At 58.1% G+C, this 57,160-nt stretch carries 55 protein-coding genes and 5 tRNA genes (1 of these 60 cut by a window edge); 46 read left to right on the forward strand and 14 right to left on the reverse strand.

Annotation, left to right across the window (positions count from 1 at the left end):
• Positions 1-15: 15 nt before the first annotated feature.
• The gene (locus tag NZ453_RS22240; RefSeq protein ID WP_420851688.1) at positions 16-144 is read left to right on the forward strand and encodes a hypothetical protein; all 129 of its coding nucleotides are present in this window, start codon (positions 16-18) and stop codon (positions 142-144) included.
• 327 nt (positions 145-471) lie between these two features.
• Here NZ453_RS22240 and NZ453_RS19045 read toward each other — a convergent pair.
• Positions 472-547, reverse strand: a tRNA-Asn gene (locus NZ453_RS19045).
• 55 nt (positions 548-602) lie between these two features.
• On the opposite strand from NZ453_RS19045, the gene NZ453_RS19050 reads away from it, so the two are divergent.
• Positions 603-2,483 (forward strand): AsmA family protein, encoded by a 1,881-nt coding sequence (locus NZ453_RS19050; RefSeq protein ID WP_263772472.1) that lies wholly within the window; start codon positions 603-605, stop codon positions 2,481-2,483.
• Positions 2,484-2,585: 102 nt separating this feature from the next.
• Here NZ453_RS19050 and NZ453_RS19055 read toward each other — a convergent pair whose 3' ends face one another.
• Positions 2,586-3,788 (reverse strand): amino acid aminotransferase, encoded by a 1,203-nt coding sequence (locus NZ453_RS19055; RefSeq protein WP_263772474.1) that lies wholly within the window; start codon positions 3,786-3,788, stop codon positions 2,586-2,588.
• A 146-nt stretch (positions 3,789-3,934) separates the two neighbouring features.
• Between NZ453_RS19055 and uvrB the strand changes: the two genes are divergently transcribed.
• Positions 3,935-6,004 carry an excinuclease ABC subunit UvrB gene (uvrB, locus tag NZ453_RS19060; protein ID WP_263772475.1) on the forward strand — a complete coding sequence of 690 codons (2,070 nt, stop codon included), beginning with the start codon at positions 3,935-3,937 and terminating at the stop codon, positions 6,002-6,004.
• Positions 6,005-6,091: 87 nt separating this feature from the next.
• Here uvrB and NZ453_RS19065 read toward each other — a convergent pair whose 3' ends face one another.
• Positions 6,092-8,821, reverse strand: a complete 2,730-nt coding sequence (locus tag NZ453_RS19065) for an Rne/Rng family ribonuclease (RefSeq protein WP_263772476.1) — start codon at positions 8,819-8,821, stop codon at positions 6,092-6,094.
• A gap of 389 nt (positions 8,822-9,210) precedes the next feature.
• On the opposite strand from NZ453_RS19065, the gene NZ453_RS19070 reads away from it, so the two are divergent.
• From NZ453_RS19070 to NZ453_RS19080, 3 genes are all read left to right on the forward strand, one after another.
• A complete protein-coding gene (locus tag NZ453_RS19070; protein ID WP_263772477.1) occupies positions 9,211-10,209 on the forward strand; it encodes an RluA family pseudouridine synthase in 999 nt (332 codons plus the stop codon).
• Entirely contained in the window at positions 10,193-10,849 is a 657-nt protein-coding gene (locus tag NZ453_RS19075) for an HAD family hydrolase (protein WP_263772479.1), read from the forward strand. Before NZ453_RS19070 ends, NZ453_RS19075 begins: the two co-directional genes overlap by 17 nt.
• Positions 10,850-11,004: 155 nt before the next feature.
• Positions 11,005-11,958: a S49 family peptidase gene (locus NZ453_RS19080; protein ID WP_263772481.1), complete on the forward strand. Its 954-nt coding sequence runs from the start codon at positions 11,005-11,007 to the stop codon at positions 11,956-11,958.
• 23 nt (positions 11,959-11,981) lie between these two features.
• Here the strand turns inward: NZ453_RS19080 and NZ453_RS19085 are convergent, their stop codons facing one another.
• Complete coding sequence (locus tag NZ453_RS19085; RefSeq protein ID WP_338051192.1) at positions 11,982-12,674, reverse strand: SAM-dependent methyltransferase; 693 nt, start codon at positions 12,672-12,674, stop codon at positions 11,982-11,984.
• Positions 12,675-12,710: 36 nt separating this feature from the next.
• Positions 12,711-13,304, reverse strand: a complete 594-nt coding sequence (locus NZ453_RS19090) for a Maf family protein (RefSeq protein ID WP_263772485.1) — start codon at positions 13,302-13,304, stop codon at positions 12,711-12,713.
• A gap of 113 nt (positions 13,305-13,417) precedes the next feature.
• Between NZ453_RS19090 and NZ453_RS19095 the strand changes: the two genes are divergently transcribed.
• The 9 genes from NZ453_RS19095 to NZ453_RS22245 all read left to right on the forward strand — a co-directional run bounded on the left by NZ453_RS19095 (position 13,418) and on the right by NZ453_RS22245 (position 20,033).
• A complete protein-coding gene (locus tag NZ453_RS19095) occupies positions 13,418-13,909 on the forward strand; it encodes a YceD family protein (RefSeq protein WP_263772487.1) in 492 nt (163 codons plus the stop codon).
• A 25-nt stretch (positions 13,910-13,934) separates the two neighbouring features.
• A complete protein-coding gene (rpmF, locus tag NZ453_RS19100) occupies positions 13,935-14,114 on the forward strand; it encodes a 50S ribosomal protein L32 (RefSeq protein ID WP_263772488.1) in 180 nt (59 codons plus the stop codon).
• A 67-nt stretch (positions 14,115-14,181) separates the two neighbouring features.
• Complete coding sequence (gene plsX, locus NZ453_RS19105; RefSeq protein WP_263772490.1) at positions 14,182-15,195, forward strand: phosphate acyltransferase PlsX; 1,014 nt, start codon at positions 14,182-14,184, stop codon at positions 15,193-15,195.
• A gap of 1 nt (position 15,196) precedes the next feature.
• The gene (locus NZ453_RS19110; protein ID WP_263772491.1) at positions 15,197-16,156 is read left to right on the forward strand and encodes a beta-ketoacyl-ACP synthase III; all 960 of its coding nucleotides are present in this window, start codon (positions 15,197-15,199) and stop codon (positions 16,154-16,156) included.
• Between the two features lie 15 nt (positions 16,157-16,171).
• Complete coding sequence (gene fabD / locus NZ453_RS19115; protein WP_275983294.1) at positions 16,172-17,110, forward strand: ACP S-malonyltransferase; 939 nt, start codon at positions 16,172-16,174, stop codon at positions 17,108-17,110.
• A 3-nt stretch (positions 17,111-17,113) separates the two neighbouring features.
• Positions 17,114-17,857, forward strand: a complete 744-nt coding sequence (gene fabG / locus NZ453_RS19120) for a 3-oxoacyl-ACP reductase FabG (protein ID WP_263772492.1) — start codon at positions 17,114-17,116, stop codon at positions 17,855-17,857.
• Positions 17,858-17,981: 124 nt separating this feature from the next.
• Positions 17,982-18,218, forward strand: a complete 237-nt coding sequence (gene acpP, locus NZ453_RS19125) for an acyl carrier protein (RefSeq protein ID WP_263772493.1) — start codon at positions 17,982-17,984, stop codon at positions 18,216-18,218.
• A gap of 103 nt (positions 18,219-18,321) precedes the next feature.
• The gene (fabF, locus tag NZ453_RS19130; protein WP_263772495.1) at positions 18,322-19,560 is read left to right on the forward strand and encodes a beta-ketoacyl-ACP synthase II; all 1,239 of its coding nucleotides are present in this window, start codon (positions 18,322-18,324) and stop codon (positions 19,558-19,560) included.
• A gap of 32 nt (positions 19,561-19,592) precedes the next feature.
• Positions 19,593-20,033 carry a protein YgfX gene (locus tag NZ453_RS22245; protein WP_420851687.1) on the forward strand — a complete coding sequence of 147 codons (441 nt, stop codon included), beginning with the start codon at positions 19,593-19,595 and terminating at the stop codon, positions 20,031-20,033.
• On the opposite strand, the gene nadB is transcribed toward NZ453_RS22245, so the two are convergent.
• Positions 20,030-21,613, reverse strand: coding sequence for an L-aspartate oxidase (gene nadB / locus NZ453_RS19135; protein ID WP_263772496.1), 1,584 nt, complete (start codon positions 21,611-21,613; stop codon positions 20,030-20,032). The genes NZ453_RS22245 and nadB overlap by 4 nt on opposite strands.
• Before the next feature lie 202 nt (positions 21,614-21,815).
• Here nadB and rpoE point away from each other — a divergent pair, with 202 nt between their 5' ends.
• The 13 genes from rpoE (at position 21,816) to nagZ (ending at position 32,100) form a co-directional block, all read left to right on the forward strand.
• Positions 21,816-22,415 (forward strand): RNA polymerase sigma factor RpoE, encoded by a 600-nt coding sequence (gene rpoE, locus NZ453_RS19140; RefSeq protein WP_263772497.1) that lies wholly within the window; start codon positions 21,816-21,818, stop codon positions 22,413-22,415.
• A 7-nt stretch (positions 22,416-22,422) separates the two neighbouring features.
• Positions 22,423-22,875, forward strand: a complete 453-nt coding sequence (locus tag NZ453_RS19145; protein ID WP_263772498.1) for a SoxR reducing system RseC family protein — start codon at positions 22,423-22,425, stop codon at positions 22,873-22,875.
• A 67-nt stretch (positions 22,876-22,942) separates the two neighbouring features.
• A complete protein-coding gene (locus NZ453_RS19150; RefSeq protein ID WP_263772499.1) occupies positions 22,943-24,370 on the forward strand; it encodes a DegQ family serine endoprotease in 1,428 nt (475 codons plus the stop codon).
• Positions 24,367-24,633, forward strand: a complete 267-nt coding sequence (locus NZ453_RS19155) for a glutaredoxin family protein (RefSeq protein ID WP_263772500.1) — start codon at positions 24,367-24,369, stop codon at positions 24,631-24,633. Before NZ453_RS19150 ends, NZ453_RS19155 begins: the two co-directional genes overlap by 4 nt.
• A 68-nt stretch (positions 24,634-24,701) precedes the next feature.
• Positions 24,702-26,492 carry a translation elongation factor 4 gene (gene lepA, locus NZ453_RS19160; RefSeq protein WP_263772502.1) on the forward strand — a complete coding sequence of 597 codons (1,791 nt, stop codon included), beginning with the start codon at positions 24,702-24,704 and terminating at the stop codon, positions 26,490-26,492.
• 10 nt (positions 26,493-26,502) lie between these two features.
• Complete coding sequence (gene lepB / locus NZ453_RS19165; RefSeq protein WP_263772503.1) at positions 26,503-27,291, forward strand: signal peptidase I; 789 nt, start codon at positions 26,503-26,505, stop codon at positions 27,289-27,291.
• 12 nt (positions 27,292-27,303) lie between these two features.
• Entirely contained in the window at positions 27,304-27,660 is a 357-nt protein-coding gene (locus NZ453_RS19170) for a DUF4845 domain-containing protein (RefSeq protein ID WP_263772504.1), read from the forward strand.
• Between the two features lie 5 nt (positions 27,661-27,665).
• Complete coding sequence (gene rnc / locus NZ453_RS19175) at positions 27,666-28,334, forward strand: ribonuclease III (RefSeq protein WP_263772506.1); 669 nt, start codon at positions 27,666-27,668, stop codon at positions 28,332-28,334.
• Positions 28,331-29,215, forward strand: a complete 885-nt coding sequence (gene era, locus NZ453_RS19180; RefSeq protein ID WP_263772507.1) for a GTPase Era — start codon at positions 28,331-28,333, stop codon at positions 29,213-29,215. The genes rnc and era overlap by 4 nt, the downstream gene beginning before the upstream one ends.
• 23 nt (positions 29,216-29,238) lie before the next feature.
• Positions 29,239-29,952 carry a DNA repair protein RecO gene (recO, locus tag NZ453_RS19185; protein WP_263772508.1) on the forward strand — a complete coding sequence of 238 codons (714 nt, stop codon included), beginning with the start codon at positions 29,239-29,241 and terminating at the stop codon, positions 29,950-29,952.
• The gene (locus tag NZ453_RS19190) at positions 29,949-30,716 is read left to right on the forward strand and encodes a pyridoxine 5'-phosphate synthase (protein ID WP_263772510.1); all 768 of its coding nucleotides are present in this window, start codon (positions 29,949-29,951) and stop codon (positions 30,714-30,716) included. Before recO ends, NZ453_RS19190 begins: the two co-directional genes overlap by 4 nt.
• A complete protein-coding gene (gene acpS / locus NZ453_RS19195; RefSeq protein ID WP_263772512.1) occupies positions 30,713-31,090 on the forward strand; it encodes a holo-ACP synthase in 378 nt (125 codons plus the stop codon). Before NZ453_RS19190 ends, acpS begins: the two co-directional genes overlap by 4 nt.
• Positions 31,087-32,100 carry a beta-N-acetylhexosaminidase gene (nagZ, locus tag NZ453_RS19200; RefSeq protein WP_263772513.1) on the forward strand — a complete coding sequence of 338 codons (1,014 nt, stop codon included), beginning with the start codon at positions 31,087-31,089 and terminating at the stop codon, positions 32,098-32,100. Before acpS ends, nagZ begins: the two co-directional genes overlap by 4 nt.
• Positions 32,101-32,198: 98 nt before the next feature.
• On the opposite strand, the gene efp is transcribed toward nagZ, so the two are convergent.
• The gene (efp, locus tag NZ453_RS19205; protein WP_263772514.1) at positions 32,199-32,756 is read right to left on the reverse strand and encodes an elongation factor P; all 558 of its coding nucleotides are present in this window, start codon (positions 32,754-32,756) and stop codon (positions 32,199-32,201) included.
• Positions 32,757-32,799: 43 nt separating this feature from the next.
• Positions 32,800-33,960 carry an elongation factor P maturation arginine rhamnosyltransferase EarP gene (gene earP, locus NZ453_RS19210; RefSeq protein ID WP_263772515.1) on the reverse strand — a complete coding sequence of 387 codons (1,161 nt, stop codon included), beginning with the start codon at positions 33,958-33,960 and terminating at the stop codon, positions 32,800-32,802.
• An 81-nt stretch (positions 33,961-34,041) separates the two neighbouring features.
• Between earP and uvrC the strand changes: the two genes are divergently transcribed.
• The 8 genes from uvrC (at position 34,042) to NZ453_RS19250 (ending at position 38,519) form a co-directional block, all read left to right on the forward strand.
• On the forward strand, positions 34,042-35,925 hold the full coding sequence (gene uvrC, locus NZ453_RS19215) for an excinuclease ABC subunit UvrC (RefSeq protein ID WP_263772516.1): 1,884 nt from the start codon (positions 34,042-34,044) through the stop codon (positions 35,923-35,925).
• On the forward strand, positions 35,925-36,503 hold the full coding sequence (gene pgsA / locus NZ453_RS19220) for a CDP-diacylglycerol--glycerol-3-phosphate 3-phosphatidyltransferase (protein ID WP_263772517.1): 579 nt from the start codon (positions 35,925-35,927) through the stop codon (positions 36,501-36,503). The genes uvrC and pgsA overlap by 1 nt, the downstream gene beginning before the upstream one ends.
• Before the next feature lie 81 nt (positions 36,504-36,584).
• Positions 36,585-36,660, forward strand: a tRNA-Gly gene (locus NZ453_RS19225).
• A 62-nt stretch (positions 36,661-36,722) separates the two neighbouring features.
• A tRNA-Cys gene (locus NZ453_RS19230) sits at positions 36,723-36,796 on the forward strand.
• A gap of 11 nt (positions 36,797-36,807) precedes the next feature.
• Positions 36,808-36,883: transfer RNA gene (locus NZ453_RS19235), tRNA-Gly, on the forward strand.
• A 71-nt stretch (positions 36,884-36,954) separates the two neighbouring features.
• A tRNA-Leu gene (locus NZ453_RS19240) sits at positions 36,955-37,041 on the forward strand.
• Between the two features lie 13 nt (positions 37,042-37,054).
• A complete protein-coding gene (locus NZ453_RS19245; RefSeq protein ID WP_263772518.1) occupies positions 37,055-37,486 on the forward strand; it encodes a DUF1178 family protein in 432 nt (143 codons plus the stop codon).
• 145 nt (positions 37,487-37,631) lie between these two features.
• Positions 37,632-38,519 (forward strand): DMT family transporter, encoded by an 888-nt coding sequence (locus tag NZ453_RS19250; RefSeq protein WP_263772519.1) that lies wholly within the window; start codon positions 37,632-37,634, stop codon positions 38,517-38,519.
• 28 nt (positions 38,520-38,547) lie between these two features.
• Here NZ453_RS19250 and NZ453_RS19255 read toward each other — a convergent pair whose 3' ends face one another.
• The 6 genes from NZ453_RS19255 to NZ453_RS19280 form a co-directional block, all read right to left on the reverse strand.
• Entirely contained in the window at positions 38,548-39,891 is a 1,344-nt protein-coding gene (locus NZ453_RS19255; RefSeq protein WP_263772521.1) for a GH1 family beta-glucosidase, read from the reverse strand.
• A gap of 63 nt (positions 39,892-39,954) precedes the next feature.
• Positions 39,955-42,456, reverse strand: coding sequence for a beta-mannosidase (locus tag NZ453_RS19260; RefSeq protein ID WP_263772522.1), 2,502 nt, complete (start codon positions 42,454-42,456; stop codon positions 39,955-39,957).
• Between the two features lie 28 nt (positions 42,457-42,484).
• On the reverse strand, positions 42,485-43,573 hold the full coding sequence (locus NZ453_RS19265; protein WP_263772524.1) for an ABC transporter ATP-binding protein: 1,089 nt from the start codon (positions 43,571-43,573) through the stop codon (positions 42,485-42,487).
• A 27-nt stretch (positions 43,574-43,600) separates the two neighbouring features.
• Positions 43,601-44,455 carry a carbohydrate ABC transporter permease gene (locus NZ453_RS19270; RefSeq protein ID WP_263772525.1) on the reverse strand — a complete coding sequence of 285 codons (855 nt, stop codon included), beginning with the start codon at positions 44,453-44,455 and terminating at the stop codon, positions 43,601-43,603.
• Between the two features lie 16 nt (positions 44,456-44,471).
• Positions 44,472-45,344 (reverse strand): carbohydrate ABC transporter permease, encoded by an 873-nt coding sequence (locus NZ453_RS19275; protein ID WP_263772526.1) that lies wholly within the window; start codon positions 45,342-45,344, stop codon positions 44,472-44,474.
• Between the two features lie 81 nt (positions 45,345-45,425).
• On the reverse strand, positions 45,426-46,670 hold the full coding sequence (locus NZ453_RS19280) for an ABC transporter substrate-binding protein (protein WP_263772527.1): 1,245 nt from the start codon (positions 46,668-46,670) through the stop codon (positions 45,426-45,428).
• A 331-nt stretch (positions 46,671-47,001) separates the two neighbouring features.
• On the opposite strand from NZ453_RS19280, the gene NZ453_RS19285 reads away from it, so the two are divergent.
• From NZ453_RS19285 to sctJ, 10 genes are all read left to right on the forward strand, one after another.
• Positions 47,002-48,042: a LacI family DNA-binding transcriptional regulator gene (locus NZ453_RS19285; RefSeq protein WP_263772529.1), complete on the forward strand. Its 1,041-nt coding sequence runs from the start codon at positions 47,002-47,004 to the stop codon at positions 48,040-48,042.
• Positions 48,043-48,541: 499 nt separating this feature from the next.
• On the forward strand, positions 48,542-49,621 hold the full coding sequence (sctQ, locus tag NZ453_RS19290; protein ID WP_263772530.1) for a type III secretion system cytoplasmic ring protein SctQ: 1,080 nt from the start codon (positions 48,542-48,544) through the stop codon (positions 49,619-49,621).
• A gap of 325 nt (positions 49,622-49,946) precedes the next feature.
• Positions 49,947-50,594, forward strand: coding sequence for a type III secretion system export apparatus subunit SctR (sctR, locus tag NZ453_RS19295; RefSeq protein WP_275983296.1), 648 nt, complete (start codon positions 49,947-49,949; stop codon positions 50,592-50,594).
• Positions 50,595-50,682: 88 nt separating this feature from the next.
• On the forward strand, positions 50,683-52,731 hold the full coding sequence (gene sctV, locus NZ453_RS19300) for a type III secretion system export apparatus subunit SctV (protein WP_263772534.1): 2,049 nt from the start codon (positions 50,683-50,685) through the stop codon (positions 52,729-52,731).
• Between the two features lie 17 nt (positions 52,732-52,748).
• A complete protein-coding gene (locus NZ453_RS19305; protein ID WP_263772535.1) occupies positions 52,749-53,015 on the forward strand; it encodes an EscS/YscS/HrcS family type III secretion system export apparatus protein in 267 nt (88 codons plus the stop codon).
• Positions 53,012-54,847, forward strand: a complete 1,836-nt coding sequence (sctC, locus tag NZ453_RS19310; RefSeq protein WP_263772537.1) for a type III secretion system outer membrane ring subunit SctC — start codon at positions 53,012-53,014, stop codon at positions 54,845-54,847. The genes NZ453_RS19305 and sctC overlap by 4 nt, the downstream gene beginning before the upstream one ends.
• Positions 54,848-55,984 carry an FHA domain-containing protein gene (locus NZ453_RS19315; protein WP_263772539.1) on the forward strand — a complete coding sequence of 379 codons (1,137 nt, stop codon included), beginning with the start codon at positions 54,848-54,850 and terminating at the stop codon, positions 55,982-55,984.
• Between the two features lie 141 nt (positions 55,985-56,125).
• Positions 56,126-56,347, forward strand: a complete 222-nt coding sequence (locus NZ453_RS19320; protein WP_263772540.1) for a hypothetical protein — start codon at positions 56,126-56,128, stop codon at positions 56,345-56,347.
• Positions 56,348-56,487: 140 nt separating this feature from the next.
• Positions 56,488-56,922 (forward strand): hypothetical protein, encoded by a 435-nt coding sequence (locus NZ453_RS19325; RefSeq protein ID WP_263772541.1) that lies wholly within the window; start codon positions 56,488-56,490, stop codon positions 56,920-56,922.
• 8 nt (positions 56,923-56,930) lie between these two features.
• Positions 56,931-57,160: the 5' portion of a type III secretion system inner membrane ring lipoprotein SctJ gene (gene sctJ / locus NZ453_RS19330; RefSeq protein WP_263772542.1), read on the forward strand. It continues 562 nt past the right edge of the window; the window shows 230 of its 792 coding nt (coding positions 1-230); the start codon lies at positions 56,931-56,933; the stop codon falls past the right edge of the window.

A 57,160-nucleotide genomic window follows, 5' to 3' on the forward strand; every position in this document is an offset into this window, starting at 1 on the left:
CTGGAGAACGGGGACATCGTGCATTTCCGCCCCTCGGGCAATGCGCCGGAACTGCGCTGCTATGCCGAGTCGGGCTCGTCCGAGAAAGCCACCGCCCTCGTCCGCGACGGGCTTAGGCGGTTGGCAGAAAGAAAGGGCGGATAAGCAGGGCCTGCCTTCGCGGCGCACTGGCTCTCACGAAGCCCCAAATCAATCAAAAGCAAATGAGAGCGGAGGGCTGGCGGCTGGCCGAAACATGGAATCCTGCGATCGACGAGAACCAATGGGCTGGCCTCCTTGGTACCGCTGTCCGTGAAGTTGCAGCAAACATTCGCATTCTTTCCGCGAAACGTTTACCCTAGTTGGCATTCGTATAATATGCCGAGAGAGCAAGAATGCCGACCATCGGGGGTTTTATTAGACACTGTCTGATATTCTGTCCAAAAGCCCAACAAAAAGGGGCTGCGATTTCTCGCAACCCCTTGAATTTTCTGGCTCCTCGACCTGGGCTCGAACCAGGGACCTACGGATTAACAGTCCGGCGCTCTACCGACTGAGCTATCGAGGAACAACGAAGCGCGCATTCTAGACACTCGAAGACCTTTCGTCAACTTCGAATATCCATGGACGCAGAACTCATTTATGTAAAGACAGCCGCGGGTGAAGAAGCGGTTCAACAACGCACGCGCCTGATGCAGCGGAATGTGCGGATGATCCTGATTCTCGTCGACGGCCAATCCCCGGTTGGCGATCTTTGCTTAAAGACGGGCAATCCAGAACTCACTGAAAAAGCCTTGCGAGAGCTAGAGAAAGGCGGCTTTATCGCGCCCAAGATAGAACAGGACTCGTTGTGGGCGGAAAGCAAGAAAGTTGCACAAGAGATTCGAGCGGCAGCGGTCGAGAAGGCATCGCAAATCGGTTCGCTGGTGAAGAAAAAGGAGCATCGCCCATCGCCAATCAGCCAGCGATTGAAGACTGGATCGACGGGTGCCACCTTTACCGATTCAAAATTCGAATACTCCGAGCAGAGCGAAGCCCCTATGTCGCGCTTCTCGCTCCCGCCAGTGCCTTTTGGAAAAACCGAAACGAAGGGCCAACGAAAGGCTGTTCCTTCGCCAACGCCGGACAAGAATGTGCGAAAAGAGGCGCAACGAAAAACTGATCGTCCCGATGCGTCGCAGCGTTCAGTGCTTGAACGTCTGAAAGCTTGGTTTCCCAACACCAGCTTAATGGTTGAAGAACGCGTAAGGATAAGACCGATTCGTCGGGGCGAGCGCCGGGGCCAAGTTTCTTGGTTGTCGATTGCGATACGTGGAATGGCGGGGCTTGTTGCGCTTGCTGCTATCGCTTTATTCTTTTTCCCCTATAACTTGTATTTACCGGAGGTTGAAGCAGAACTGACGCGTCTGACCGGCAAGCCGTCTACGGTCCGTTCAATTCAAGTGACCTATCGACCGACTCTCGCAATTGCGTTAGGCGATGTAGTCATCGGTAATGGGCGAGGGGAACTGAAAGCTTCCGAACTCAGGGTGCAGTTGGCACTCGAAGACCTGAAAAGCTTGAAACCAGCATGGCACGAAGCTGTTTTGGGTGGCCTCACGTTGACACCAGATACCGTCGCCCAGATGCCGACAATCCTCGGAAATGTCGCGAAAACGACAACCGGCTTCAGAATGGACCAGGTTCGACTTGAGAAAGCTACTATTTCTTTCGCTGGATTGAGCATCCCCGGATTTGAAGGGGTGGCTGCGTTGAGGGATGGAGCAGAGGGGACGGTCTCGTTGCGAAGTGGCGATGGTGCCGTCGAACTCCGGCTGGTGCCTTCTGGGAACCGTCTTGAGGTTGAAATGGAGGCATTGGGATGGCGCCCTCTACCGGCAACGCCAGCGGCAATACTCGAATCTGTTAATGCTCGAGGGAAGATCGAATCAGGAGTCTTTGAGGCTACGGCGGTAGATGTCCGTGCGTTCGACGGAATGGCCAAAGGTAGTGTCGTGCTCGACGCCGCCAACGATGTACTTTCTGGCGATCTTTCATTTGAGAGGATCAACGCAGGGAAGTTGTCGACGGTGTTCGGCATCGGTGCGCCAGTATCCGGCGAACTCGCGGGCAAGGTACACTTTTCGGCCCCAGTTCAATCACGGGATAACTACCTTTCCAAAGTGGAGGCGGATGGTGACATTACCGTTCGCCGTGGCAGTATCCGGGGAATCGACTTGGCCGAGGCAGTACGACGGCTTTCCGCAGCGCCGGTTCAAGGAGGGGCTACAGGGTTTGAGCAACTCTCAGGGCGACTGAAGATTAGCAAAGGGTACAGCCGTTTGTCGGGTGTTGTCATCAATTCGGGGTTGGTGCAATCGATGGGTGCCATCGAAGTGGCTCGGGACCGAAACGTGTCGGGGAAACTGGAACTGCAAATGCGCGGGACGGCAAACCAGACACGGGTGCCTGTCGTCATTGGCGGATCTTTGGAAACGCCTTACGTCCAGGCAAAAGCTCATTAAGACAGGCGCGACGGCGGGTCTTACGAAAATGAAGAAGCCGGGCAATTGCCCGGCTTTTTTTCTTTCGCTGCCCAAAGACTACCGGGCGATGTTGATTGCAGGCTACAGGACCGCCGCGATAGCGTCGACCACGTAGTCGATATTCTTCGTGTTCAACGCCGCAACACAAATACGGCCGGTGCTAACGGCGTAAACACCGAATTCGCTTTGCATCCGAGCGACTTGCTCAGCCGAAAGACCCGTATAAGAGAACATTCCACGTTGTTTGGTCACAAAGCTGAAGTCCTGAGAGGTACCCACCGCTTTAAGTTTTTCGGCCAAGCTGTGCCGCATCGTGCGGATACGGTCGCGCATGCCGGCCAATTCTTGTTCCCACATTGCCCGCAGCTCTACGTCCGAGAGAACGGCCGCGACGATAGCTCCCCCGTGTGTTGGGGGATTGGAGTAATTGGTACGGACGATACGTTTGATTTGAGAGAGAACGCGGGCCGATTCGTCTTTGGAAGATGTAATGACGGACAACGCACCGACGCGCTCCCCATACATTGAAAACGATTTCGAGTAAGAGGTTGCGACGAAGAATTGCACGCCCGATTCAACAAAAAGTTTGAGTGCGACGGCATCTTTTGCGATGCTCTCCGCGAAGCCTTGGTAGGCCATATCAATGAATGCGACGAGCTTCCGTTCACGGATAATCCCGATGATCTCAGCCCATTGTGTCTCGGTAAGATCGGCGCCCGTGGGGTTATGGCAACAGGCATGCAGGACGACCACTGAGTCGGCAGGCAGAGCATTGAACTTCGCCTTCATCGCGTCGAAATTTACGCCGTGGGTCGGCTCGTCGTAGTAGGGGTAAACGTCTACTGTCAGGCCGGCGTTCTCAAAAACGCCTCGATGGTTCTCCCAGCTTGGATCACTGATATAAACCGTCGTATTGGGTAACAAGCGCTTGAGATAATCGGCACCGACTTTCAGAGCGCCGGTACCCCCCAGGGATTCCACTGTAACCACGCGTCCCTCGGAAAGGATCTGCGATCCTTCTCCGAAAAGCATTACTTGAACCGCCTTGTTGTACGCAGGCAGCCCATCGATTGGCTGGTATCCGCGAGCCGGTGCGGTTTCCACGCGTTTTTTCTCCGCGATCTTCACTGCGTTGAGAAGCGGGATTTTTCCGTTCTCATCGAAGTAGACGCCAACACCGAGATTGACTTTCGTCGGACGGGGGTCAGCGTTGAAAGCCTCTGTGAGGCCGAGAATCGGGTCGCGCGGAGCCATCTCCACGGAAGAGAAAATCGAGGATGTCATTTGGAGAATCACTTATTCCGGTGAGCGTTGCAGGGTTGTTGCGTGCGAGGGCACATGGTAAGTTGCTTGAGACTGGACTTGTACAACAACGCGCCATTCGTGCGCGAGTCGGCGTTTTGCCGCACAAATTCCTCAGGAATTCTAGCATGACAACTAATGCACTCCACCGGGAGCGTTCCGGATTCGTGACTTTTGACGGAAGCCCTTATCGTCTGTACCAGCCTTTTCCACCAGCGGGAGATCAGCCGGAAGCTATAGAGAAGCTGGTTGAGGGGCTCCAGGACGGCCTGTCATTCCAGACTCTGCTCGGAGTAACAGGGTCTGGCAAGACATACACGATGGCTAACGTGATTGCACGCACCGGCCGGCCCGCGTTGGTTCTCGCTCCAAACAAGACGTTGGCAGCTCAGCTTTACTCCGAATTCCGTGAGTTTCTTCCGGAGAACGCCGTCGAGTATTTCGTTTCGTACTACGACTACTACCAGCCTGAAGCTTATGTTCCTTCGCGGGACCTCTATATCGAGAAGGATTCGGCGATCAACGAACATATCGAGCAGATGCGGTTGTCGGCGACAAAAAGTCTGCTCGAGCGCCGCGATTGCGTAATTGTGGCCACGGTGTCTTGCATCTACGGCATCGGCGACCGGGATGAATACCACAAGATGATTTTGACCATGCGGGTCGGTGACCGGATGGGACAGCGAGACATCATCAAACGCCTCGCTGAAATGCAATACGAACGTAACGAGACCGATTTTCACCGAGGTACCTTTCGCGTCCGGGGCGACGTCATTGATGTGTTCCCGGCCGAGCATGCTGAGAACGCCATTCGCATTTCTCTGTTCGATGACGAGATCGATGGCTTGCAGCTTTTCGACCCGCTTACGGGGCATCTGAAAGCCAAGCTTGCCCGCTTTACCGTTTTTCCGTCGTCACATTACGTTACGCCGCGAGCAACGGTGGTCAGGGCGATCGAGGGAATCAAGGACGAGTTGCACCGGCGTATCGAGTTCTTCAACCAGGAAGGGCGCCTCGTTGAATCTCAACGCATCGAACAACGTACGCGCTTCGATCTTGAAATGCTCGATCAACTTGGCTTTTGCAAAGGCATCGAAAACTACTCCCGGCATTTATCCGGACGCCAACCCGGTGACCCACCACCCACGCTGATCGATTACCTTCCCGCTGACGCGTTGATGTTCGTCGACGAATCGCATGTGTCGATCCCGCAAGTCGGAGCAATGTACAAGGGAGACCGCTCACGGAAAGAAAACTTGGTGAACTACGGATTCCGTCTCCCGTCAGCACTCGACAACCGCCCGCTCAAGTTCGAGGAATACGAGGCCCTTGCTCGGCAGACCATTTTTGTGTCCGCAACACCGGCCGAATACGAAAGGACACATCAGGGGCAGGTCGTTGAGCAGGTGGTCCGTCCTACCGGACTCGTTGACCCGGAGATCATCGTCCGTCCGGCAGCTACGCAGATAGATGACCTTCTGTCGGAGATTCGTCGGCGGACGGCGAGCCAAGAGCGTACTCTAGTGACTACGCTGACCAAGCGCATGGCCGAAGAACTGACCGATTATCTTGGAGAAAACGGGGTTTCCGTGCGTTACCTCCACTCAGATATCGATACGGTCGAGCGTGTCGAGATTATTCGTGATCTCCGCTTGGGCCAGTTCGACGTCCTGGTAGGAATCAACTTACTGCGGGAGGGCCTCGATATACCGGAGGTATCGCTCGTTGCCATTCTCGACGCTGACAAGGAAGGTTTCCTCCGGTCCGAGCGGTCACTCATTCAGACTATCGGTCGTGCAGCACGTAACTTGAAGGGGACAGCGATTCTGTACGCTGACCAAGTCACCGACTCGATGCGGCGGGCGATTGCCGAAACCGGGCGGCGGCGGGAAAAACAGATGCACTACAACGAAACTCATGGCATTACGCCAATGGGTGTGAGCAAACGCATCAAGGACATCATCGATGGAGTTTATGACGCAGAGAATGCGCAACGCGAACTGAAAGCCGCGCAACAGCGTGCCGGTTACGAAACGATGACCGAAAAGCAGCTTACGCGCGAGGTCAAACGCCTCGAAAAACAGATGGCCGATTATGCCAAGAATCTTGAATTCGAGAAGGCAGCGGCGACGCGCGATGAGTTGTTCAAAGTCAAAGAGCAGTTGTTTGGAGCGACGAAACACGATGGCGACGCCTGAATGAAGAACCGCATTCAAACGATCACGGAAAACTAAACGGGGGCGCCGAAGCGCCCCCGTTTTAGTTAACCTTCTCTCTCCTAGTTCTCACTCCTGCCGGTTTGTTTCGACCATGACCAGGGGTTCCTGGGCGGCTGAAGCAGGGGCAGGACGGCGGCGGCGGGGGCGCGGCGCTTCTGCAGCCTGCACTTCCGGCTGCCATTCTTTCACTTTCTCACTACTTGTTTCCACCATGACGAGACCACTTGCTGATAGTGCTTCGTCGATCTGCGTGACGCCTTCAGCGATTTCCAGTGTGGAGGAGGCAGTTTCCGTTTGAACTGGTGCGGGGAGTTCTTCCTCCGCCCCCTTCGCAGAACTCGCGAAAGGAAGCTCCACTTGCTTCTCGATCACGGGACTCTTCGGTTCGTCCGTTCCGATCATCGCCGGCGTTTGTTCCTCTTCGGCAGGCTCAGTAACGCTAGTCACATCTTCGCGCCTTACTGCGGCAATCGCTGTCGCGGCTTCGGTGCTTGCAGGTGCATGGTCGGCGATCGTTTCCAGAGACTCTTGCGGCGCTGTTACGGGAGACGCCACTTCCTGAGCAAGCGGGGCCGTCGGGCGTTGGGCTTCGTCTGGCACAGCGGCGCTCTCTGCTTTAGCTATTTCGGACTCGCTCTCGACCTTCACTTGATGCTCAGGCACATCTCCGGTTTGCTCTCCACGATCGCGCCGGCCGCCGCGGCGGCCGCGACGACGCGAGCCCCCCATCTGGTTACTTTCCTTATTGTCCTCAAGGCTGCGTCCGTTGTTCGGGACTTCCGCCATCTGAGGATTTGCCGCCGGTTTTGCATCTGCTTGAGCGACCGGCGCTGCCTGTTCCTTTCGTTCGCCTCGGTTCTCGTTGCGGCGACGGGGTTCCCGCGTCTCTTTGGGTTCACGGGGCTTGCTATTCTCGTCGCGTTGCTGAGTAGAAGCGGAGCGTGCCACGTCTCGAGTTGAGTCGCGCCCGCTTCTCTGATCACGTGTTTCACGCTCTTCGTCCCGGCGGTTGTTCCGTCCGCCCCGGCGTCCATCACGCGGCCCGTTGGGACGCGGTTTGACTTCAGCTCTTGGAATTGCCGGCGCCGGCGTTTCCGTACGGAACCACGAGAGAATCTTGGCGAAAAAGCCTTGACCAGCGTTCTCTGGGGTATTTTTTGACCGCTCTGCGACAACGGGCGCCGGCTGCGCTGGCGTAATACCTTTAATCGCAGCTTCCTGACGCGGTGGCTTGCTCTCCGCCATTTGCGTGGCTTGCTTCTGTGTTTCGTCCGCTGGTACTTCCACCATCTTGTACGACGGCTGCTGCAGATCGTCCTGGTTCAGTTCCTCGTGCCGCAGGCGAGTGATGCTGTGTTGGGGCGTTTCGAGATGGATGTTCGGGATGAGCAGAACGTTGACCTTGTGGCGTAACTCGATCGCCTGAATATCCTGACGCTTTTCATTGAGCAGAAACGTTGCCACATCAACCGGGACCTGTGTATGGACGGCGGCCGTATTGTCCTTCATCGCCTCTTCTTCGAGGATGCGAAGGATGTGCAGAGCCGCGGATTCAGCACTCCGGATATGGCCAGTACCGGAACAACGGGGGCAGGGTATGTAGCTCGTTTCGGCGAGAGCGGGACGTAGGCGTTGTCGGGACAATTCCATCAGCCCGAAGCGACTGATCTTCCCGGTTTGAACGCGCGCCCGGTCGAGGCGCAATCCTTCGCGCAGGCGGTTCTCGACTTCGCGCTGGTTGCGCTGACTCTCCATGTCGATGAAGTCGATGATGATGAGTCCACCTAGGTCACGCAGGCGCAACTGTCGGGCGATTTCCTCGGCTGCCTCGAGGTTTGTCTTGAAGGCGGTTTCTTCGATATCGGCACCTCGCGTTGACCGGCCGGAGTTGACGTCAACCGAAACCAGGGCTTCGGTATGGTCGATGACGATCGCACCGCCGGAAGGCAGGCTGACCTGCCGCGAATAGGCCGACTCGATCTGATGTTCGATCTGGAAGCGCGAGAACAGCGGAACGTCGTCGCGATACCGTTTGATCCGATTGACGGTTGCCGGCATGACGTGCGCCATGAACTGCCGCGCTTGATCGAAGACTTCGTCGGTGTCGATCAAGATTTCGCCAATGTCGGGCTGAAAATAATCGCGGATCGCACGGATAACGAGGCTGCCTTCCTGATAAATCAAGAAGGCGCCTTTTTGCTGATTAGCTGCGCCGTCGATGGCTTTCCAGAGCTGAATGAGGTAGTTGAGGTCCCATTGCAGTTCTTCCGCGCTGCGACCGATCGCCGCCGTCCGCGCGATCAAGCTCATGCCCGGGGGCACCTGAAGCTGATCCATGACATCCCGCAGTTCACTGCGCTCGTCGCCTTCGACGCGTCGTGAAACGCCACCCCCTCGAGGGTTGTTGGGCATCAGAACGAGGTACCGACCAGCTAGGCTTATGAAGGTAGTTAGGGCGGCGCCTTTGTTTCCGCGCTCGTCCTTGTCTACCTGCACAATCAATTCCTGGCCTTCGCGCAGTGCTTCTTTGATGGTCGCGCGATTGGCTTCAACCCCAGGTTGGAAATAGGAGCGGGAGATTTCCTTGAAGGGAAGGAAACCGTGACGTTCCGAGCCGTAGTCGACAAAAGCAGCTTCTAAACTCGGTTCTATCCGAGTAATGACCGCTTTGTAGATATTGCTCTTTTTTTGTTCTTTGGACGCCGATTCAATGTCGAGATCAACCAGCTTTTGACCATCGACAATGGCGACACGCAATTCCTCGGCCTGTGTCGCATTAAACAACATTCGTTTCATAAAACGGGCTCCCACGCGCGAATACGGGGGGAGCGCCTTGTGCAGGCAGCGACCGATTAGTTTTGGGAAAACTACATGGATTCCGCTATTGCAACTAATGTGAAATTATTCGCTGAGTCTTTTTCTTCGACCCTTGGAAAGCAAGGGCCGGGAATCTGCTTGGGGCGATCCGGACGTGCTTGGCGCGTGCAAATCAAGTAGTATCGCTACTTTTGGTGAGCGTACTTAACCAGGTGATTTGCGCTGTTTGATCTTGCACAGGTTGGTGCAAGCGAGGCGGCTGGTGCCTGCCGGAAATTGCGTTGCCAATATAAACGGCGCCGCTCGACGGTCTCACGGGTCAGCGCCTCTTTCAAGCCGAGACGCAAATCAAAATCAGTATATTCAAAATGGCCGAAGTAAGCAAAGATTCTGTTACTCAGGCCACGATTACCGAATACGAGGATGGACAGCGGCTCGACAACTTCCTGCTGAAGTTGTGTAAGGGTGTCCCCAAAAGCCACGTCTACCGAATTATCCGCAGTGGCGAAGTCCGGGTTAATGGGAAACGGGGGCAAGCGGCCTATCGTTTGTGTACGGACGATGTGGTTCGTATCCCTCCTGTACGCATCGCGGTTCGGGAGGCTGAAATCGTCGCCGGCGCCGAACTCAAGTCCGAACTGCCGATCGTTTATGAAGATGACGCGATGCTCGTGGTCGATAAGCCTGCAGGTATTGCTGTTCACGGCGGGAGCGGCGTGAGTTTTGGCGTGATTGAAGCGCTTCGGCGCCAGCGCCCTCATGCGCGCTTCCTTGAACTGGCTCATCGCCTCGATCGCGAAACGTCGGGACTCTTGTTGGTCGGCAAGAAGCGCTCCGCGCTTGTGGCCTTGCATGACATGTTTCGCGGCACCGTGAGCAGAGGGGCGAGCAGGGGCAAGGAGGTCGACAAACGATATCTGCTGCTGGTCAGCGGCCGGTGGCCTGATCCGGTCCGACACGTAAAACTTCCTCTGTACAAATACCTGAACGAATCAGGCGAGCGCCGCGTACGTGTTTCCGAAGAAGGTAAAGAATCGCATACGGTATTTCGCCTTCAAGCGCGCTGGGAACGCTTCAGCCTTCTCGAGGCCGAACTGATTTCCGGCCGCACCCATCAGATCCGGGTTCATTGCGCACACCTCGGCTTTCCGATCGTCGGCGATGAAAAATACGGCGATTTCGCCCTCAATAAGGCCATCGCCAAGGAGGGGCTGAAACGGATGTTTCTACACGCCAGAAGAATGGTGTTGCCACATCCGCTCAGTGGCGATCCTCTAGCTCTAGAGGCGAAGTTGCCGGATGCGCTTCATTCATTTCTACTGAGAATCGATTCGCGAGAAAAGCGAGACTATGGCGAGAAAGTTTGACCTATTGGTTTTCGATTGGGACGGTACGCTTTGCGACTCGGTTGCGGCGATCGTTGAAGCGGTGCAAGCAGCCTGCAGGGATCTTAGTATTGAGGAACCAAGCGACTACCACGCGCGTCAAGTGATAGGGCTCGGTCTGGCTGACGCGCTGCGGCATTCTGCTCCGAATCTCGACGAAGACCGGTTTCCTGAGATGGTAGAGCGCTACCGGTTTCATTACCTCTCACAAGATCATCGCCTTCGTTTGTTTGACGGCGTCCCAGAACTACTCCACGAGATGACGTCGGCGGGATTTACCTTGGCAATTGCTACGGGGAAAAGCCGATTGGGATTAAACAGAGCATTGGCAAATCCGGGGCTCGGGGCGTTCTTCTCGGCGACGCGGTGTGCGGACGAGTGTTTTTCGAAGCCTCATCCGCAAATGCTGCAGGAACTGATGGAAGAGTTTGATGTACCGCCGGAGCGAACGTTAATGATCGGCGACACGACCCACGATCTTCTAATGGCGAAGAATGCAGGGGTCGCCAGTCTCGCGGTTAGCTATGGGGCTCATGCAGCAGAAGTTCTCGAAACGTTAGCGCCGCTCGCATGTCTTAGCGCCGTTAGCGAGGTTAGGTGCTGGCTTAAGTCAAATGCTTAAACGCTGATTGGACGCTATACTGTCTTGCTTTATGCATGTGGCGGCTAGGCGTCCGGCGTTAGTTGCGGAGAGCGAGGTGACTTGCTTGTCCGTTAACGGTGACCCAGCATGCAACCTTCTCTTCACCTCTGATCTCTATACTGAGTAAAGCTACTGTGGAAATACGTGAAAACGATCCGGGTTGGGAACGGCAACTTCTGGAGAAAATTGCGCTTGCCTCGCTAAAGGAGCAGCGGGCGAGAAGGCGGTGGGGCATTTTCTTCAAGCTCGCTATCCTTGCTTATCTCGTGGCCACCCTATTCTTGGTCGTGGATTGGGGAGGATCGGAAAAGCTGGTTGACGGTAAGCACACAGCACTGATCAACATTCGTGGAACGATTGAGGCGACCGGGGACGCGAGCGCGGAAAAAATTAATGGTGCCTTACAGTCTGCATTCGAGGACAAGGGAACCGCTGGAGTTATCTTGCGCATAAACAGCCCGGGTGGCAGCCCCGTGCAATCGGGGATTGTCTACGACGAAATCCGGAGGCTGCGCGCGAAGTACGTTGATATACCGCTGTATGTAGTGGTCGAAGATGTCTGCGCATCTGGTGGTTACTACATCGCCTCTGCGGGAGACAAGATTTTCGTGGATAAGGCTAGCATCGTCGGTTCAATCGGCGTGCTGATGGATGGGTTCGGTTTTACCGAGGCGATGCAGAAGATTGGTGTGGAGCGGCGGCTCCTCACTGCAGGGGCGAATAAAGGCTTTCTCGACCCGTTTTCGCCGCAGGATGAGAAGCAGAAAGAGCATGCCAAGATACTACTCGGAGAAATTCATAATCAATTCATCGAGGTAGTCCGCAAAGGGCGCGGGGGCAGACTCAAGGAGACTCCGGAGATGTTCTCCGGCCTGATGTGGACCGGTAGCCAGAGCATTGCAATGGGATTGGCTGACGACTTCGGTACGGTAGACTCAGTCGCGCGCGACCAGATCAAGGCGGAGAATATTCTCGATTACTCGGTGAAAGAGAATATCGCCGAAAGGGTAGCCAAGCGACTTGGGGCTGAAGTGCTGACCGATGTGGTCTTTCGCTTGTTCGGCGCTGAACGGCCCATGCTTCGGTGATGACCTAATCCCTGAAGGGAGTTCTAGGCCGCCTGGAACAGGAAAACCGTTGGCCGCCGATCTATTTCAGGCCGTGTGCGGTTGCGCCAGATGGACGCGGTTGCGGTAACGATACGCTCCGTATCCAGCGTAAGGTCCGTGGCGATGCAGATCATCGTATCCGGGGCGCAAATGCGAATCAATGCCTCGAAAAGCTGCCGGTTGCGGTAGGGGGTTTCGATGAATACTTGGGTTGTTTTTCCCGTTCGGGATAAATGTTCAAGTTCGCGGATTCGCTTCTGGCGCAACTCGTCTTTGACTGGCAGATAGCCGTGAAAAGCGAAGCTTTGTCCGGATAACCCCGAGGCCATCAGGGCAAGGAGGATCGACGACGGACCGACCATTGGTACGACATCGATACCTTCTTGATGGGCCAACGCGACGAGATTCTTCCCCGGGTCAGCTACGGCGGGGCAACCGGCCTCTGAGATCAGCCCAACATCATGCCCGTTTCTTGCCGGCGCGAGCAGCGTATCGAGTTCCTCTTCTAGCGTATGTTCGTTGAGTTCGCGAATATCGATTTGTTGCAGGGGAAGTGTGCAACCGATAGATTTGAGGAACGCGCGGGCCGATTTCGCGTTTTCGGCGACGAAGTGCCCCAGCTGCTTGGCGCGCGAAATCACCGCGTCGGGAAGGACCGAGGGGATAGGTCCCAACCCCAGTGGTACGGGGATCAAATAGAGTTTTCCTGTCCTCATATGGGGCCAGGGGGGTTACGAGGATGCCAAAGGGTTGATCCCTTCGAGGCGAAGCATGTCGCAGAGGGCGATGAGGGGGAGGCCAATAAGCGCGTTGGGATCTTCCCCCACCATTCTGGAAACCAAGGCGATCCCAAGTCCCTCGGATTTTGCACTACCGGCACAATTATATGGGCGCTCCTTACAGAGGTATTCCTCGATTTCCTGTTCCGATAGCTGGCGAAACGTGACGTCCGTGCCAACTCCAGCCACATGGGATCTGCCGGTCTGTGCATTAAGCAGGCACAGCCCCGTAAAGAACCTGATCGTCCGTCCTCGTAACGCGCGCAACTGCTCCACCGCTTTGTCGTGAGACCCGGGTTTGCCAAACAACTCACTACCACAGTAAGCGACTTGGTCGCTTCCAATGACCAAGGCCGAAGGGAAACGATCTGCTACTGCGCGTGCTTTGGCTTCGGACAAACGCAGAGCGGCATTTTCAGGCGATTCGCCTGGCTGTATCGTTTCGTCGATTCCGGGCTCTGCTGTCTCAAAAGGAAGACCTAGGCGGGAAAGCAGTTCATGTCGATAAGGCGAAGTAGAGGCGAGGACGATTTGAGGTAGCTGCATGACAAAGGGATTGTTGGGTTGCTTTTTTCCGGAGGCTCAACGAAATAACATGTTGTGCCGAGTAGAAAGCCTGTTTTGACTTCGAAGGGCAAAAATAATATCATGCGCGCCTTATGTCGCAACGGGTGGTTATCGACAGTTCCGCTTTTGCACGTGAAAGCGCTTCGCTGGAAGGTGAAGTTGCGGTTGCGGACCTCGCCCGGCTTCTCGATATGCTGACCAATAACAAGGGCAGCTTGAAGTACCGGATCGATGGAGGCTTGGGGTCGCATAACCGGCCACAGTTGACGGTGAAAGTGGACGGAGCGCTGTCTCTTCGCTGCCAGCGCTGCCTTGAGGGAATCGGCTATCCGGTTAAGCTGCGTAGCGTTCTCGAGTTTGTCGATAACGAAGAAGACTTGACGCAGGAGGAAATCGAAGACGATTCAAGAGACTTCCTCCAGGCGCAGAGTGAGTTGGATGTTGTTGATTTGATCGAAGATGAGATCATCCTCGATCTGCCTTCAGCGCCGCGCCACGAAAATTGTGCTTTGCCAGAGATTGAGCAGGAACAAAAAGCAGAATCGCCTTTTGCATTGCTCAAGAATTTGAAGAGCAAAGCGTAGTGAACATGATCTAGGAGCAACAATTATGGCCGTTCAACAGAACAAGAAATCGCCGTCCAAGCGCGGTATGCACCGTTCGCACGACGCTTTGACCAACCCGCCGCTGGCTGTTGAGCCCACCACCGGCGAAGTGCATCTACGTCATCATGTGAGCCCCTCGGGCTACTACCGTGGCAAGAAGGTTGCCAAGGGTTCAGCCGAATAGGATTTAGAGAGCAGGCAGGTCGATTCCCTGTTGGGAATTGCCTGCCTTTTCTTTTGCCTTTTTTCCGATGACTGTCACCGTAGCGGTCGACTGCATGGGGGGGGATCACGGTCCGGAAGTGACCGTGCGCGCCGCCTTGGATTTTATCGCCCGGCATGGCGACGTTCGCGTTATCCTCGTCGGCCTTGACGAAAAGATACGCCCGTACCTCGCGGGGGCGGGGAATCCAAGAGTCGCTGTTCGTCATGCAAGCGAGGTCGTCGCGATGGACGAGTCGCCGGCGTTGGCTATCCGCAACAAGAAGGATTCTTCGATGCGCGTGGCCATCGATCTCGTCAAGAATGGAGAGGCGGATGCCTGCGTGTCGGCCGGCAATACTGGCGCTCTAATGGCGATTTCGCGGTTTGTTCTCAAAACACTCCCCGGAATCGACCGCCCGGCTATCTGTGGCATTCTGCCGACGTTACGGGGGCACGTACACGTTCTCGATCTGGGTGCTAACGTCGATTGCACGCCTGAGCATTTACTCCAGTTCGGCATTATGGGAGCGTCGCTCGTTGGTGCCATTGAACACCGGGAAAAGCCGTCCGTCGGGATACTGAATATCGGCGAGGAAGACATCAAAGGCAATGATGTCGTGAAACGAGCCGCCGAACTGATGAAGGATTCCGGCCTCAATTTCATCGGAAATGTTGAAGGCGATGGAGTCTACAAAGGCGAAGCCGACGTGATTGTGTGTGATGGTTTCGTCGGTAATGTTGCATTGAAGACCTCTGAAGGGTTGGCCCAGATGCTCGCGACTTTCTTGCGCCAGGAATATGGGAGAAACCTCTTCGCTAAACTCGCAGCGCTGGTGTCGCTACCTGTGTTGAAGCGTTTCAAGAAACGTGTAGATCACAGGCGATACAATGGCGCAAGTCTGCTTGGGCTGAAGGGTATCGTCGTCAAAAGCCACGGTTCGGCCGACGCATTTTCTTTTGCCAACGCGCTGGAGCGGGCCGCGGATACGGTGAGAAGCGGAGTGCAGGACCGCATCACCGAACGCGTGGCCCGGCAGCACCCCATTCAGGAGACCGCATAATATGTATGCTCGCATCGCAGGCGTTGGGAGTTTTTTGCCAGGGCAACCCGTAAGCAACGAGGATCTTGTACGACGGGGGGTGGACACCAACGATGACTGGATTATCACACGCACCGGAATTAGGGCTCGGCATCTGGCCGACGAAGGTTGCACTTCGAGCTATCTCGGTTATGAAGCCGCCAAGCGAGCCCTTGACTCTGCCGATGTCGAAGCAGCGGATCTTGATCTCATCATCGTCGCAACATCAACACCCGATTTCATTTTTCCAAGTACCGCCTGCTTGATACAGGAAAAGCTGGGGAATCGTGGTGCGATGGCCTTTGATATTCAGGCGGTTTGCAGTGGCTTCGTTTATGCCCTAGGTGTCGCTGACAAGTTCATCCGTTCCGGCAGCCATCGAAAAGCGCTGGTCATTGGCGCAGAAGTGTTCTCCCGCATCCTGGATTGGGAAGACAGAGCAACGTGCGTGCTATTCGGCGATGGCGCTGGTGCTGTTGTGCTTGAAGCTTCCGAAAGGCCAGGGATATTGGCAACAGCCGCGCATGCGGATGGCTCCTATAACCGGATTCTATCGGTCCCTGGTAGTGTCTGCGGTGGAAAAGTCATTGGTGATCCGTTCCTCAGGATGGACGGACAGGCGGTATTCAAGTTCGCGGTCAAAGTGCTTTCTGAAGTAGCCACCGAGTGTTGCGCCATTGCGGAAATCGCCTCTTCCAAGATAGATTGGCTAATTCCGCATCAAGCCAACATTCGAATCATCGAGTCCACGGCGAAGAAGCTTGGGCTCGTTATGGATAAAGTTGTTGTTACCGTGGAAAAACACGGAAACACGTCCGCTGCGTCGATTCCGCTGGCGTTGGATGCGGCTATACAGGACGGCCGCTTGCAACGAGGCCAGAAGATTATGCTTGAAGGCGTCGGGGGAGGGTTTACCTGGGGCGCTGTCCTGGCCGAGTACTAGCAAAGGGGAGTAATCATGACGTTTGCTTTCGTTTTTCCAGGGCAAGGGTCCCAGTCGGTGGGAATGATGTCCGCATATGGCGATTCAGCGGTTATCCGTTCGACGTTCGCTGAAGCATCCGATACGCTCGGCCAGGACCTCTGGCAACTGATGATCGACGGTCCGTCTGAGGCTCTTGCTCAAACCGTTAATACGCAGCCGTTGATGCTGACTGCTGGTGTGGCCGTGTACCGTCTCTGGCTTGATAAAGGAGGAAGGGTTCCGTCCGTTGTTGCCGGGCACAGCCTTGGCGAGTATTCCGCTCTGGTAGCGGCGGGAGTGATCGCGTTCAAGGACGCTGTGCCTCTAGTCAGGCTGCGTGCTACGGCAATGCAGGAAGCCGTGCCGGCGGGAGCCGGCGCGATGGCAGCTATTCTGAATTTGGATGACGACAAGATCCGGGAAGCCTGTGTTGAAGCGATTGCGGAAGTCGGTGCCGACAGCGTCGTCGAACCGGTAAATTTCAACGGTCCGGGGCAGACGGTAATCGCGGGAAGCAAGGCTGCTGTGGAAAAGGCATGCGAAGGCTGCAAAGCGCGAGGTGCCAAGCGGGCGGTACTTCTCCCTGTATCGGCTCCGTTTCACTCCTCATTGATTCGCCCGGCAGCCGAGAAATTGGCGGACCGCTTGGCGACTTTGGAGTTTGCTGTTCCGAAAATCACGGTCGTGAACAACGTAGATGTGGCTGTTGAATCGTCTCCAGAAAGAATTAAGGATGCCCTTATTCGTCAGGCGTTTTCTCCGGTGCGGTGGGTTGAAACCATGCAGAAGATCGCGACGATGGGCGTAACAGCGGTGGCCGAATGTGGCCCCGGTAAAGTGTTGGCCGGCCTCACCAAGCGATGTGTCGAAAGCGTGAATGGCATCGCGCTGGCCGACTTAGCTTCCATCGAAGCCAATCTCAACCTGGAGTAATTTATGGTGCTACAAGGTCAAGTTGCGCTTGTGACAGGCGCAGCACAAGGTATCGGCTCGGCTGTTGCCCTTGTGCTCGGCCGTCAAGGTGCGACGGTTATCGGTACTGACATTAACGAAGCAGCCGCGCAACGAATCAGTTCGGCTCTCTCCGAGGCTGGCATCCCGGGACGTGGTTTGGTGATGGACGTCCGTGACCCCGAACAGATCGAGGCAGCGATTACCCGGATCGAAAAGGAGTATGGGGTTGTTTCCATCTTGGTGAACAACGCCGGAATTACGCGCGACAACCTTGCCATGCGGATGAAGGACGAGGAATGGGATGCCGTAATCGAGACGAACCTGAAATCCGTGTTCCGCATGTCTCGCGCGGTAATGAAGGGGATGATGAAGGCGCGTAGCGGCAGGATTATCAATATTACGTCCGTCGTTGGTCACGCAGGAAATCCCGGGCAAGTAAACTACTGCGCCTCGAAAGCAGGCGTGAGCGGGATGTCGCGTTCGTTGGCGCGGGAACTGGGGAGCAGGAACGTCACGGTAAATTGTGTCGCACCGGGATTTATCGACACCAGTATGACGAAAGTTCTGGAAGAAAAGCAGAAGGCGGCTCTTGTGGCCGGTATTCCGTTGGGACGCTTGGGCCAGCCAGAGGATATCGCAGCCGCCGTCGGCTTCCTTGCCTCTCCCGCTGCAGCCTACATTACCGGCGCCACAATCCACGTGAACGGCGGCATGCATATGGAGTAAATCCACAAGCTTAGAGATAGTGGGCGACGCGGACCGGTTCGCCCGCTCGTTTGGAAGGGACCGGTCATTTTGGTAGAATAGCGCGGCTTTGTTTCACACATGAACCTTGAGAAGGAGCATTTTGATGGAAAATATCGAACAACGCGTCAGGAAAATTGTCGCCGAGCAACTCGGCGTTAATGAAGCGGATATCAAGAACGAGTCCTCGTTCGTTGACGATCTTGGCGCGGATTCGTTGGATACGGTTGAACTGGTGATGGCGCTCGAAGAAGAATTCGAGTGCGAGATCCCGGACGATGAAGCCGAGAAAATCACCAACGTCCAGCAAGCGATCGATTACGTTGTAAACCACAAGAAATAGTCTTTCTCGCGGGATACCCGTGGGCGGCGGATAGTCATGCCGTCCGCGGAGTAAACACTCCCGTTTTTTCTTTCAATGCTTTCCCGTTTCCCCGGAGAAGAAATTGGCACGTCGTAGAGTCGTCATCACCGGCCTGGGAGTTATTTCCCCGGTCGGGAATACTGTCGAAGAAGCTTGGCAGAACATTCTTGCCGGACGTTCAGGTATCGATCGGATCACTCGGTTTGACGCGTCGTCGTTCCCAGTTCAGATCGCGGGCGAAGTCAAAGGGTTTGATGTGACCCAATACATCCCGGCGCGCGATGCGCGACGGATGGATACGTTCATCCACTACGGGATGGCGGCCGGGATTCAGGCGATCAAGGATGCAGGACTCGAGGCCCATCCGGCGAATGCCGATCGGATCGGGGTTTCGATCGGCTCAGGGATCGGCGGATTGCCGATGATCGAAGTGACGCGAGACGAGTTCGTTGCCTCTGGTGTTCGGAAAATTTCGCCGTTTTTCGTCCCTGGCTCGATTATCAACATGATCTCAGGCAACTTGTCGATCCTTTATGGGTACAAGGGGCCCAATATCGCTCTGGTCAGTGCCTGTTCGACCGGGACGCACAGTATTGGTGATGCCGCTCGCCTCATTGAATACGGCGACGCTGACATCATGGTTGCTGGAGGTGCGGAGTGTACGGTTTCTCCGTTGGGCTTGGGTGGTTTCTGCGCGGCGCGTGCGCTCTCGACTCGCAACGATGATCCTGCGACGGCAAGCCGTCCGTGGGACAAAGACCGGGATGGTTTTGTCCTCGGTGAAGGGGCTGGCGTGATGGTGCTGGAAGAGTACGACCATGCCAAAGCCCGGGGTGCGAAGATTTACGCTGAGCTTGCCGGGTTCGGAATGAGCGCTGACGCAAACCATATGACTGCACCGTGCGAAGATGGCGAGGGCGCTGCTCGCTGTATGACGAATGCCCTGAAGAACGCTGGTGTGGGTCCGGCTGACGTCCAGTATGTGAATGCACATGGTACGTCCACTCCGCTCGGTGATAAGGCTGAAACGATCGCAATCAAGCGGGCTTTTGGCGAACATGCCAAATCCTTGGTCGTTAATTCGACGAAATCGATGACGGGGCATCTTCTCGGCGCTGCGGGAGGTATTGAGGCTGTCTTCTCGGCTCTTGCGATTCAACAGCAGGTATCGCCGCCGACAATCAATATTTTTAATCAAGACGAGGAATGCGACCTCGATTATTGTGCGAATGAGGCTCGGAAGATGCGCATCGACGTTGCGATCTCCAATTCGTTCGGGTTCGGCGGAACGAACGCCACACTCGCCTTCAAACGGGTTTAGTAGCCCGCATCTCTGCTTCACGGAAGCGGGCGGTGCAGTTTCCAATCCGGATACAACTGCGCCGCTCCCGCCTTCTCCTCGCCAGCGTTACAGCCATGCACGGAGCAGCGGCGATTTGCCTCTTGGCTTTGCCGCTTCCGGTTACTCTGCGTTTCCTGCTTCTCATCTTGGTTTCGATTCCGACACTGTTTGTTTGGCGCCGCCCCTCAATAGCAGGTCTGCGCATAACAAGCGCGGAGTGTGCCGAGTGGATTCTCCAAGATGGTCAGGCTCTAGCGCTTACGGTTCTTCCTGAAACGTCGGCGACCCGTTATTGGGTTGCCCTGCGTGCCCGTATTGAGGACCGAAAACTGGTGGCAAGTGCAGCCTTGCTGCCCGATCAAATGACTTCAGCGGAGTTTCGGCAACTCCGAGTCTGGCTGCGATGGCACCGTGAAAAACGGCCGACAGCGAAAGTTGCCGCAGACTCTTAAAGGGGGCGCGGGAAATGCCGTCGGAGGACCGTGTTTTCAGGCGTGGGAAGCATTCCCGGATAATCGCGGCTGAAATGCAGGCCACGGCTCTCTCGGCGCTGCAAGGCGCAGCGAACGATAAGATCCGCTGTGACAACGAGATTGCGAAGTTCGATAAGATCGTGGCTGACCCGGAAGTTTGAGTAGTACTCGTCGATTTCCCGTGTCAGTAAGCGGATCCGATGCTGAGCTCGTTGCAGACGCTTGGTGGTGCGCACGATGCCGACGTAGTCCCACATGAAGCGTCGCAACTCGTCCCAGTTGTGGGAAATGACGATCTCCTCGTCGGGGTCCGAAACGCGACTCGCATCCCACTCGGGTAGATCCGGCAAGCTCATCGCCGGCTGCGCGAGGATGTCGTTCACTGCAGCTTCCGAGAACACGAGGCACTCGAGAAGAGAGTTGCTCGCCAATCGGTTTGCGCCATGCAACCCGGTACAGGACGCTTCTCCCGCCGCATAAAGACCCGGGATGTTCGTCCGGGCATGCAAGTCAGTCACGATTCCGCCGCAGGTATAGTGGGCCGCCGGTACGACAGGAATGGGCTGCCGGGTTATGTCAATGCCGAACTCCAGGCAGCGGCGAAGAATGTTTGGGAAATGCTCTTGCAGGAATTCGGCGGGCTTGTGCGAAATGTCGAGATAGACACAGTCAAGCCCCCGTTTCTTCATCTCGAAGTCAATCGCCCGGGCCACTACATCGCGTGGAGCAAGCTCGGCACGTGAGTCGTGTTCCGGCATGAATCGGGTCCCGTCCGGCAGCTTGAGAAGGCCACCTTCGCCGCGCACGGCTTCGGAAATAAGGAAGGATTTCGCTTGTGGATGGTACAGGCAGGTGGGATGAAACTGAATGAATTCCATGTTGGCTACACGACAACCTGCTCGCCACGCCATGGCAATGCCATCACCCGTTGAGGTATCGGGGCTGGTCGTGTACAGATAAACCTTGCCCGCGCCGCCAGTGGCGATAAGAGTGTGCGGAGCGCCAATAGTGACCACCTCTCCGCTGACGGTGTCCAAGGCATAGGCTCCATAGCAGCGCTTTGCTGCCAGTCCCAATTTGTCCCCTGTTATGAGGTCGATGGCGATATGGTCTTCGAGCACTGTGATGTTCGGTTCCTGCCGAACCTTGTTCGTCAACGTATCTTGGACGGCCATGCCCGTTGCGTCTGCAACGTGAATGATTCTTCGCGCGCTGTGACCGCCTTCGCGCGTCAAGTGGTACCCGCCTTCCTCGCGGGTGAAGGGAACGCCTTGTTCGATCAGCCATTCGATGGCTCGGCGCCCATTCTCGATGACAAAACGCGTTGCCTCAGGGCTATTCAGGAATGCTCCCGCGGTAATCGTGTCCCGAATATGGGCCTCGATCGAGTCTTGACTGTCCAGCACCGCCGCGATTCCCCCCTGCGCACGGCTGGAAGCACTCTCTTCAAGGCTGCGCTTGCTGATCAGGCCGACCTTATGGGTTTTTGCAAGTCGCAGAGCTGCCGATTGGCCTGCGAGCCCGCCGCCAATAACGAGAACGTCAAAACGAAGTGCCACGTCGGAGTCCCTGAAGTTGAGGCGGACTACTATATCACGCGCTTCCTGCCGAATTAAGCGCTGAGGAGCTGGTGATCCATCCCTTGGGAGCGTGAAGACCACGTGAATGCAAAGGTTATGCACGATCACGGCGTCGAAATTGCGGTTGCGTTATACTCTGTCGGTACGCATAGAACCGAGTCCGACAGGGAATCCATAAAGCATGAACGAACGCGAAATTGACCAGGAATTGGTCGAGCGCGCACAGGCAGGCGACAAGCAGGCTTTCGAGCAGTTGGTGGAGAAGTACCAGCGCAAGCTTGGGCGCTTGTTGTCGCGCTTCATACGGGACCACGCCGAGGTTGAGGACGTTTCCCAGGAGGCGTTCATCAAGGCGTATCGCGCATTGCCGTCATTTCGCGGCGAGAGCGCGTTTTACACATGGCTGTATCGAATCGGCATCAATACCGCCAAAAACTATTTGGTGGCCAAAGGGCGGCGTGCTCCGACCTCAACCGATTTCGACGCTGATGAAGCCGAAACCTTTGAAGACGCGGATCAGTTGCGGGATATCAATACACCTGAGCGGCTGCTGCAGTCGAAGCAAATCGGGCAGACAGTCAATGCTGCGATGGAAGCGTTGCCGGAGGAGTTGCGCAATGCGATTGTGTTGCGTGAGATCGAAGGGCTGAGCTACGAAGAAATCGCCGAAGAGATGAATTGCCCGATCGGAACCGTTCGGTCGCGGATTTTCCGCGCGCGGGAAGCCGTTGCCGAGAAGCTTCGACCGCTGCTCGACACGGCGCCGGACCATCGCTGGTAGTTTTTGCGTGCTTCTCAGCGAAAGCGAGCTTCACTCTCCGCCCGGTATCGACGCCAGTGGGACTGTAATTGCGGTCGATGGCGGGTACGCTACCGTTCGCGTGAACGATGTGGGGTGCGGGCGGTGCCACGAGGAGGGCGGGTGCGGCGGGAACAACATCGGCCGCATGCTTTGCAGTGATTCACGAAGCTTCGACGTATTGAATGACGCCGGCGCCGAAGTCGGGGAAAAAGTGACGCTAACGGTTCCTGTGGGCGCCGTTCGGCGGGTTGCTGCTGCGGCTTACGGCATTCCGCTCATGGCCCTCTTTGCGGGAGCCGGCTTTGGTATGTTCGCCGCCGGTGACGGAGGAGCGATTGGCGGGGCTGTTGCCGGGCTTTTGGTGGGGTTTGTCACGCTTCGTTCCGGCGTAGTTCAACGCTATCTCCAGCAACCCGGAAGACCTTATATCCGCCATTGATTTTCTCGCGGCCGCTCACATGTCGTCCGCAACAGTCGTTTTTCACTTGCGGAGGGTTCGCCTCTCTATGAAACACATCCTTGCGGCGTTTTTTCTTGTCGTGCTTTCCTTGGCCGCCCAAGCACAAGGCAGGTCATTGCCGGATTTTTCAGAGTTGGTCGAACGGCAGGGGCCGGCCGTGGTAAACATCAGCACGACGCAGATCGTCCGTGGAGGTTCTCGTGGAGAGCAGCCGTCTTTTCCGGAAGACGATCCGATGGCGGAGTTATTCCGCCGTTTTTTTCGTGGGCAACCGGGGATTCCGGGCTTGCCGAATAAGCCAAGAGAGTTCGAGAGCCGTTCCTTAGGCTCCGGCTTCATCGTGAGTGCCGATGGCTATATCCTTACGAATGCTCACGTTGTGGATTCGGCTGATGAAATCACCGTGCGTCTGACGGACAAAAGGGAACTCAAAGCCAAGGTCATCGGGGCAGATAAAAGAACGGACGTAGCACTGATTAAGGTTGATGCGACTGGTTTGCCGACTGTACGGATGGGTGATCCCAATGTGCTTCGTGTCGGAGAATGGGTTGTGGCGATTGGATCACCATTCGGATTCGAGAACAGCGTTACGGCGGGTATCGTGAGCGCGAAGGGCCGGTCGCTGCCGCAAGAGAATTTCGTCCCGTTCATCCAGACAGATGTCGCTGTGAACCCGGGTAACTCCGGGGGACCCTTGTTCAACATGAACGGCGAGGTGGTCGGCATCAATTCGCAGATCTATAGCCGTTCCGGTGGCTTCATGGGTATTTCCTTCGCAATCCCGATCGACGTCGCGATGGATATCCAAAACCAGTTGAAGGCGAACGGCCGTGTGAGTCGAGGACGGATCGGCGTTGTAATCCAAGAGGTGACGAAGGACTTGGCAGAGTCGTTTGGTTTAAGCCAGCCTCAGGGCGCCGTGGTCAATGCGGTTGAGAAAGACGGGCCGGCCGAAAAGGCAGGGATCGAGCCTGGAGACATTATTCTGAAATTCGACGGCAAGGCCGTCGCGAGCTCAGGAGATCTGCCCCGCATCGTTGGCGGAACGAAGCCTGGGGCAAAGGCCACGGTGCAGGTATGGCGAAAAGGCGCGGTGCGTGACCTTAATATAGTGGTGGGTGAAACGCCTGAAGAAAAGCAGACGGTACGTGTCGGACGGGCAGGAAAAGCGCCCGAGCAGGCTGCAAACCGGCTCGGCCTAGTTGTCTCTGAACTGACTCCCGAACAGAAGCGTGAATTGAAAGTGAATGGCGGACTCGTCGTCGACGATATTCGGGGGAATAGCGCGCGGGCGGATTTGCGCGTCGGCGACATAATCCTTGCCTTGATTGCTCGTGGCGAAACGACCGAAATCAGGGGCGCGGAGCAGTTCAACAAGCTTCTTGCGCAATTTGATCGCACAGCGAATGTGACGTTGCTGGTAAAGCGCGGGGAATTGCAGACCTTTGTTACGATCAAGGGGCTCCCGAAGTGACTGGCGCTGTTGGTAGCAGGAGGATCGAACTGAGGCTTCTCTCGCGGACTTATTGTCACCTTTGCGAGGAAATGGAGGCTGCGCTGCTTCCTCTCATCGAAGGGAAGGCTGTCAGCCTCGTCGTGGTCGATGTGGACAGTGACCCAACTTTGGAAGAGCGCTACGGCGAGTCGGTCCCCGTGCTTCTTCACGAAGAACATGAGTTGTGCCGCCATGTGCTGAATGCCGCCAAAGTCCGTGATCATTTGGACGAAATCCGCTAGAATCCGCGTTTTACGACAAATCGAACAAAGGGTGCCTGCCGGCACCCTTTTTTTCAGTGCCGCCTCGCATGCAACGGATCCGTAACTTCTCCATCATCGCTCATATCGACCACGGGAAATCGACGCTCGCCGACCGCATCATCCACTTGTGTGGGGGGTTGTCGGATCGCGAAATGGAGGCCCAAGTCCTCGACTCAATGGACATTGAGCGCGAGCGTGGGATCACGATTAAGGCCCAGACCGCTGCCCTCCAGTACAAGGCGCGCAATGGCGAGGTCTATAACCTGAATCTCATCGACACGCCGGGACACGTGGACTTCTCCTATGAAGTCTCGCGTTCGCTTTCCGCGTGCGAGGGAGCGCTTCTTGTCGTCGATGCTTCGCAAGGGGTTGAGGCGCAAACAGTGGCCAATTGCTACACGGCCATCGACCTTGGTGTCGAGGTCCTTCCGGTCCTGAACAAGATCGACCTGCCTTCTGCCGCACCGGACAATGCGAGGACGGAAATCGAGGACGTCATCGGCCTCGACGCATCGCACGCGATTCTCGCCTCCGCCAAAACGGGCTTGGGCGTCGAGGATATTCTGGAAGCAATCATCGAGCGCATCCCGGCTCCGAAAGGCGATGTCGACGCTCCGCTCAAGGCGTTGATCATTGATTCCTGGTTCGATAACTATGTCGGCGTCGTGATGCTCGTACGCGTTGTTGATGGTTGCCTTCGTCCCAAAGACCGCATTCGTCTCATGGCGCATGACTCGACGTATCTGTGCGAGCAGGTCGGGGTTTTTACGCCCAAGGCGATGCAGCGGGACGCCCTCTCTGCCGGCGAAGTGGGGTATGTGATTTCGGGCATCAAGGAGCTTCAAGCGGCCAAAGTCGGGGATACCGTAACGCTGGCCGATCGCTCCGCATCGGAACCGCTGCCAGGATTCAAGGAGATCAAGTCGCAGGTGTTCGCGGGCCTGTATCCCGTCGAGGCCAATCAATACGATTCCTTGCGCGAATCACTGGAAAAGCTGAAACTCAACGATGCGTCCCTGCATTACGAGCCGGAAGTCTCGCAAGCGCTCGGCTTCGGCTTTCGTTGCGGCTTTCTCGGCCTGCTCCATATGGAGATCGTGCAGGAACGGCTGGAGCGTGAGTTTGACCAGGATCTGATCACCACTGCGCCGACGGTCGTTTATGAAGTCCTTATGCGTGACGGGTCGGTGGTCGAGGTCGAGAATCCGGCAAAGCTGCCCGAATTCACCAAGATCGACGAAATCCGCGAACCGATCATTACGATTACGGTCTTCGTCCCCCAAGATTACGTCGGCAACGTTATCACCCTGTGCAATCAGAAGCGTGGCAATCAGGTGGATATGACCTACCATGGCCGACAGGTTCAGCTCGTGTATGAAATGCCGATGGCCGAGGTGGTCATGGACTTCTTCGACAAACTGAAGTCCGTTTCGCGCGGCTACGCCTCGCTTGACTACGACTTTAAGGAGTTCCGGGCCGCCGACGTGGTGAAACTCGACATCCTGATCAATGGCGAGAAGGTCGATGCGTTGTCGATGATCGTGCATCGGGCAAATTCGGTCTTCAGGGGACGGGAGCTTGCGGCCAAGATGCGGCAGCTGATTCCACGCCAGATGTACGACGTGGCAATTCAGGCCGCGATCGGTTCCAATATCATCGCGCGCGAAAACGTGAAGGCATTGCGCAAGGACGTGCTCGCAAAATGTTATGGCGGGGACATTACTCGCAAGAAAAAATTGCTTGAGAAACAAAAAGCCGGCAAGAAACGAATGAAACAGGTCGGCTCGGTCGAGATTCCGCAGGAGGCGTTCCTTGCCGTACTGCGTATCGGAAAGTAGGGGAGACTAAGTGAATTTTGCGTTGATTCTATTTTGCCTGCTCGTGGTCACGGGAGCTGCCTGGGCCGCGGATGTGCTGGTTTTCCGCAAGCGGCGGGCTCACGGTGCTAAAGACCCTTGGTGGGTGGAATATGGGGCTAGTTTCTTTCCGGTCATCCTGCTTGTTTTCGTTCTGCGTTCTTTCGTTGTCGAGCCGTTCAAGATTCCTTCGGGATCGATGATTCCCACGCTTCAAGTGGGCGATTTCATTCTCGTCAATAAGTTCACATACGGGATTAGGCTGCCGGTGATCAACAAGAAGATCATTGACGTGGGTGAACCCAAGCGCGGTGATGTTATGGTGTTTCGCTACCCAGAAGACCCGTCACTCGACTACATCAAGCGCGTTATCGGCGTTCCTGGCGATAAAGTCGAGTATCAGAACAAGCGGCTTACTATCAACGGCAAACCGGTCGAAACGACTCGCATCGACGATTATCTTCACCCGGAACGCTTGTATTACTCGAAGCAATTCGTAGAGAAGACCGACGGTGTTGAGCACCAGATTCTCAACGATGATGATGCACCAGCATTTATCTCCGACGTATCGCGGTTTCCTCAGCGCAACAATTGCCTCTACAATAACTCCGGTGTCATTTGCACTGTTCCGCCAGGCCACTTTTTCATGATGGGCGATAATCGGGATAACAGCCGCGATAGCCGTTTCTGGGGTTTCGTTCCGGAGGAGAACATTGTTGGCAAGGCGTTTTTCATCTGGCTTAATCTGGGCGATCTGAAACGGATCGGCTCGTTCAAATAGGGGAGGTCCGCTGTGAAAAACCAGCGTGGTGTTGCGCTTTCTGGAGTACTGTTCTGGGGTATCGTCATCGCCTTGTTGGCGGTGCTGGGAATGAAGGTGGTGCCCGAGTACGTCGACTATTTCAAGGTCGTCAAGAGCGTCAAATCGATTGCCGCCGATTCGTCCGGGAAAACAGTGCCAGAAATTCGCGCCGCTTTCGATCGGTATGCGGATGTTAACTACCTGAAAGATATCAAGGGCACGGACCTCGATATTTCCAAGGACGGGAACCGCGTTGTGATCGCATTTGCATACGAGCGGCGCATTCCGCTTTTCTACAACGTTAGCCTGTTGATCGATTTTGAAGGTTCGTCGGCAGGGCGCGACTAGAGCGAATGGCAACCCGGCTGGAGCAGGCGTTAGGCTTCCGTTTCAACAATAGCTCGCTGCTGCAGATTGCACTGACGCATCGCAGCCACAGTTCGCCGCACAACGAACGGCTGGAATTTCTTGGCGATTCAATTCTGAACGCCACGATTGCCCGGCAACTTTTTGATCGTTTCCCTGACCTACCGGAAGGTGATCTGTCCCGCCTACGTGCTAATCTCGTCCGGCAGGACAGCTTGCATCGCCTCGCCGTTTCCTTGTCGCTCGGAGATGCTCTCCGTTTGGGCGAAGGGGAACTGAAGAGTGGCGGCGCGCAACGACCGTCAATCCTTGCCGATGCTCTCGAGGCGGTATTTGGAGCCGTCTGGCTTGATTCAGGGTTGGAAGCGGCGAGTGAGGTCATTGGACGGTTGTATGCTGAGTGGCTAACCGCAATCGTCCCAGGGCAGCCGATCAAGGACGCCAAGACGCGCTTGCAGGAACTTTTGCAGGGGCGGCGTCTTCCGTTACCAAAGTACGCGCTTGCCCGTGCGTCCGGCGAAGCACATGCACAGCAGTTCACCGTCGTCTGTGAAATCGAAAGCCTTCGGGTGTGCACAGAGGGATATGGCAGCAGCCGCCGTGCGGCCGAGCAAATGGCGGCGGAAAGCGCGTTGAAAAGGTTGCAGGAACCATGAGCGAAATGAGATCAGGGACGATTGCCATCGTTGGGCGCCCGAACGTCGGTAAATCAACGCTCATCAATCGACTGATCGGCGAGAAGATCAGCATTGTGTCTCGTAAGGCACAGACGACGCGCCATCGGATCATGGGTATCCTGACGAACCCGGATGCTCAATATGTTTTTGTCGACACGCCGGGATTTCAGACCAAGCACAAAAACGCTCTGAACCGGGCGATGAATCGCGGCGTTACCCGCGCGCTTGCCGATGTAGACGTTATCGTCATGATGATTGACAGCGAGCGTTTCGACGAGCGCGATGAGGCCGTCGTAAAGCTCTTGCCGAGCGACCGTCCTGTCCTTCTTGCCGTGAATAAAACTGATCTTTTCAAGGATAAGACGGCACTCCTGCCGCTACTCCAGAAGCTCTCTTTGAAGCATGACTTTGCTGCCATCGTTCCGGTCAGCGCGGCGAAGGGGGCGCAACTTAAGGACCTGCTTGCTGAAATTCGCAAGCATTTGCCAAACGAGGAACTACTTTTCGGTGAGGATGAGATCACCGACAAGAGTGAGCGTTTCCTGGCGGGCGAGTATATTCGCGAGAAGCTATTCCGTTTGATCGGAGACGAACTGCCATACGCGGCAACCGTCCAGATCGACAAGTTTGAGGTCGAAGGCGCCCTGCGTCGGATCAGTGCGACCATCGTTGTCGACAAAGCCCCGCACAAGGGCATTGTGATCGGCAAGGGTGGGGAAATGCTGAAACGAATTGCCAGCGAGGCGCGACAGGACATGGAACGCTTGTTCGATGGCAAAGTGTTTCTCGAAGTGTTCGTCAAGGTCAAATCCGGGTGGGCCGACGATGAGCGCCTTCTCAAGAGTCTCGGCTACGAGTAGAGCAGACGGGGCAGGGCGCTGATGTGACGAGAGCCAAGGTCGACGGGCAGCCGGCTTTTGTGCTGCATACTTATCCGTTCCGAGAAACCAGCCTCATTATCGAAGCCTTCTCTCGGGACTTCGGCCGTGTCGCACTTCTTGCGCGCGGTGCGCGTCGGCCGCGTTCGGCCATGCGAGGGCTATTGCAGGCTTTTCAACCACTTGAAGTGGGCTGGGCCGGTAAAGGCGAAGTGCAGACCCTGATGAAGGCCGAATGGCAAGGCGGCCAGCCGTTGCTGACGGGAACGGCCTTGTTCTGCGGTTACTATCTCAACGAGTTGTTGATGCACCTGCTTCCGCGGGAGGATGCGCATGAGCGCCTTTTCTCCGTTTACGCCGGAACCTTGAAACGTTTCGCCGAGGCTGTGCGTGAAGCGGATATTCGGCGCTTCGAACGCGCGTTTCTCCAGGAACTCGGCTATGGTCTTACGCTGACGACCGATGCCGAGGGTGCGCCGATCGCGTCCGACGGGTACTATGCGTATGAGATCGAAAACGGGCCAGTGAGGCTTGCACGGGCCGGGAGTTCAGCGCTTTCCGTCAGCGGCAAGACCTTGCTTGATATGGAACGGGACGATTTTTCCGACCCGCGCTCGCTGGTTGAAGCCAAGCAGTTGATGCGCGCCATGATCGCGCACTACACGGGTGGTAAGGAATTGGAAACCCGAAAAATCTTCATGGAGTTGCAAGAGCTATGATCGAACTGGGTGTAAATATCGACCATGTGGCGACGATTCGCCAAGCGCGCCAGACCTATGAGCCCGAACCCGCTTGGGCCGCACTCGAAGCTCATCTCGGTGGCGCAGATGGAATCACCGTACATTTGCGCGAGGATCGTCGCCATATTCAGGATGCAGACGTCGAGAAGCTTCGCTCGCTGACACAGGTGAAGCTGAACCTCGAAATGGCGGCCACGGACGAGATGGTCGAGATCGCATGCCGCCTCAAGCCCGAAATGGCCATGCTCGTTCCCGAAGGTCGCCATGAAGTGACGACTGAAGGTGGACTGGATATCGTCGCTCAGGAAGAGAAGCTCCGGAAAGCGATTAGCCGGCTGTCAGATGCTGGCATCATTAGCAGCGTCTTCATCGACGCCGAACTGGCGCAAGTCGAAGCGGCAGCGCGGATTGGTGCGCGCGTTTGTGAAATCCATACCGGCCCGTACGCCCACGCCTTCCACAACAAAGGGCGGGATGCGGAGAGTCCGGCGGTTCTTGCCGAGCTAGAAAAAGTCCGTGTCGCGGGAGATGCCATCCGGCGCTTGGGGATGCGCTTCAATGCGGGGCATGCGCTGAATTACTTCAACGTTCAGCCGGTGGCAAAACTGCCTGGCATCCGCGAACTGCATATCGGTCATGCCATTGTCAGCCGGGCCGTATTCGTAGGACTTCGCGAAGCGGTTGCTGAGATGAAACGCTTGATGCGCGAGGCGCAGACCTACAGGTCCGCGCCGACGAAATGATCGCAGGCATCGGTACGGACATCGTTGCTGTAGCGCGCTTAGGGAAACTGTATGAGCGGCATGGAGAACGCGCCTTGGAAAAGGTGCTGGCACCAACCGAGCGACGCGAGTTTGCCGCCGCGAGCGACCCAGCGCGCTTTCTTGCCAAACGTTTTGCGGCCAAGGAGGCCTTTGCCAAGGCCTTCGGAACAGGGATCGCCAAGCCGGTGACACTGAGCAATATCGCCGTCACGCACGACGCGTTGGGGAAACCCGTGTTGGCTTATGCGCCCGAGCTGTCGGCTGCCGTACGAGAACGGAACCTGTCCGCTCACCTTTCCATCAGCGACGAGAGAGATTACGCCGTCGCTTTCGTGGTTCTCGAGACGCCATGAGCGAAACGTTTCAATTGCCCCTTGGCCCGTTGATGATCGACATCGCGGGTATCGAGTTGAGCCCGATTGATCGTGAGCGGTTGCAGCACCCCTTGGTCGGTGGGCTCATCCTGTTCGCTCGCAACTACGCTTCGCCCGAACAATTGTGCCGCCTTACAGCCGAGGTCCATGCACTCCGATCGCCGGCGCTCATCGTCGCTATCGACCATGAGGGCGGCCGGGTCCAGCGATGCCGGGAAGGTTTCACCCGACTGCCGCCCATGCGTCGGCTCGGCGAGCTTTGGGAAAAGAAGCCATCGGAAGCTACGGTGGCAGCGGAAGCAATCGGATTCGTCTTGGCGAGCGAACTACGTGAAAACGGTGTCGATCTTTCCTTCACACCCGTTTTGGACCTCGATTGGGGCCGAAGCAGCGTGATCGGAGATCGCTCTCTCCACAGCGACCCGGCCGTCGTTACCGAACTGGCCGGTGCGCTGATCAAAGGGCTCAAGCGTGCCGGGATGGCTGCGTGCGGTAAGCATTTTCCTGGACACGGATGGGCTGAAGCCGATTCACACGTCGCGATGCCGGTCGACGATCGCGAACTGTTTGAAATGACGCCCGACATGACGCCGTATCGGGGCCTGCCGCTTGACGCGGTGATGCCGGCCCACGTGGTTTATCCACGCATTGATGCCCGCCCTGCCGGGTTCTCGCCTGTGTGGATAGGAAAGCTGCGTAATGAATTGGGATTCACGGGCGTCGTGTTCAGTGACGATTTATCGATGCACGGGGCAAGCGTCGCAGGCGACATCGTGGGACGCGTCGAAGCGGCATCGCAGGCTGGTTGCGACATGCTCCTCGTGTGTAACGCCCCGGATGCCGTGGATGAGGTTTTGTGCCGATGGAAACCGGCTGCCGATTCTTCCCGTTCGGCCCGTTTGATGGGACTTTTTCCAAAGAATGCCTCTCTTAAACGTGACGCGCTCTACGCATCGGGTGTTGAACTCGCGCACCGGTTGGTTGGCTAAAGAGCGGGCTAAGAAATAGTAGAAAGTAGAAGGGAAGGGCGGTATCCCAGAAAAGAAAAAGGCGGCAATTGCCGCCTTTTTTGTTCGATCGTGCCGCGTTACTTGACGCGCGCGCGATATTCGTCGGTGCGCGTATCGATTTCGATCTTGTCGCCGATTTCGACGAAAGCCGGAACCGGCAGCTCGTGACCGGTCGCCAGGCGGGCCGGCTTCATAACCTTGCCCGACGTGTCGCCCTTGACGGCTGGTTCGGTGTAAATCACTTCACGAACTAGGATCGTCGGCAGTTCGACCGAGATCGGCTTGCCTTCGTAGAAGACGACTTCGCACGCCATGCCGTCTTGAAGATACTTCAGTGCATCTTCCATGAACTCGGCTTCGATTTCGTACTGGTTGTACTCGGAGTCCATGAAGACGTACATCGGGTCTGCGAAGTACGAGTAGGTAACTTCCTTGCGGTCGAGCTGGACGGTATCGAACTTGTCGTCAGCGCGATAAACGGTTTCGCTCGGCGCACCGGTCAGCAAGTTCTTCATTTTCATCTTGACGACCGAGGCGTTGCGGCCCGACTTGCTGTATTCGGCCTTGAGGACGACCATCGCGTCGTTGCCGACCATGAATACGTTGCCGGCGCGGAGTTCTTGAGCAGTTTTCATAACGGTATATCTGTTCCGGTGGTGACGGGAAAATAGCCGCACATTATAACTTGCTTTTGCAAAAATGCACGAGGGAACTGCACAAATCGTGCTGTTTTAATAGCTTTTTTTCCCATCTGCCTGCGTGTTCCCGAAGCTTCGGCAGAGCATCTCTCAGCATCGCCCACGAGGCCGCTATTTCGCCTGCGCGAGCCGGGTCGTTCCAGGCGCCGTGAAAGGTGTTCAAGGCTTGCCGAGCCGTGCTTGGCAACTCGTCGGCGTAATGCTTCAGAAAGGCGGCGAGTTTCGTGCGGTGGGCTTCGTCCTCCTGCGGATAGATGTGCCAGATGAACGGTTTGGCAGCCCATTGAGCGCGTATGAATGAATCTTCGCCACGCACAAAGTTGAGATCGCACAACCACAGGAGGTGGTCGTAACCGGGTTGGCTCAGGAAAGGAATCAGGCGGATTTCAAGATTCTCACTCCGCACTGCCTCGCCTTCCGAAAGAGAACGCCCGGCGAATCCCTCAATTGCTGGCAAGGTTCGGGTGACCGGCGTCAGGCAGCAAATGGGCTTTTCGCCCGTTGCCCAAATCTTGAGCAGAGGAGGAAGCCCCGGGTTTTCGTACGCGAAAAGCGAAACGAGCAACGCGCCTGGGGCTGGAGGCGTTTGATGCAGCATTTGCCAGAACGCGCCTTGTTGCTCCTGCGAGGCTAGGAACGCTTGGCGTTCAGGCGCGAGTTCCCGTTCACGAAGCAGGCCGCCGGTTTCTGCGGTGAATCCCGGAAAGAAGAAATATTTCGTCAGCGGTAGTTTTGGATGAGGTGAGGGTAGTGTGTGATAACCGGTTACCCAATCCTCAGCGCTCAAGTAGTCCAGGTTGATCCACACCGGCGGCTTGGGCTGGCGCGCCATCGCTTCGATGAAAACCTCCGGAAGGTAGCAGGCGAACGCTTCTACGACGAAGTTACCGGGAACAACCGTGGGGAAGTCGTCGTCCCAACGATGGATCTCAACCCCCGCGATGCTTTGTACATCCAGCCTAGAGTCGACGTCGCTCTCAATGCGGCGAAACGCTTCGAGGTCGGATACCCATAGCCGTGTTTGGAAACCGTGTTCGACAACGAGTTGGCGCGCTAACCGCCAGCAAACCCCGATGTCGCCGAAGTTGTCGACTACCTGGCAAAAAACATCCCAAAGAAGCGGTTTATCAACGAAGCGCATCGTGAACGAGTAAAGGTTTTACGCCCGCCAGCCGCTACGGGGCGCGTGATAACATCGAGCGACATGCTAACCGCTGTTCACATGAACGAAAAGCCAACCTCCGAACCGTTCGACCACAAGGCTCTGTTGGCCACCTTGACCGATCTGCCTGGCGTCTACCGGATGATCGACGCGCAGGGTAACGTCCTCTACGTCGGCAAAGCGAAGAATCTGAAGAAGCGCGTTTCTTCGTACTTCCGCGACAATCATCCGAGCCCGCGAATCGCGCTGATGGTGCAGCAGATTGCGCGCGTCGAAACTACCGTCACGCGGTCAGAAGCCGAGGCTCTGCTGCTCGAGAATAACCTGATCAAGGGTCTCGCGCCGCGGTACAACATCCTGTTTCGCGACGACAAATCGTATCCCTATATCGTCATTACGCGCGAACCGTATCCGCGACTCGGTTTCTATCGCGGTAGTACCGACCGGAAATCAGACTATTTCGGTCCTTTCCCGTCGTCGACGGCGGTTCGCGCCAGCCTCAACCTCTTGCAGCGCATGTTTCGCCTGCGAACCTGCGAGAACTCGGTGTTCAGTAACCGGTCGCGACCCTGTCTGCTCTACCAGATCAAGCGCTGTTCCGGACCGTGCGTCGACCTCGTGACGCCAGAGGCGTATGCCGAGGATGTGCAAATGGCGGCCATGTTTCTGCAGGGGCGGCAGCAGGAGGTTATCGGACGGCTGTCCGATGCGATGGACAAAGCGTCGGCCGACCTCGCCTTCGAGCAGGCCGCGATCTACCGTGACCAGATCCAGTCCCTGCGTCAGGTGCAAGACAAGCAGTTCGTCGAGAGCACGCGCGGGGAAGACGTCGATATCGTGGTAGTGGTAGCGGAGAACGGCCTCTTGTGCGTGAACCTCGCCATGGTGCGCGGTGGCAGGCATCTGGGTGACAAGCCACAATTTCCAAGCAATGCGGCCGAGAGCTCGGCGGAAGAAGTGCTCGCAGCATTCCTCGTTCAGCATTACATGGCGCACCCGATCCCGGCCCGGGTTTATGTCAATCAATCGCTTGCCGACAAAAGCATTGCGGTCGTTCTTTCGGAACTTGCCAAGCGCCCGGTTCCCGTTCTTCAGCCCAGGCAAACGATTCAGAAGGTGTGGGTCGAAATGGCCGAACAGAATGCAAACCTGGCCATTCTTGCGCGCCGCAGTGCCTTTTCCACGCAGCAATCGCGGCTCGCCGCGTTGCGAGAGGTGTTGCACCTCGACATTGAGGAAACCGAAGCATCTGAACAAGAGGATGGCGAAGGCGAGGACGGCCATCAGGGAACGGCGGGGATCCGCATCGAGTGCTTCGACATTAGCCACACGCGCGGCGAATCGCCCGTCGCCTCGTGCGTCGTGTATCACGGCAACGGCATGCGCAAGTCGGATTACCGACGCTTCAATATTACTGACATTGAACCGGGGGACGATTACGCGGCCATCCGCCAAGCGGTATACCGGCGCTACGAAAGGGTGGCGAGTGGCGAACGAGCGGCGCCTTCGCTGATCCTCATCGACGGTGGCAAGGGACAGGTAGGATCGGCCCATGCCGCACTGGAGGAACTCGGTCTCGCGCATCTTCCGATGCTCGGGGTCGCGAAGGGTGAGGGCCGCAAACCCGGTCTTGAAACACTCGTTTTCCCCGATGATCGGGAACCGGTACAATTACCCGCGGAGCACCCTGCGCTTCACCTGATTCAGGAAATACGCGACGAAGCGCATCGCTTCGCCGTTTCGGGGCATCGGGCGCAACGCAGCAAAACGAGAAGAACTTCGCGGCTCGACGAGATTGCCGGGATCGGACCGAAGCGGCGCAAGGCGTTGATTGCCCACTTCGGCGGTTTGCAGGGCATCGCCGATGCGGGGATTGATCAACTGGCGGCCGTTCCGGGAATCAGCCGGGATTTGGCGGAAACGATATACGCGGCTTTGCACTGATGCCTTCCAACATCCCGATGTACTTGACCTGGCTGCGGATCGTCCTGATTCCGCTGATGGTGGGTATTTTTTATGTCCCCGACTCGTGGACGGCCTTTGTCGGCCGGGATCTGCTCGCGACGCTTGTTTTTATCGTTGCCGCGGCGACAGATTGGCTCGACGGCTATCTGGCTCGGCGCTGGAACGAGACGTCGGCCTTCGGCGCGTTTCTCGATCCCGTCGCAGACAAACTGATGGTCGCCACCGCGCTCATCATGCTCGTGCAACTCGAAAGGCTCGACGCGATACTTGCTGTCATCATCATCGGGCGCGAAATCGCGATCTCGGCGTTGCGCGAATGGATGGCCGAAATCGGAGCGCGCAAGAGCGTTGCTGTGTCGATGGTCGGCAAGATCAAGACCACAGCGCAAATGGTTTCCATTCCGCTCTTGCTTTACCACGCGCCACTCGCCGGACTCGATACACAATTCGCGGGAACTTGGCTGATTTATGTAGCCGCTGTGCTTACGTTGTGGTCCATGGGTTACTACTTGCGCATGGCATGGCCGCACCTGACCGGCAAGGCTGACAGCGACTGAGCGGGTGTCAAAGCAAGCGACAAAGCCGGGCGAAAACGTTGACAGCCCCGGTCAAGCCTTTATAATGCGCACTCGCTTCACGCGGCAGTAGCTCAGTTGGTAGAGCGATACCTTGCCAAGGTATAGGTCGAGAGTTCGAGACTCTTCTGCCGCTCCAGTTTTCCAGATAAGCCAGAGATGGCTTTTCCGCGGTTCAAAATCCTATCGTGAGGTAGGCGCGGCGCGATAGCAAAGCGGTTATGCACCGGATTGCAAATCCGTGTAGGTCGGTTCGACTCCGGCTCGCGCCTCCAGATTTGATCACGCGGCAGTAGCTCAGTTGGTAGAGCGATACCTTGCCAAGGTATAGGTCGAGAGTTCGAGACTCTTCTGCCGCTCCAGACAAAAAAGGAAAGTGCTTTGAAGCACTTTCCTTTTTTCCTTTTCGGGACAGGTATAATCGCCCCCCTCAGCCCGGGTGGTGAAATTGGTAGACACAAGAGACTTAAAATCTCTCGGCCGTAAGGCTGTACCGGTTCGATCCCGGTCCCGGGCACCATCCCAATCTTTCCATGATCATATTCGACCTCGCCTGCGTCCACGACCACACCTTTGAAGGCTGGTTTGCTTCCCAAGCGGCTTTTGAGAGTCAACTTGAGGATGGCTTGATCTCGTGTCCTCACTGCGGTTCGGCAGAGGTTCGTCGTGTGCCGTCGGCTGTTCATCTGGCAAAGCCCGCCAATACGCCGCTGGTTGCCCAAGCAACACCCGCGGACCCTAAGACGGGCCTGCTGGATGCCTTTCGCCGGCTGATGTCGACGATCGTGGCCAACAGCGAGGACGTCGGCCGCGAGTTCGCCGAGGAAGCGCGCAAGATTCACTATCTAGAAGCACCGGCCCGCTCGATCCGCGGCGAAGCCAGCGTCGAGGAGTTCGAGGCGTTGCGCGAAGAGGGCATCGAGATCCTGTTGTTGCCGACGATCAAGAAGGAAAACCTGAACTGAGCGGCTGCGGCTGTGCCGCGCTCTCCAGAAACGATCATGGCAAAGCCGGTTATCGGAACGAGCCTCAATCATTGCTCACTTGAAGTTTACTTGGTGGGACTGAGCCAGCGGCAGCAATGAGCCGTTCTCGTAACTCAACGGCAGAATGAAAACATCGAAGACCGTTACTGCGCACCCTTACGCGGGGCGAGGCATCCTGATGGCGCTGCTTGCCACGGTGGCCTATGCCGTCGTCGACGCACTTTCGAAGTACCAGGCGAGGAATTACCCGGTTGGGATGATCGTCTGGGTGCGCTACGCCGTGCCTTTGCTCGTGTTGCTCGGCATTTATCTACCGCGACGTGGCCGCAGCCTGTTCCGCACAGCGTATCCCGGGGTGCAGCTTGCCCGCGGCATTCTGCTGACTGCTGGTACGGTGTTCATCGTCTTCGCGTATCGCCTGATGCCTCTCGCCGAGGCGCAGGCGATCAGTTTTATCCACCCCGTGTTGCTCACCGTGCTTGCCGTCATTTTTCTCGGCGAAAAGGTCGGCGCGGTTGGCTGGTGCGCGGTTCTGGTCGGTTTCTCCGGCGTGTTGATCATCGTTAGGCCGGGCGGAGGCATGTTGACGGCGGCGGCCATCCTGCCCCTCGGGCTGGCATTGAGCTTCTCGTCCTATCAAATGCTCACGCGTTTAATCGCTCCCAAAGAGAGCTCCGTCAACCTTCTGTTTTGTGCCATGCTGGTGGGTACCGTGTCTATGACTTTGGCATTACCTCTCCAGTGGAAACCGCCGACGCTCGAAGGATTCCTTTTCTTCGTGGCGATCGGTCTTTCATCAGGCGTCGGCCACTTCTCGACAATCAAGGCGCTTGAGCTCGCACCTGCATCGTTGCTGGCGCCGTTCGCCTACATCCAGCTCGTCTGGGTAACGGTCCTTGGATCGCTGTTTTTCGGCGATTTCCCCAAGCCGATCACTATTCTCGGCATGGCCGTCGTCGTTGCCGGCGGCCTGCTTGTTGCGGCTTCGCGTCGGTCGTCTGAGCCGCGGTGACGACAAGGCTCTGTGGGCCCCGTCCTCCCTAAGCTACCCGTCGGCAGCGCTCGATGTAGTCTCGGTACCACAAACCGCTTTGCTTGATCGTCCGCTGTTGCGTTTCGTAATCGATGTGGATGATGCCGAAGCGGCGTGAGTATCCCCAGCCCCACTCGAAGTTGTCGAGCAGCGACCAGACGAGATAGCCGATGAGTGGAGTTCCTTGCGCGCGCGCGCGGGCGACCGCCGCCAGATGGCCCTCTAAATACGATTGCCGGCCCTCGTCGCGTATTTCGCCGTTGCTCACTTCGTCGTGGAAAGCGGCGCCGTTCTCGGCGACGTACATCGCCGGCGGTGCGTAGTCCTGGTGGATCCGCATGATGATGTCGTAGAGACCGTCGGGGAATACTTCCCATTCCATGGCGGTGTACGCGGCATCTGCGGGTTGGACTTGCGCCGCATGCGGATACGGCAGGCTGCCGTCGTGGGTCACGTGACCCCGCGTGTAATAGTTGAGGCCAAGCGCGTCGATGGGCTGGCGAATGATCTCCATGTCGCCCGGCTGTACGAGCGTGGCTGGCGCAGCTTCGCCGTAACCATCCCAGATATCTTGCGGGTAATGCCCAAGGAAAAGGGGATCGGCGAACCAGCGGTTGAAGATGCCGTAGGCGTGGTGGGCCGCGGCTTCCGATTCGGGGCGCGCATCGGCGGCGTAGTAGGGTTTCACGTCGAGGACGATGCCGAGCTTTGCAGTGTGCGTATGGGCACGCAGGGCCGGCATGGCGAGGCCGTGCGCGAGCAGTAGGTGATGCGCGGCGGCGAGCGCCTTGCGGATGTCTTGTTCGCCGGGGGCGTGGCGACCTTCGAGGTGGCCGACGATGGCCGAGCAGCGCGGCTCGTTGAGTGTCGCGTAGGTATGCACGCGGTCGCCCAATCGCTTGACAACTACCTCGGCGTAGGCGGCGAAGGCGGCGCTCGTGTCGCGGTTCATCCAGCCGCCCCGTTCAGCGAGCGAAAGCGGCAGATCCCAGTGATAGAGCGTGACGAAAGGCGCAATGCCGGCGGCGAGCAGCTTGTCGACCAGCCGGTCGTAGAAGTCGAGCCCTTTCTCGTTCACGGCGCCAACCCCGTCCGGAACGACGCGCGGCCAGGCGATGGAGAAGCGATAGGCGTTCAGGTTGAGCGACTGCATGAGCGCAATGTCTTCCTCGACGCGGTGGTAGTGGTCGCACGCCACGTCGCCGGTGCTCTTGTCAGCGATTCGGCCGCTGTGATGGGAAAAATGGTCCCACATGCTGGGCTTGCGCCCGTCCTCGGACGCCGCGCCTTCGATCTGATAGGACGAGGTGGCGGAACCGAACAGGAAGTCTTTGGGAAACGGCGACGACATGGGTGGAATCCTTCCGAAAAGGTGACGAGGGGGGCGAGGGGCGGGCTAGCAGCCGTGCAGCGGCTAATCGGGGGGCGCCTGATAGCTGTGCCACAGCGAAAAGATGCGTATCGATTCGAACGGCGATGGCTGGGCATCGGGCGGATACGTGATCGTGATTTGTCGCGGTTCGCCGGGGAACAGGTCGAAGAGGTTGTCATCCGGCCGCACCTCGGGCGATGCGAACGAAACCTGTACGGCAAGGGCGAGGCTTTCGGCTCCCACCGTCAGGGTCGCTTTGCCCGGCGCGTCGGACCGCCAGTGCGTGCGTATGCGCGGATCGGAAAGCTCGATGAAGCGGGGGACGGTGAATAGTGCGGTCTGCCGCGATAGCACCTCGCCGGTCGCGGCGTCTTCGAGGCGAGTGGCGAGCACGGCGTTTTCGTTGCGCACGTCCAGGGCCGGGTCGAGAACGACGTCGGCATGATGGACGACCTGCCCCGGTTCGAGAACGACATCGCGCGTCTCCTCGGCCGCGAGCGTCCGCCCGGCGACATCGCGCAGTTGCCAGCGCAGCCGGGCCCTGCGCGACGTGGGAGCGTCGTGGATCGTGAACAGCGCGTAACGGTCGATCGTGTTGTGGACCGTGTTGTACGGGCCGATCGTCAAGTCGCCTTCGGTGCGCAAGTAAACGAGGCTTGGCGCATAGGCGCGCCGCGCCTCGAAATGCAGCGCCTTCCACCGCCCGCCATACTCGATCGAACTCCAGGAGGCGACGGGCCAGCAGTCGTTGATCTGCCAATAGAGGCAGCCCATCGTACGTGGCATGCGATGGCGGAAGTGCTCGATCCCGATCTTCATGCACCACGCCTGATTCAGTTGCGACAGGTAGGCGAGGGCACGGTATGAGTAAGCATGGCGGAAACGTTGGTTGATGTAATGCAGCATCGTCGCGTTGCCGCCGCCGTTCTTCTGGTGGTTTTCCATCACCGGCGCGAAGACGTTCAGCGCCTCGTGCGGGCAAAAGGTGGCGGCGAGTTCCGGCGACGCGTAGCTCTGCATGCCGAACTCGGAGCAGAAACGGACATCGAGGGCCTCGTAGCTCTTGACCGGGGCGCGCTCGTGCCAGACCTTCCAGTAGTGGACGTCCCCGGCGCGGCCGTCGTTGGCGTCGGCGAGATAAGCGCCGGGTGTCCAGGGAGAACTCGGCCAGTAGGGCGTAACCCCGTCGAGTTCCTGCACGCGCTGGGGCAGCAGGCGGTGGAACAGCCGCTCGTTGTCGGCCGCTATGGACGGCTTTTCGCGCATGCGATCGGCGTAGTAGCCGATCATTTCGTTTTCGTTGTTTCCGCACCAGAGTGCGAGACAGGCATGGTGCCGTAGGCGCCGGATCTGATCGGATGCCTCGGCATCGACGAGTGCGACATACTCTGCGTCGCCCGGGTACAGGCTGCAGGCGAACATGAAGTCCTGCCAGACGAGGATGCCCAGCTCGTCGCACAACTCGTAGAACGCGTCGTCCTCATAAACGCCGCCGCCCCAGACGCGCAGCATGTTCATGTTGGCGTCGACGGCGGCCGTGAGCCTTTCCCGATAGCGCGCGCGGTCGCATTCGGTAATGAAGGCATGGTCGGGAATCCAGTTCGCGCCTTTGGCAAAGATGGGGCGGCCATTCACCCGGAAGTAGAACGTCTCCCCGTCGGCGTCGTTTTCGCGCACGAGATCGACCGTGCGCAGGCCGATTGCCTTTTCGCACCGGTCGATTTCCTGGCCGCTGCGGTCGCGCAGGACAGCGCGAAGCGTGTAGAGCGGCTGCTCGCCCTGGCCGTTGGGCCACCACAGCCGGGGCGTACTGACGACGGCCAGGCCGTCCGTGAAGGAAGCGACCCGTCGGCCGTCGATCTCAAGTTCGGCTTCGAGGACGCAACCCTTGGCATCGCCGACGATCTCCGGCGTGAACGTCAATTCGACCTCGCCCGTGGGGCGGTGGAATTGACCCACGCGAACGCCGTCGAGGCGTGCTCCCGACCAAGCCTCGATGCGCAGCGAGCGCCAGATGCCGCAAGTAACGAAGCGCGGGCCCCAATCCCAGCTGTATTGGTACTGCGCCTTGCGGATTCTCGACCGGCCGCCGACCGGGTCGTTGCGCTCGCGGTAGGGTTGCCACGCTTCGTGCTCGGCGATGTAGTCGAGCGTATTGCGGAAGTCGATCTCCAGTCGGTTCTCGCCGGGCCGGAGCAGGTCGCGGATTGGAAAACGGTACGTGCAGAACATGTTTTCGGTCGTTCCGACCACCGTGCCGTTGAGGCGGATGCTGGCGAGGGTGTCGAGCCCGTCGGCCACCAATTCCACCTGCTCCTGCTGGAGCATCTGCTCGTCCACCTTCAGCACGCAGCGATACGACCAGTCTTCGCGCTCGATCCATTGCAGATCGTTTTCGTTGGTTCCGTAAAACGGATCGGGGATGAGGCCGTTGCGGTACAGGTCGGTGTGGACGCATCCGGGGACACGAGCCGGGTACCAGGCGCCGTCCCGGGGAAAGGAAACTTCCCAATTGTCATGAAGAGGCAGGCGCAAACGGGGCATGCTGTCGTTCCTCATAGTTCTCCCGGCTCTACAGCCGCCGCTCGGTTTCGCGTGAGAACACCGAGAGGCGGTCGAGATCGAAATGCAAGGGCACGGTTTGCCGGTCAAGGCGCGCTTCGCGGGGATCGACGCGCAGGGACATGGCTTCGTCGCCGACCTTTGTCCACACCAAAGTATCGGCACCGAGAGGCTCGACGTAATCGATGCGCGCCATTACTCCGGTGTTGCTCGTGCCACCTGCTTCGCCGAAACAGACGTTCTCGGGTCGTACGCCAAGTGCGATCTCCTGGCCAGCGACCGGCGGCGCCTTGAAGCGATAGCGCGACAGATCGACCTGGAATCCCGTGCATGCGGCGACCGGTCGTCCGGCTTCGATGGCGATGCGGCCCTTGAGAATGTTCATCGGGCTGGCACCGATGAACCCGGCCACGAACAGGTTCTCCGGCTCGTCGTAGAGCGTCTGGGGCTCGGCGTGCTGCTGAATCACGCCGCCTTTGAGAACGACGATCGACGAAGCCATCGTCATGGCCTCGACCTGGTCATGCGTCACGTAGATGCTCGTTACGCCGAGGGTGTCATGCAGTCGGCGGATTTCACCGCGCATCTGCGAACGCAGCTTGGCGTCGAGGTTCGACAGCGGTTCGTCGAAGAGGAAGAGACTCACGTCGCGTACGAGGGCGCGGCCGATGGCGGCGCGCTGACGTTGCCCGCCCGAAAGCTGCGATGGTTTGCGGTCGAGAAGTTCAGTCAGGTGCAGCATCGTTGCCGCTTTTTCGACCTTGCGTTCGATCTCGCTGCGCTTGAGGCCGGCGACCTGGAGGCCGAAGCTCATGTTGCCGCGTACGGTCATCGTCGGATACAGCGCGTACGACTGGAAAACCATCGACAGGCCCCGATCCTTCGGTTCCAGCCCGATCACGTCCTTGCCGTCGATCTCGATCCGACCCGATGTCGGCGATTCCAACCCGGCAATGATGTTGAGCAGGGTGGACTTGCCGCAACCCGATGGGCCGAGTAAGACGAGAAACTCTTTTTCGCGCACCGACAGGTTGATGTTCTCGAAGACCGCGGTGTTATCAAACCGCTTGCTCAAATTGACGATGTTTAACTCGGACATGTGTTGTTTCCCTTATGCAATACCGGTTCAACCCTTCACGGCACCCGATGTGATTCCGCGCACGAAATAGCGTCCGGAAGCCAGGTAGACGAGCAGCGGCGTGGCGGCGGTGAGAATGGTGGCGGCCATGTTCACGTTGTATTCCTTCTCGCCGAAGGTCGAATTCACCAAGTTGTTCAGCTGGGCGGTCATCGGCAGGTTGTCGCGGCCGGCGAAGATCAGCCCGAGGAGGTAATCGTTCCAGATGCCGGTGACCTGCAGGATCACCGCCACGACGAGGATCGACGGCGACATCGGCAGCATGATGCGCCAATAGATCTGCATGAACCCGGCGCCATCCACGCGCGCCGCCTTCATGATCTCGGTGGGCAGGGAGGCGTAGAAATTGCGGAAGATCAGCGTCAACACCGGCAGCCCGAACAAGACGTGGATGGCGATGATTCCCGGCAGCGTGCCGTAGATGCCGAGCGTGCGTGTCATGATGACGAGCGGATAAAGCAGAACCTGATACGGAATGAAGGCGCCGGCCATCAGCAGACCGAGCATCAGTTCGGCGCGGCGCACGTTCCACAGTGCGAGCGCGTAGCCGTTGAGCGAACTCAGGGCGACCGAGAGGATGACGCTCGGCACCATGATCTTCAGCGAATTGCCGAATCCACCGCGGATGCCGTCGCACGCCATGCCGATGCACGCGCTCGACCACGCCTTGAACCAGGCGCTGAAATTCGGATCGAGGGGCAGGGCGAAAATGTTGCCTTCGCGAATCTCCGGCATTCCTTTCAGCGAGGTGGTGACCATGATGTACACCGGGATGAGGAAGAACGCGGTACTTACCGCGAGGAAGGCGTAGATGCCGATGCGGCCGATGATCTTGCTGTTCATGATTTCGTGGCTCCCGTCAGCGGCGCAATTTGTGGAAGCTGTAGGCGACGTAAGGCGCAACGACGGCAATCGTCGTCATCAGCAGCATGACGGCCGCCGCACTTGCCATGCCGATGTTGGCGCGCTCGAAGGTCAGGTCGATGACGAACTTCGCCGGCAGGTCGGACGCATTGCCCGGTCCGCCACGGGTAAGGGCGACGACGAGGTCGTAGGCCTTGACGACCGCCATCGCGAGCAGCACGACGCAGGTCATGACCATCGGCCGTAACATCGGCAGCACGATCGACAGGTAGGTCCGCCAGGCCGGAATGCCATCGATAGCCGTCGCTTTCCAGATGTCGCGGTCGATTCCGCGCAGGCCGGCGAGGAGAATGGCCATCACCAGTCCCGACGATTGCCAGACGGCCGCAATGACGATCGCGTAGATGGCTTTATCGGGGTTGATCAGCCAATCGAACGAGAAATCGGCGAAGCCCAGATCGCGGACGAATTTCTGCAGGCCCAGCGTCGGGTTCATGAACCACTGCCACGCCAGGCCGGTGACGATGAACGACATTGAGAGCGGGTACAGGAAGATTGTACGGAACAACGACTCCGCGCGAATTCGCTGGTCGATCATGATCGCCAGAAGGAAACCGAAGGCGAGTGTGATCGAGATGAAGCAGCCGCCATATATGAACAGGTTGGAGAAGGCAACGTGGAAGCGCTCGGTGTCGAAGAGGCGCACGTATTGCGTGAAACCGACGAACTCGTAGCGCGGAATCAGCTGCGTCTTGGTAAACGAGATGACGCCAGTCCATGAGATGGCAACGAGCATGATGCCGATCGCCGCGACCGTCGTCAGCGTGATCGTCACCAGCGCAGGCAGCTTGGCGCGAAAGGAGAGCATGGGAAACTCCCGGTGGAAACGGGCTTGCGGGTTGCGCGTCCACGCCGGAACTCCGGCGTGGAACGTGAAGGTGGAACGGCGTCAGCGCGACTGTCGGATGGCGTTGGCGATCAGGTTCGACGCCGCCGTGGCGTCGATCGACTTGTCGTTCCAGAACTTGGTGAGCGCGTCATGCACCGCGCCCATCATGTCGCCCGACAGCGCCATCGCGAAGTTGGGCAACTGGTTCTCGGGCTTGCTCAGCACGGTACGGCCGAGTTGTGCGCATTGATCCATGCTGGAGAGATCGACGTCGGTGCGCGCGGGAATCGACCCCTTGACCTTGGCCAGGGCCAGTTGCACCTGCGGGTCCATGATCGTGTTCGCCAGTTCGACCTGTGCCTTGGTCGGCTTGTCGCCGCCATTCTTCGGGAAGGCGAAGGTGTCGACGACGAGGATGTAGGCGTCCTGATTTCCGGGCGCCATCGCGCAGCCGTATTCCTTGCCGGCCGTCATGCCCGCAGCGACGAACTCGCCTTTGGCCCAGTCGCCCATGAACTGCACGGCGGCCTTGCCGGTGATGACCATGTTCGTGGCATCGTTCCAGTTGCGTCCCGGGCTGCCTTCGTCGACGAACGCCTTGAGGTCCTTGAACGTCTTCAACGCTTTCACGACGGGCTCGCTCTTCGCGTATTCGGCGTTCTTCTCGACGAAGAGTTTCCGGTAGGCGTCCTTGCCGGCGACGCCGACGAGCACGCTGTTGAAGAACACCCGCTCCTGCCACGGTTGACCGCCGAGCGCGATCGGGGTGATGCCGGCCGCCTTGATCTTCGGCGCATCAGCAAGGAAACCTTCCCACGTTTTCGGCGGCGTCAGCCCGAGCTGCTGGAAGACCTTGGTGTTGTAGAACATCCAGTTGTCCGCGTGCACCGTGATCGGTGCGGCGATGATGTGGCCTTCCGACGAGAGCTTGTCGGTAATGAGCTTGGGCAATACCGCGGACCACTTGCCGTCGCGGGCGACCGTGTCCATCGACGCTAGCATGCCTTGGTCCGCCAGATTGAGCAGGTCCACGCCAAGATTCCATTGGATCGCCGCCGGTGCGTCACCGCCCATGATGCGGTTGACGGCGGATGCGCGCGCTGCCGATCCCCCGACCACGGCGCTGTCCTTCCAGCCACCGCCCCTCGCCTCAAAGGCCTTGGCGATTACGCTGATCGACTTGGCCTCGCTGCCTGACGTCCACCAATGAACCACGTCGGCCGTCATTTCCTTCGGCGCGGCCGAAGCCGCCAGAGACACCGAAATGACACAAAGGCCGGTTAGAAAACGCGCCGGGTATTTCATATCGTCTCCTACGTTAAAGTATCGGGACCGCTGAAAAGGGGATACAAACGCTTACACAATGTTACGCAAACGTTGTAGTAAAAATACTATCTTACGGCTCCGTCACGATGTCAACAGATTTTTCTCCGGAGCGGATGATACTTGTCTGATGCGCGGTAAACCGTTAAACACAATAAAATATCCATTACATTCATATGGATATGAACATGACGTGGTGATGCGCGTGCTAGGGGTCATCGCAAGCAGAATGATCTGCGAAGCAAGATTCCTTCTTTACGCACAAGCGCAAACGTTGTAGTTTTAGAACAAGAATACAGTGGGAGCCGAAGCAATGAAGAACCGTGAAACGAGTGAGGCACTCGCCGCGGTACCGAAGAAAGCGACGTTGAAAAGCATCGCCGCCCATCTCGGGGTTTCGGTTTCGACGGTGTCGCGGGCGTTGAAATCGAGTCCCGACATCGGCCGCGAAACCAGAGAACTCGTCAAGAAGGCGGCACAGGAAGTGGGCTACGTTCCGGATCTCGGCGGCGTGAAGCTGCGCACGGGACGTACGTTCAACCTGCTCTACATCAAGGCGATCCACCCGCAGCAGGACGTCCCAGACGGATCGGTCGCCGCGCAAGTGAGCGCGATCACGGAGAATCTCGCGGGAACGTCGTACCAACTGCAGCTGATGGCGTGGGACCCAAACGACGAAGAGGCGGCGCCGCTCAAGCGGGCAGTGGAGGGCCGGCTGGTCGACGGCGTGTTGCTCGACAACACCCGCCCGCTGGATGCGCGCGTGCGCTATCTCCTTCAGATGAACGTGCCTTTTGTGACGTTCGGGCGTACTGAACTGTTAACCGAACATCCCTATGTCGACGCCGATAATGAGAAAGCGGCTTTCGATGCGACCTCGCATTTGATCCGTCAAGGGCACAAGCGGATTGCCTTGATCGGGCCCCCGTTGATTTTCACCTACGCACTCCAGCGTCGGCGCGGGTATTTGCGCGCGATGGAGCAGGGCGGCCTCGACGTCGATGCGGCGTTATTCAGTGACGAAGGCGTGAGCGCACGACGCAACCGCGAGGTCGTCCGCCAGATGATGCAGCTTGCCGAACCGCCAACCGGTTTCGTATCGACCAACGATTCCTCCACGCTCGGCATCCTTGCCGGGCTTCGCGATTCGGGGCGTCTCGTCGGGCGTGATTGCGATGTCGTGTCGCGCGATTATTCGCAGTTCAGCAATTACCTCAACCCGCCGCTCTCGACGTGTTACCTCGATATCTACAAAGTTGCGGCCACGATGTCGGAGTTCATCGTGCGCAGTATCGAAGGCGCGCCGGTAACACAGTTGCAACGCGTGTTCGAGACGGAGTTCATTCAGCGATAAGCGAGCCGGTACGGGGGCATTATCCCATCTTGCCTCGCCCGTGACTGTTGTTCCCGGTGTCATTTCGCGGGAACCGTAATGCGCATGCCGATGGTGTGGTGTGTACCCAATAAGCATAATCGAGGTTGTGCGCGGAGAAAACTTTAGCGCTGCTCCGGAACTAAATTTTCCCTTCTTTGTCCTAGCCTAGCGTCATTTTATGCCGTCCGGTATGGGCGTACGGAATCTAATCGAAGACATCACAATTGATGATTGGATTCCCTAGTTTCCTTTAGCTATATTCCTGTCACACGGAACGCAAGAGCGCGTTCCGTTCCTCCGAACTCCGCGTGGTGTTAGGAGGAAGTTGGGCTGTTATGCCTGCGGTTCGCGAAAGAGGCGAGCCTGACGACCTGATACGAGCGCCGGCCGTAAACGGCCGGAACCATCCCATCGATTAGATGCCTCAAGTCCCACTTGTGCGCATCTCAAGAACGGAGAAAGCGAGGTTCAGACCGCGATGCTGTCCGTTGACGTTACCGATCTGGGAAACTCGCCCGCGCTGCCGCGGATAAGCCCACTTGTGTGTCGGGCATTCAATCGGCTTTATGGCGGGGCGCGCTCGTTTCATGTGGACTTGCCGAACGTCTCCGGCGATATCGTCTTTTCGTATATGCCGGAAACAGATGAGATGCTGGATGCATCGGCGTCTTACCGATTCCGGATCGGTTCTCATACGGGTCGGCTGAGACTCGATACGTTGACGCAGGCGACATTGCTGCGTGAGCGCCGCGTCGATTTGCTTCCTCTTGAGTTGCGCTACATCCTTCTGGCCGATGCTTTGGAGCCGGTGGTAACCCTCCTTGAGCGCAATTTGCAAACCGAGATTGAGTGGGCCGCGCCGGACGATGATGACGAGGCTGCTCACGAAAAGCCGGACGTTCGCGGAAACGAAGCTTTCTTCACGATGCGTGTCCCCGGCGATTCCCCGTTATTGCACGGAAGCATTTCTTTCGACGACGAAGATGCGCTGGATGCCCTCGTGCCGCGCGGTATGTCTGCCGTGGCCACGACAGCGGCCTTCGATTTTCTGCGTGTCCCGCTCCGTTTCCGTATAGGCGCCACTCGCCTCAGTCTGCGCGAAGTACGAGGCATTGCGCGTGGCGACATTGTGAGCATCGAGGAGTGGAGTGCCGCAGGAAGCGCCGTGCGTGTCCACGCACCGATCGGTGGCTCCGGAGGCTACGTGCTGCATGGTCTGGCAGAAGGTTCGCGAATCACGCTTCAATCGATGAGAGACGAAACCATGAACGCAAACACGCGTGACGCTTCCGAAACACCAGCGGACGCCGCGAACCTGCCCCTTGACCGGCTCGATGCGCTCGAAGTGACGCTGCAATTCGACCTCGGTGAGATTTCTCTGTCATTGGGAGAGCTGAAGGCATTGCGGCCGGGACATGTGTTCGATCTGGGCCAGCCGTTGAATCGGAGTTCGGTGCGCATTCTTGCGCACGGGAACGTATTGGGCCGCGGCCACCTCGTGGCGGTTGGCGATCGATTGGGACTCAGAGTGTCGGAGTTCGCACTCAATGCCCTGTAGCACCGGGTAAATCTTCCGACCCGGTGCCCGTACCGGGAACGCGCTGAGACCGTGTCGTCAGTGGCGAAAAAACGGGACGTCCATTGTGTTGATGATTGTCCGCGTCTGGAGGTTACATGATGTCGACAAGAGAGCATGGCTTTTCCTGGCCAATGTGCGGCGATGAGAGTCGAAAGCAGGCCGCGTTGCTTTGGACCGAAAGCCCTGCGTCGTGATCGTCGGGAGCATTCTCGGTCGCTTTCCGAGTAAACCCTTGTTCGGCTCCATGGCGAGTCGCGCTTGCGGCGATAGGCTGATTGACTGCGCGCGGGGGTGAGCAATGGAAATGCCCGAACCAGTAACGCTCGTTGCGCTCATTCTGGCGCTCGGCATTGCGCCTTTCGCGGCTTTGATGGTGACCTGTTTCACCAAGCTGGTCATCGTTTTCGGACTGCTGCGTACGGCGCTTGGGTTGCAGCAGACACCGCCGAATATGGTGCTGAATGGTATTGCCATTGTCCTATCGATCTACATCATGGCGCCCGTGGGCATGGATATTGCCGATGGGCTTCGCGGGCGAACATTTGGCGTAAAAGGGCAGGGAATCAACGACATCGTCGCTGTGGTCGATGCGGCCAAGCCGCCGATCCGGCAGTTTCTGGAGAAACATACGCGTGAACGCGAACGCCAGTTCTTTCTCAAATCGGCTTCCGCCATGTGGCCCAAGCAGCATGCCGACGAACTGGTAGCCAACGACTTCATGGTGCTCGTCCCGAGCTTTACCTTGAGCGAACTGACGCGTGCTTTTCAAATCGGCTTCGTGATTTACCTTGTCTTTGTCGTCGTCGATTTGATCGTTGCCACGATCCTGCTGGCGCTCGGCATGTCGATGCTCTCGCCGACGACCATATCGTTGCCTTTCAAATTGCTTCTTTTCGTGATGCTGGATGGATGGACGCGACTCGTCCACGGCCTCGTTCTTTCGTATCGCTAGGGCCGCGCAAGGAAACATTACAGGGCGAACGGCCTATGCCGTTCAGGGTTGAAGATGCCGCGATGGCGGCCGTCTGAGGACATCGGCAATGGCTCGTTCATTCGCAGTCCCCGATAACGGAATCCGGGCGTTGTTCCGAGGTGCGGGGCGACAGAGCGACCTCGCGCTGGCCGCGCTCCTTATGGCTATCGTGGCGCTGTTCGTGTTGCCGCTGCCGACACCGGTTCTCGACCTGCTGATCGCCACCAACCTCTCGATCAGCCTGGTTCTGATCGTCGTTGCCATGTACATCCCGTCGGCATTGTCATTGTCGACGTTCCCGTCATTGCTGCTATTCACGACGCTTTTCAGACTGGCACTCAACATCGCGTCAACGAAGTTGATCCTTCTGCATGCCAATGCGGGTCACATCATCGACACGTTCGGCAAGCTGATCGTTGGCAATAACGTCGTTGTCGGCGGCGTAGTGTTTCTCATCATCGCGATCGTTCAGTTCATCGTGGTTGCGAAAGGCTCGGAGCGCGTGGCGGAAGTGGCGGCACGCTTTGCCCTCGACGCCATGCCCGGCAAGCAGATGAGCATCGACGCCGAAGTTCGGGCCGGCGTGCTTTCGTCGGAGCAAGCGCAACGTCGGCGCCAGATGCTTGAGCGCGAGAGCAGCCTCCATGGTGCGATGGACGGCGCAATGAAGTTCGTGAAGGGCGACGCCATCGCTGGCATCGTCATCGCGGTGGTCAATATCCTCGCCGGCATTACGATCGGCACGTTGATGCGCGACATGAGCCTCGGCGACGCACTGCAGCGCTACGCGATCCTTACGGTCGGCGACGGCATGGTGTCGCAGATTCCGTCGTTGCTGGTGTCGATCGCGGCCGGCATCGTCATCACGCGGGTCGATTCGAGCGGATCGCAGCTCGCGGGACAGATCGGCAGTCAACTGCTTGCACATCCGCGTGCGCTGGCGATCGCCGGCCTTGCAGTGGCGAGCTTCATCATCGTCCCAGGTTTTCCGAAGTGGGTTTTCCTGCTGCTCTCGGCGACGATTCTTGGGCTCGCGTGGGTATCGCGTTCCTTCCTCGAACGCGGACGGATACCACTCTGGATCTCGCACCGCGACGAGGAAGATATCGGAAGCGATGCTCCCGCGCCGATCGCCGCACCGCTGGCCGTGCGTCTCGCCCAGGGCCTGCGCCGCACCGTGGACTTGCACCTACTCGATCAAAGGCTGGCGGCAGGCAAGGCCAACGTCGAAGGACAACTTGGCCCGGTTTTTCCGCACATACAGGTTTCGTTCTCCGGGCCGGCTGACAGCAACGACTACGTCATCGAGGTTCACGGTGTCGCCGTGGCACGCGGCACGTTGAATCCCGGCTGCCTTCTGCTCGATCCTGGCGCCGTAGCTGTTCCCGCCGACGCGCAGATCGCTGAACCGTTCGGGCCATTCGCCCGCGTTGCCTGGGTTGAGCGCGCGCCGGAAGACGCCAGGGCGTGGACGCCGGAAGAGGTCGTCGGTCTGCATGTCGAACATTCCGTACGTCAGCATGCGTCCGAGTTGCTCGGATTGCAGGAAGTACACCGGTTGCTGCAATCATTGCAACGCGAAGCACCCGATCTCGCCACCGAAATCTCTCGCGTCGTACCTACGCCGCGGATGGCGGAAGTGTTGCGTCGCCTTCTTCAAGAGGGCGTGCCCGTGCGCAATCTCTTGCGCATTGGCGAGAGTCTGGTGAACTGGGCACAGAGAGAGCAGGACACGATCGCGCTCACGGAGCAGGTACGCATCGACATGGGCCGCTACATCACGAGTCGTTACGTCGGCGCCGACCGTCAGCTCCCGGTTGTGTTGTTCGAGTCGAATCTGCTCGACACGATTGCGGGCGCCATCGAACGGTCGCCGACCGGAAACCGGCTCTTGCTGAATCCGTCGATCGCCGAAGATATCCGAGAGCAGATGCGCCGCATTGTCGACTCGGTGAACGGGCGCGTCGTAGCCGTCGTCTCATTCGACGTACGTCGTTACGTGAAGCTCTTGCTGCAACCGGCCATTCCTCAGTTGGTCGTTCTTTCGTACCAGGAAATCGACGACGACGTGGCGTTGCACCCCGTCGGCTGGATCACCCATCCTCAGACCGCTTGAACAGGGAAACGGAAAACATGACACCCAATCACATTCTCGATATCACGCGTGAAGGGCTGCTAGTCGTCCTTGCCGTCTCGCTCCCCATCGTCGTCGTGGCGACAGTCAGCTCGCTGCTCGTCGCCGTGGTGCAGGCGGTGACGCAGATCCAGGACCAAAGCATCGGGCAGAACGTGCGCCTGCTCGTTGTGATGATTGCCGTGGTGATTGGTGCCGGTGTGCTGGGAAGCGCGGTTCTGCGTTTCTCGGAACTCGGTTTTCAGACCTTAGTCGAAATCAGATGAAGCCGGGAAGCGCAGTGGCGATGATCTTGCGCGGCGTTCTTCTGGGCGCGACGATGCTCTTGGGAGCGTCGTTCTGGTCGGCCTCACAAGCGGCCGAACTGAATTGGAATAATCGCTCTTTCCGGATTGTCGCGTCCGACAAGAGCCTGGCCGATTTCCTGCGCGAACTTGCGGCGTCTCAAGATACGACCGCCGTCATCGACCCGGCAGTAACCGGCACCATTAGCGGAAAGTTTTCCGGTCCGGCGCTGCGCATATTGAACAGCGTGGCGTCGGCGAATGGGCTGACGTGGTATTACGACGGATCGTTCCTCTACATCGAGAATGCCGCTGATGCCCGCAGCGAGGTTTTCGCCATCAAAGGCGAGAATGCCAAGCGCATCGCGGAGACGCTCGAGATGCTGAGGATCACCGATTCACGCCATCCGTTTACCGTGTTCGAGCGGGAGGGGCAGGGTAGCGTTCACGTCTCCGGGCCGAAGCGTTACCTGGAGATGGTGCGCAAGGCGATCGAATCGGTCGAGCGGCCGACGGCGGCTCCCGAAAACGCGGAGATACGCCTCTTCCCCTTGAAGTACGCATGGGCTTCGGACTTCAAGATCATGCGGGCGCGCAAGGAAGTGACGATTCCCGGTGTCGCGAATGTCCTGAACACCTTGTTTGCCGGCCGCCAGAGTTCGACCACCGGAGCCGCGTTAGGACCGGCGACGGCCGAGGGCCCAATACGTCAGCCGCGCATGGGTGGGGAGTTTGCGCGCCGCGATCTCGCCAGCATGATGCTTCCGGAGATTCCAGCCGGTGCCGGCGATATTGGCAACATGCTCGGCGGTGCGCGGCCAAGCGGCCCGAATCTGCCGCAGTTCCATGCCGATACACGGCTCAATGCGGTGATCGTGCGCGACGTGCCCGACCGGATGGAGCGCTACGCGGCGGTGATCAGATCGCTCGACATACGGCCCCGGTTGATCGAGATCGAAGTCACGATCATGGATATCAGCCGCGACAACCTCAATCAGCTCGGAGTCGACTGGCGCTTGCACTCGAAGCATCTCGACATCCAGACCGGGAACGGCAACCGTAACCAGCAAACGTGGGGTACCGGTCCGGGAGGCGGCGAGACGGGGCAGGTCGGAGGCGTGGACGACAACGGCACCCTGCTCACTCCGCTTGGCGGGCTATTCAGCGCGGCGATTGGTAATTCCGCGAGCAATTACCTGCTGGCGCGTGTCTATGCGCTGGCGGCCAACGGAAAAGCCGAATTCGTGGCCCGCCCGAAAGTCCTTACGCTCGACAACATCGAGGCGGTGCTTGAGAACCTGCGCGAGTTGCATGTCCGCGTGCAGGGCTTCCAGGACGCCGGATTGTTCAACATCATCACCGGCACGTCGGTGCGCGTCACGCCATTGATCGTCGACGAGGAACCAGCGCGCGGCGTGATGATGTCGATCAATATCGAGGACGGCGACCTGTCGCAGCAGGCGGTGGACCAGATTCCGATCATCAACCGCCGTACCGTGAACACGCAGGCCATGGTCGAGGAAGGGCAGAGCTTGCTCATCGCCGGCTATTCGTCGCAAGAGAAGACGGAAGCCGTCAATCGCGTGCCTTTCCTTTCGGACATTCCGGTCATTGGTCCGCTCTTCACCTACAACGAGAAGAAGCATGCGGACATGGAGCGGTTCTATCTGTTGACGCCGCGTCTCGTGATTCCACGCTTCACCCCCGGCCCGGACGGCACGATTGACCCACGTTCACTGCCTGGGCTGCCGCCAGGAACTCCCAGTGGGTCCGGCGTGCCCGGGGATTCGGCGCCTGTCCAAGGAGCTGGCTAGATGGATACAACGTCAGCCACGCCTCAACCGGGATGGTGCCTGCGGTTCCTGAGCGGCGCCGTCAAAGGACGGATCATTGCTCTGCATCCTGGGCAGAACGTCATCGGCTCGGGCAGCGATTGCGACGTCATGCTGCCGAGCAGCGACGTGTTGCCGCGTCACCTGATCGTCAACGTTGGCGATCTCGTTGTCACCGTGCAGCGCGTGGGCACCGCGACGGCGACGTTCAATGACGGCGAAATGGAACAGCGGCGGCGTTCCGTCGCGGTGGGTGATGTGGTCGCGGTCGGGCAAATCACCTTCCAGTTCGATCGTTCGTATCCTGCCGCCGCTCGCGACGAGTCGCCGTTCGATTGGCCGGACACGATGTTTGCGAAGAGCACTACGGAAACACTCGCCGAAGAAGCGCCCGAGCCACCGCGCGTGCGGTGGGCGGCGGCAGCGTGTCTGTTCGCCGCGGCTGTCGTCGTGGTCGTCTGGGCTGGATTCTTCCGCGGTCCTGCCGGCCCTTCGCCGGCGAGCGAAGTGAATGCGGAGGCCGTCAATCGAGCCGTGGTCGGTTATCCCGAAGTGGAAGTCGTCACGCTCATCGATGGAAAGCTCGCTGTACGCGGCTTCGTGGAGTCGAAGGCACGCAAGCAGGCCCTGCTCGAAGCGCTCAAGCCCTTCGGGTCGCGCGTCGACATCAACGTGCAGCCCGCCGACGAGATCGTGGCGCAAGCCCATCGTTACCTCGGCAGCCCGGCGATTGCGGTGAATTACACCGGCCGCGGTCAAGTCGTCTTGTCGGGCACTTCGGATGACGAGCAGTTGCCGCGCCGAGTCAAACAGCTCGCCGAGGACTTGCACCCGACCGTGCTGGTGGTCGATCGCGTCGACTACCGTCCGAAGGATCCGTCGAAGACGCGTTCGGCGGTTTCGGACCGGGAAAAGTGGGCGGCATGGCAGAGCCAATTACCTGCGCGTCTCGTGAGCATTACCGACGACGGCAACGGCGGGCGTTATATCCAGCTCGCCAACGGCAGTCGCTATTACGAAGGCGCCGTGCTGCGTTCGGGCGTCGAGGTACAGCAGATCGATGCGGACGAGGGCCTGAGCTTTAGCTCGCCTACGCCCGTACAGGAATCGGAAAAATGAGCGTGGTCCCTTACAGCCCACGCGGTTCAGAGGATTCGAGATTTCACGCGGAATGCGCACCGTGTGGAGTGGTACCCGGCCGGAGACGGCGGGTTTTGTTTGGTTGCCGTTACGGCACTTTTACTCGACTAGGAGAACACCATGGCAGTTAACGCAACGAACTCTTCGACCAGCGACAACATCGCCCTGATGCAGAAGATGCAACAGGAAAACGCCGCGCTGATGACCACCAGCATGACCGTATCCACCGCCGTTCAGGGCATGTCGACGGCGGCGCACACGGTGAACGCCGCTAGTGCCGCCGGCACGGAAGTGGGCAAAGGTGCAGCCAACGACGTACGTCAGGCGGCCAAGCAGGCCTGATGCTGGAAACGGCGGCGCCCCGATGCGTCATGAGGCGCCGCCTACCCCGGGTTACGAATCGCTCATACGGGCGATTCGCCGGCCAGAAAAGCGGAATGGCGTGTCGGCAACGGCACGCCGTTTCGAAGAGGAGACGAATCATGAGTTTACCCATCGAATCGATCGGCACGGCGTCCGAGTCGGCCGCTAGCGCGGCCGCCCGGCTCGTCGAGCAGTCGGCCCATGCCGAAATGCCGAGAGGGCAGGATCAGGTCGAGGCCCGGTCGTTCGCCACTTTCATGAACGCCAACGAACCGGGCTATGGCTATCCGACGTCTTCGGTACGCGCACCCGACGCCTTGCACCGCGCAGCACAAAGCCTGACGGCGCAATACGGCAATGATTACAGGACGTTCGAAGACATCCGGGCGAGCATGGTGCAGTCGGTGGATTTCGCCAATCCGATCCGCACCATGTTCACGATGACGAATCTTTCGATTGAGGCTCAGGCCAGCTTTACCCGCCTGCATCTGTCGAGCTCGCTGGCGAGCGCGGCAACGAGCCTCTTCGGCAACTTGCTGAAGAACCAGCAGTGAAACGCGCGATGAGCAGGTCTGGCGTCCGCACCACGGGGCATGCCTTCCGGTGCCTGCTCGCGGTGGCGTGCCTTGTGCTCGCCGGCTGCGAGACCGAGTTGTATTCGAGTCTCCGCGAACAGGAAGCGAACGAGATCCTCGCTGCATTGGCTGACGGCGGCATTCACGGCAAGAAGGCGCGGCTCGAAGGCGACAACTGGCAAGTACTCGTCGACGAGACACAACTTGGCACGGCGCT

This window comes from Propionivibrio soli (assembly GCF_025770765.1).
GTDB lineage: Bacteria > Pseudomonadota > Gammaproteobacteria > Burkholderiales > Rhodocyclaceae > Propionivibrio > Propionivibrio soli.

Coding starts and splice junctions, on each gene's coding strand:
- NZ453_RS19315 (WP_263772539.1), top strand. CDS start 54,848: ATGGATACAACGTCAGCCACGCCTCAACCGGGATGGTGCCTGCGGTTC.
- uvrC (WP_263772516.1), top strand. CDS start 34,042: ATGAACGAAAAGCCAACCTCCGAACCGTTCGACCACAAGGCTCTGTTG.
- acpS (WP_263772512.1), top strand. CDS start 30,713: ATGATCGCAGGCATCGGTACGGACATCGTTGCTGTAGCGCGCTTAGGG.
- rnc (WP_263772506.1), top strand. CDS start 27,666: ATGGCAACCCGGCTGGAGCAGGCGTTAGGCTTCCGTTTCAACAATAGC.
- NZ453_RS19255 (WP_263772521.1), bottom strand. CDS start 39,891: ATGTCGTCGCCGTTTCCCAAAGACTTCCTGTTCGGTTCCGCCACCTCG.
- NZ453_RS19260 (WP_263772522.1), bottom strand. CDS start 42,456: ATGCCCCGTTTGCGCCTGCCTCTTCATGACAATTGGGAAGTTTCCTTT.
- NZ453_RS19095 (WP_263772487.1), top strand. CDS start 13,418: ATGTCGCAACGGGTGGTTATCGACAGTTCCGCTTTTGCACGTGAAAGC.
- sctR (WP_275983296.1), top strand. CDS start 49,947: ATGCCCGAACCAGTAACGCTCGTTGCGCTCATTCTGGCGCTCGGCATT.
- NZ453_RS19305 (WP_263772535.1), top strand. CDS start 52,749: ATGACACCCAATCACATTCTCGATATCACGCGTGAAGGGCTGCTAGTC.
- NZ453_RS19075 (WP_263772479.1), top strand. CDS start 10,193: ATGGCGAGAAAGTTTGACCTATTGGTTTTCGATTGGGACGGTACGCTT.
- sctQ (WP_263772530.1), top strand. CDS start 48,542: ATGCTGTCCGTTGACGTTACCGATCTGGGAAACTCGCCCGCGCTGCCG.
- pgsA (WP_263772517.1), top strand. CDS start 35,925: ATGCCTTCCAACATCCCGATGTACTTGACCTGGCTGCGGATCGTCCTG.
- NZ453_RS19150 (WP_263772499.1), top strand. CDS start 22,943: ATGAAACACATCCTTGCGGCGTTTTTTCTTGTCGTGCTTTCCTTGGCC.
- fabD (WP_275983294.1), top strand. CDS start 16,172: ATGACGTTTGCTTTCGTTTTTCCAGGGCAAGGGTCCCAGTCGGTGGGA.
- lepA (WP_263772502.1), top strand. CDS start 24,702: ATGCAACGGATCCGTAACTTCTCCATCATCGCTCATATCGACCACGGG.
- fabG (WP_263772492.1), top strand. CDS start 17,114: ATGGTGCTACAAGGTCAAGTTGCGCTTGTGACAGGCGCAGCACAAGGT.
- era (WP_263772507.1), top strand. CDS start 28,331: ATGAGCGAAATGAGATCAGGGACGATTGCCATCGTTGGGCGCCCGAAC.
- rpmF (WP_263772488.1), top strand. CDS start 13,935: ATGGCCGTTCAACAGAACAAGAAATCGCCGTCCAAGCGCGGTATGCAC.
- NZ453_RS19070 (WP_263772477.1), top strand. CDS start 9,211: ATGGCCGAAGTAAGCAAAGATTCTGTTACTCAGGCCACGATTACCGAA.
- NZ453_RS19320 (WP_263772540.1), top strand. CDS start 56,126: ATGGCAGTTAACGCAACGAACTCTTCGACCAGCGACAACATCGCCCTG.
- acpP (WP_263772493.1), top strand. CDS start 17,982: ATGGAAAATATCGAACAACGCGTCAGGAAAATTGTCGCCGAGCAACTC.
- rpoE (WP_263772497.1), top strand. CDS start 21,816: ATGAACGAACGCGAAATTGACCAGGAATTGGTCGAGCGCGCACAGGCA.
- NZ453_RS19050 (WP_263772472.1), top strand. CDS start 603: ATGGACGCAGAACTCATTTATGTAAAGACAGCCGCGGGTGAAGAAGCG.
- NZ453_RS19280 (WP_263772527.1), bottom strand. CDS start 46,670: ATGAAATACCCGGCGCGTTTTCTAACCGGCCTTTGTGTCATTTCGGTG.
- NZ453_RS19250 (WP_263772519.1), top strand. CDS start 37,632: ATGAAAACATCGAAGACCGTTACTGCGCACCCTTACGCGGGGCGAGGC.
- NZ453_RS19110 (WP_263772491.1), top strand. CDS start 15,197: ATGTATGCTCGCATCGCAGGCGTTGGGAGTTTTTTGCCAGGGCAACCC.
- nagZ (WP_263772513.1), top strand. CDS start 31,087: ATGAGCGAAACGTTTCAATTGCCCCTTGGCCCGTTGATGATCGACATC.
- NZ453_RS19245 (WP_263772518.1), top strand. CDS start 37,055: ATGATCATATTCGACCTCGCCTGCGTCCACGACCACACCTTTGAAGGC.
- NZ453_RS19055 (WP_263772474.1), bottom strand. CDS start 3,788: ATGACATCCTCGATTTTCTCTTCCGTGGAGATGGCTCCGCGCGACCCG.
- uvrB (WP_263772475.1), top strand. CDS start 3,935: ATGACAACTAATGCACTCCACCGGGAGCGTTCCGGATTCGTGACTTTT.
- NZ453_RS19065 (WP_263772476.1), bottom strand. CDS start 8,821: ATGAAACGAATGTTGTTTAATGCGACACAGGCCGAGGAATTGCGTGTC.
- NZ453_RS19190 (WP_263772510.1), top strand. CDS start 29,949: ATGATCGAACTGGGTGTAAATATCGACCATGTGGCGACGATTCGCCAA.
- sctV (WP_263772534.1), top strand. CDS start 50,683: ATGGCTCGTTCATTCGCAGTCCCCGATAACGGAATCCGGGCGTTGTTC.
- sctC (WP_263772537.1), top strand. CDS start 53,012: ATGAAGCCGGGAAGCGCAGTGGCGATGATCTTGCGCGGCGTTCTTCTG.
- NZ453_RS19285 (WP_263772529.1), top strand. CDS start 47,002: ATGAAGAACCGTGAAACGAGTGAGGCACTCGCCGCGGTACCGAAGAAA.
- efp (WP_263772514.1), bottom strand. CDS start 32,756: ATGAAAACTGCTCAAGAACTCCGCGCCGGCAACGTATTCATGGTCGGC.
- plsX (WP_263772490.1), top strand. CDS start 14,182: ATGACTGTCACCGTAGCGGTCGACTGCATGGGGGGGGATCACGGTCCG.
- NZ453_RS19265 (WP_263772524.1), bottom strand. CDS start 43,573: ATGTCCGAGTTAAACATCGTCAATTTGAGCAAGCGGTTTGATAACACC.
- NZ453_RS19090 (WP_263772485.1), bottom strand. CDS start 13,304: ATGCAGCTACCTCAAATCGTCCTCGCCTCTACTTCGCCTTATCGACAT.
- NZ453_RS19325 (WP_263772541.1), top strand. CDS start 56,488: ATGAGTTTACCCATCGAATCGATCGGCACGGCGTCCGAGTCGGCCGCT.
- NZ453_RS19270 (WP_263772525.1), bottom strand. CDS start 44,455: ATGAACAGCAAGATCATCGGCCGCATCGGCATCTACGCCTTCCTCGCG.
- earP (WP_263772515.1), bottom strand. CDS start 33,960: ATGCGCTTCGTTGATAAACCGCTTCTTTGGGATGTTTTTTGCCAGGTA.
- NZ453_RS19275 (WP_263772526.1), bottom strand. CDS start 45,344: ATGCTCTCCTTTCGCGCCAAGCTGCCTGCGCTGGTGACGATCACGCTG.